The following is a 55,859-nucleotide window of genomic DNA, read 5'->3' as shown; positions in this document are numbered from 1 at the left end:
CGTGCCGGAAGGTTTTACCCTTGGCGTCGAAGACCACGACCATTTTAGAGCCGGGGAAATCCTGTTCCAGCCGCCGGATCATGCTGATCACACCTTTAATGGCGCCGGTAGGGTGATTTTTGCTTGTGATCAGTGGAGGAAGTGCATGATAAGCACGGAAAAGATAGGACGAGCCGTCCACAAGAACCACGGGTGGTGTGTTTTTGCTGGTCATGTCAAAACAGGTCCGGAATCTGATTGAAGCGTGGGTTGGCTTATGCAACTCTGTACTGGAATTGATGGACGAAAGGGTACCACGAAAATGAAACGAATCACCTGCCCGGCTTTGATGCTCGCCAGCTTGCCTCTGGCTGCGTTGGCACAGGAAAGTGGTGCGCTGGATGAGACGCCGGTGGCAACGCCTGAAGAGCCGGTGGTGATCTCTGATTACCAGCCGGAAAGTCAGGGGCCGCAAATTGTTATCCGCCCCGGAGAGAAAGAGGTGTTCTATGAATACCGGATCAATGGCCAGCTAATGGAGATCAAAGTGGTACCGGAAGTCGGGCCCGAGTACTACCTCGTGCCTGCAGATGGCGGCGGCTGGATCCGGGAAACGGACTCTGACATGTTGGTGCCCAGCTGGGTGATTTTCCGCTGGTAGACCCCAGCCAGGTCAGGCTCGCAGCTGCCATGCGCTTCTCGCTTTTAGTATGAATATTCTAATTTTAGGGCGTAACTTGGTTTCTGAGATTGAAGGAAGACCCTGGTTGCATTGGCTTTAACGGGGTCTTGGAACTTTCAGGAAGCCAAGGAGAATCATCATGGGTAAACTCAAGTCTTATCAGGAACAGCTTCAGGATATCGTAACCAAGGGCATCAACGCCGCCGAAGAGCAACAGAAGAAGCTGGCTTCCAAGCCGTTCGACTACGCGGAGAAGCTGGAATCTGAAGCGCGGGAATACAGCGTAAAAACACTGCGCAAGCGTTATAACGGATACAGCGACAGCCTGTTCGAGCAGCTGCGCAGCCTGAACAGTCGTTTCGGTAGCTTTGCTGGTGATCTGGTCGCCAAGCTTGAGAAAGAGGCTGCAGAAGGTGCAGATGTTGTAGCTGAGGCTGCTGATGATGTGTCTCTCGCTGCCGGGGATGCCAAGAAGGCGGTTGAGCCGAAGAAGCCGGCTGCACGCAAGAGCACTGCGCGCAAAACCACGTCTACTGCCAAGAAAAGTACCGCTTCTGCCTGAGGCTAAGGCAGCGTTTCACTGAAACGGTAAGTGATACAGAAGGTCGCCAGGTAAAATCGGCGGCCTTTTTTATTCTGTGGCGAGATCGGGCGAAGAGTCAGTTTTCGGTTCGGGTATGATCGAGCGGTAAGGTTCGTGCTTTGCCCGTGACCTCTTCCAGGCGTTCAATTTTGGCCTCAAAGGCCCTGCGCATAAGTTCGATATCTTGGGACTGTGAAGTGATTTCCCGCTCAATGTCACGAATCTGGGCTTCCAGCCGCCGGATCTTTTCCAGGGTGGTTTCGGGGATCTCACGGCCGGCCCGCTCCATGTCTGCGGCCCGGCTTTGTTCGTTATCCAGTTGGCTGGATATCACTGAAATATTGCCGCGCTTGAGCTGGATCAGGCCCTCAAGCTCCCGAACCTTACGGTGCATGGCTTTTACTGCCTGGTCAGGGTGACTGAAGCGTTTGAGCAGTTGCCTGTCTCTTTCGAGCTGTTCGGCGAGCGCCTTCTGTCGTTCTTCTTCCGCTTCACGGGCGGCAATCTCGTCTTCGGTAGGCGCAGGAGGGATGGTTTCTATCACTCGGCCATTACTGCTTAGGATGTCATAGCCCCGTTTGGTGGCTTCCTGAGGGATGGTGCTGCTGATGACGACCTGACCGCTTTTATCCGTATAACGGTACATGTTGGCCGCTACCTGGGCAGAGAAACCCAGGGTCAGCGCTAATGCCGTAGCTTTGACAGACAGTAAGGTCAGTCGGTTGGCCATCACTCAGACTCCGTAACGATCACGATAATCGGCTACCTTTTCGGCGTGCCCGGAAAACTCCGGATTGGCTTCAAGATAGTCCAGTATCTGCTCAAGGCGAATGATGCTCACCACCGGGATGCCGAATTCTTGCTCAACTTCCTGGATGGCGGAACGTTCGCCATTGCCTTTTTCCTGACGATCTAATGCAATAAGCACGCCGGCCGGTTCGGCTCCTGCAGCCCGGATGATATCGATGGATTCCCGGATAGCTGTGCCCGCAGTAATGACATCATCCACAATCAGCACTTTGCCCTGCAATGGTGCGCCAACGATGTTGCCGCCCTCTCCATGATCTTTCTTTTCCTTGCGGTTAAACGCAAAGGGTTTGCTGTTACCGTCTGTAGCCAGCGCCATTGCGGTGACAGTCGCCAACGGAATGCCCTTATAGGCAGGTCCGAAAATAATGTCATACTCAAGTCCGCTGCGAGCGAGCGCAGCGGCATAGGCTTTGCTTAGCTGGAGCAGGTCGTCTCCGGTATTAAACAAGCCAGCGTTAAAGAAGTAGGGGCTGGTTCGGCCCGACTTGAGAGTGAACTCACCAAAGCGTAATACATTTCGGCGGATGGCAAATTCGATAAATTTTTGCTGATAGTCGTGCATGACAAGGCTTCTGGCGGGTGTTGATCTTTAATTAGCGCGTAAAAACGGTATCATACACACAAACCGAATCAGGGAACACGTATGCGGGTAGTATCAATCAGCGTCAACGGCCTCGCCCAGGCTGTTGAAAATGGCTTTTTCGATTGGCTGGTGGAGCAGGACGCTGACGTGGTCTGCGTCCAGGACCATCGGATGCGGGCCTATGAGATTGAGGACTACAACCTGATCCCAGAGGGGTACGAGGCCTATTTCATTGATGGCGAGAAAAACGAAGATGGGGGTGTCGGCATTTACACGCGTCATTTTCCGAAGGCCATCATGTACGGTTTCGCCAATGAGCAGGCTGACCGGGAGGGCCGGTTCATTCAGGCCGATTTTGACAAGGTTTCTGTCGCATGTGTGTTGGCGCCCTGTGCTCTTGGTCGTGAAGAAGAGCTGACCGGCGAGGACGATTTGACGGTTCTGGACCACAAGGACGAATTTCTGGAGTCCTTCGGGTTGCACATGCAAAAAACGTTGCGCAAACGCAGACAGTTCATTTTGTGTGCAAACCTCCAGACTGCGCATCACGTTACCGACGCGAGTCCTCTGTATCACAAACTGGATTTTTCCGGTTTCCTGCCCCACGAGCGTGCCTGGCTGGATCGCCTGTTTGATGAAATGGGATGTGTCGACGGATTTCGCGAGATCAACAAACAGAGCAACCAGTTCACCTGGTGGCCGGAGCAGGCGGAAGGGTCTCGTAAGAATGCCGGGATTCGGGTGGATTACCAGCTGTTGACGCCGGGAATCCGGAAAACCATTGAGGATGGTTGGATTGACGACTCGGTTGAGTTCTCCGATCACGCGCCGGTGATCATGGATTACGATATCGAAATCGGCTTCTGAAAGTCAGATAGTGCCAGAGCAGTAACGGGTTCGGAGGGGAAAGGCTTCACCCTCCGGACACGCAGACACCAAGCTAAGCTTCAGCCTTCCAGCGCCGCCTTCTGAATTTCAAATAACTGCTCAATTCCCTGTTTTGCCAGAGTCAGCATGCTGTCCAGTTCTGACTGGTCAAAAGGTGCACCTTCCGCCGTTCCCTGAATCTCAATAAAGCCGCCCTGGTCGGTCATGATCACGTTCATGTCGGTTTCGGCTTCGGAGTCTTCCGGGTAGTCCAGATCCACCACTGGTGTGCCCTTGTAAATGCCAACCGAAAAGGCTGCGATCATCTGCTTGAGCGGCGATTTCTTCAGACGCTTCTCGGCGACCAGGTGGTTCAGGGCATCCACCAGTGCCACGCAACCGCCGGTGATGGCAGCGGTGCGGGTGCCGCCATCGGCCTGGATGACGTCGCAATCGATGGTGATGGAATGTTCACCGAGGGCGGTCAGGTCGACGGCCGCACGCAAAGACCGGCCGATCAGGCGCTGGATTTCGACAGTGCGACCTCCCTGTTTGCCGCGGGCGGCTTCCCGGCCCATACGGCTGCCGGTGGAGCGGGGCAGCATGCCGTACTCGGCGGTGATCCAGCCTTTGCCTTCGCCCCTCAGAAACGGCGGGACCTTGTTTTCGACAGAGGCGGTGCAGATAACTTTGGTGTCGCCGAACTCCACCAGGACGGAGCCTTCAGCGTGGCGAGTGTAGTTGCGGGTGATTCGAACATCTCTTGGTTGTTCGGGTGTTCTGCCGCTTGGACGCATAGTATTTCCTGAAGTCAGTATTGAATGTCCGGGTGCGTGACCCGGTCGAAGATTTGTCGAAAAGGCCGAGAAGTATATCACGTTGGCCCCGGGCTTTTGTTGGGTTCGCCGTGGATGTCAGGAGCCTGTTAAACTCAGGGGCTGATGATTAACCAAGAGCGGAGCCGACATGATCCGAAGTATGACCGCATTTGCCCGGAAAGACGTTCAGGGAGACTGGGGTACGCTGACCTGTGAAATCCGGACCGTGAACCATCGGTATCTGGAGCCTTCGTTTCGCCTGCCGGAGGCGTTCCGGGAACTCGAGAACCGGTTTCGGGAGGCGCTGCGCAAGCAGTTGAAACGGGGCAAGGTGGATGTGTCCATGCGTCTGCAGCCGATCGAGAAGGCGGCCCAGAGCTTCGAAATCAGCGAGGAAATGGCCCAGGCGGTTAACGAGGCGGCAAACCACATTAATCGGATGCTGGATAACCCTGCCCACATAAATGCTCTGGATATTCTTCGCTGGCCGGGCGTGCTCTCGGTACAGGAACAGGATTACAGCCCGGCGAAAGACGCGGCTGTCAGTCTGTTCGAACAGACGGTTGCCGAGCTGTCTTTGGTCAGGGAGCGTGAAGGTGAGCGGTTGCGACCGTTGTTTGAGGACCGCCTGAAAACCATGGGCGATCTGGTGTCGAATGTGCGCACACGAATGCCGGCATTGCTTGAGGCCCAGGAGCGCACGCTCCGGGAGCGCTTCGAGAAAGCCAAAGTGGAGCTGGATTCCGAACGTGTGGCCCAGGAGATGGTCATGCTTGCCCAGAAGAGCGATGTGGCAGAGGAGCTGGACCGGTTGGATGCTCACATTGGCGAAGTGTCCGATACTCTCCGGAGCGAGGATGCCATTGGCCGGCGCCTGGATTTCCTGATGCAGGAGCTGAATCGAGAAGCCAATACTCTGAGCAGCAAGAGCATTGATGCCGGCGTGACTCGCATTGCCGTGGACCTGAAGGTTCTGATCGAGCAGATGCGGGAGCAGGTGCAGAATCTGGAGTGAGGCAGGAAGCCTGGGTTGGGTGTTTAGCCCTGTTCCAGGCTGTCCAGTCGGGCCGGCAACTCGAACACCAGTTTTCGTTTGTTTAACGGACAGTCGAACTCCAGATAGCAGGCCAGTAGTTGCAGGGGTGGTCCACCCGCGCGACCGTAGAGCCGGTCACTGATGATCGGGTGGCCCAGGCCAGCCAGATGCCGGCGGATCTGGTGTTTTCGCCCGGTTTCGATACTCACCTGTACCAGGGAGGTCTGATCAGCTTCGTTGGTGGCCAGTGTAGAAACCCGGCTGACGGCCGATTTGCCTTCAATGGGGTTGTCCACGAGTTGATCCTGGGCGTCTATCAAACCAGTCACCCGGGCCCGATAGCGCTTGGTCATGGTTCGGGCCGAGAAACACTGGGACAGTGCGCCGGCGGCTTTCGGGTCGTGAGCAATAAGCATCAGGCCTGCGGCATCCGCATCAAGGCGATGGATCAAGTAGCATGGCCGGTCGAGATTAAGCTCTGCCAGCCTGAGCAGGCTGCAATGGTCCCCCCACTGGGAACCCTGAGCAAGCAACCCGTGAGGCTTGAACCAGACGGAGTAACGTTCTAGATCCTCCAGCAGAACCGGATCTTCCGGCTTTCTTGCCAGTACCTTCTCATCGTAGAACAGTTGCAGTCGGATGCCCGGCTTGAGTTCTTTGGTCGCTCGGCGCAACCTCAGGCGCTTCCCCTTGTGAGTCCACCAGCAGGCACCTTTGGTCATGGCGTCTTTGATTTTCTGGCGAGAGAGTCCGGGAGATGCTTCGCTCAGGGCGTCGACGGCTTTTGCTGTCGTCTCGAGAGTAATATCGATGGTGGTTCGCATGGAATCTGTCATTTATTGAGCGGACGATGCGGTAAATGGTATCAGCTGGCGTCCCGTTGGGGTGCGGTGTTTTTTCAAAGTCCGTATAATTCGCGGTTTTACCGGTCGGAACAAGCGGCCGTCGCGTTCAGGTTTGGAGTTTTCGGCTTATGAGTCAGGCAGTTGAGCAGGGTACCCTGTACGTTATTTCTGCGCCATCCGGTGCCGGCAAGACCAGCCTTGTAGCGGGCATGCTGCGTAATGATCAAAAGCTCGGTGTTTCCGTCTCCCATACCACCCGCACAATGCGAGAGGGTGAGCAGGACGGCGTTAACTACCATTTTGTCAGTCGGGACACCTTTGAGTCGATGATCTCCCGGGGCGACTTTCTGGAGCACGCCGATGTCTTTGGCAACTACTACGGAACGTCCCAGGTCTGGGTGCGGGAAGCGCTGGCGAGAGGGCAGGATGTTATCCTCGAGATCGATTGGCAGGGCGCCACCCAGGTTCGTCGCCTGATTCCCGAGTGCGTCAGTATTTTCATCGTGCCACCGTCCCCGGAGGTATTGCGTGAACGACTGGAAGGGCGGGGTACTGATGCGCCAGAGATCGTGGAGCGCCGCCTGGCAGAGGCCGAAGAGGAATGCTGCCACGCGGTGGAGTTCGATTTTCTGGTGGTCAATGATGACTTCAATGCTGCCCTTGCGGATCTGCTCGCCATTGTCAGGGCCCAGCGCCTTCGAATGGAGGCCCAGCAGGCCAGGCACCAGGCGTTGCTGGCCGGATTGTCCGGTCCGGGCTGATACGGAGTTTTTCTGTATACAAATTGAGCCGGCCGAAGTAAACTGTGCGGTCTGCTAAAACAGTCATTTTATTTGTCGGGGAAGTTATGGCACGAGTTACCGTTGAAGATTGTCTGGAAAACGTTGATAACCGCTTCCAGCTGGTAATGCTGGCTACCAAGCGTGCCCGTCAGCTCGCTACCAAGGGTGCCGAGCCGATGGTGGCTGAAGAAAATGATAAGCCGACGGTGATTGCCCTGCGCGAAATTGCCGAAGGTAAAGTTACTCGGGATCTTCTCAAGGAAGGCGACGACGAGTAAGTTGTCTGTGGGCAGGAGAGGTAATTGACTGTCTGCATGCGAGAAGCATTGAAATCTGTCCCCGCGGTTTTATAGTGTAGCTATAGAACGTTGCTGGAAGGACTGAGGAAGGACCCGGATGCGTGCATTCGGGTTTTTTTGTCCCTGAATTTCATGAAGTCGTGGAGGCGCGGTGTCGGCAGAGGCTACGGTTGAAGGACTGGCTCGAGAGCTCAGCTCCTATCTCGATACCAATCGCATTAATCAGGTGCGGCGCGCCTACTATTATGCCGAGCAGGCCCATGAAGGGCAGATGCGTAAAAGCGGCGACCGCTACATTACACACCCGCTGGCCGTTGCTCACATCCTTGCTGATCTCAGGCTTGACCATCAAAGTCTGATGGCGGCAATGCTCCATGATGTCATTGAAGATACCGGCATTCCAAAAGATGCGCTGGCGGAACAATTCGGTGACGATGTTGCGGAGCTTGTGGACGGGGTCAGCAAGCTGACCCAGATTGAATTCCGTTCCCGGGCTGAAGCCCAGGCTGAGAATTTCCAGAAAATGACCCTGGCCATGGCCCGGGATATCCGGGTCATTCTGGTGAAGCTGGCGGATCGACTGCACAACATGCGAACCCTGGGCCCCATGCCCTATGAAAAGCGCCAGCGCATTGCCACCGAGACGCTCGACATCTACGCGCCAATCGCCAATCGTTTGGGTATGCACTCCATCTGCACCGAGCTTGAGGACCTGGGGTTCACGTCCTTGTACCCCATGCGTTCGAAGTACATCTCCAAGGCCGTGGATAACCTTCGTGGCAGCCACCGGGAAATCATAGAGGATATTCGAGGCAAGCTTGAGGAAAAGCTGGAAGAGCGAGGCCTGCCAGGACGGATTCTGGGCCGGGAAAAGCACTTGAACAGCATCTACAACAAGATGAAGTTCAAGCAGAAGTCGTTTCATGAAATCATGGATGTGTATGCCTTCCGGATTATCACTGATACCGAGGATGACTGTTATCGCATCCTCGGTGCTGTGCACAGCCTCTATAAACCTCTGCCGGGTCGGTTCAAGGACTACATCGCCATGCCCAAGGCCAATGGCTACCAGTCCATCCATACCACGTTGTTCGGCATGCATGTGAACATTGAGATCCAGATCCGTACCGAGGAAATGGAGCATATTGCCAACAATGGTATTGCGGCTCATTGGATGTATAAGAACGAGCCCAGCAGTGTAACCAGTGTGAATCAGGCGAGGGTGGACCGCTGGGTGAAAGGGCTCATGGAAATGCGCGAGCGGGCCGATGACTCCATGGAGTTTATCGAGCACGTGAAAGTGGACCTGTTTCCTGATGAGATTTACGTGTTCACCCCCAAGGGCCGGATCATGGAGTTGCCCAGTGGCGCCACCCCGGTGGACTTTGCGTACGCGATACATACCGATATCGGCAACGCCACTGTGGCCTGCCGTATCAATCGCAATCTCGGTTCCCTCAGTCAGTCGCTGCAAAGTGGCCAAACCGTGGAGATTATTACGGCACCCGGTGCCCGGCCCAACCCGGCGTGGCTCAGCTTTGTCGTAACCGGCAAGGCACGTAGCAGTATCCGCCATGTGCTAAAAAGTCAGAAGCGCGCAGAATCGTTGGATCTGGGGCGTACGCTGTTGAAAAAATCCCTGAAAGGGTTTGGTGCCAAGCTGTCGGAGATCAGTGATGGCCAAAAGCAGGCCGTTGTTAATCATAATCAGGTGAACAGTTTTGACGATCTGATCAGTGACATTGGCCTGGGCAACCGGATGGCCTACCTGGTTGCTCGTCAGCTCGCCAGTGGTTCCGGGGTTGCTGAAGCGGAGGACGCGCCCCGGGATATTGAGGGTGGCAACCACATTCCGGTGACCATTCGTGGCACTGAGGGCCTTCTTGTACGGTTTGCCAGCTGTTGCAAGCCGATTCCCGGGGATCCGGTTGTCGGGGTGATGGATTCGGGTAACGGTATGGTGATTCATTCCGATACCTGCTCCCGGCTGCCCGAGGACGATGAGGGCGTGGCACGACTCACTCATCTGAAGTGGGCCAAGGATATAACTGATGAGTTTTCTGTCGAGCTGCGGGTTGAACTGGAGCGCCAGCGCGGCGTGATTGCCGAGATGGCCAATGCAGTGGCTATGGCTGACGGCAATATCGAGCGAATCAATGTGGAAGAGCAGAATGCCCGGTTTGGCGTTGTCAGTCTTGTTGTGCATGTACACGGACGCCGCCATCTGGCACGGGTCATGCGCCGGATCCGAAATATCCGTGCGATTACCCACATCAGTCGGGTAAGGCACTGAGCTCGAGCATGGCCTGGTTGACAGGCGTGCGGTGCAAGCGCGACGATTGGCGTTTTGGATGAGAGGAAAGTGAGTGTCATGACCAACAAATCCGTAATTCAGACCGAGAATGCGCCACAGGCGATTGGCACGTACTCCCAGGCGGTAAAGGCAGGGGATACCGTGTACCTGTCTGGCCAGATTCCACTGGTACCCGAAACGATGGAAGTGGTGGCTGGTGACTTTTCCGCCAAGACCCGGCAGGTGTTCGATAACCTGAAGGCTGTCTGTGAAGCCGCGGGTGGTGAGTTGAAGGATATTGTAAAACTGAACATCTACATGACAGACCTGGCGAACTTCGCCACGGTGAACGAGATCATGGCTACCTATTTCCCGGAACCGTATCCGGCCCGTGCAGCGGTGGGTGTCGCAGCCCTGCCCAAGGGCGTGCCCATTGAAATGGAAGCGGTCATGGTGCTCAGCTAGGGTCTGCTCTCACCGGGATTGCGAAAAAGGCGGCTCTGGCCGCCTTTTTTAATGCCGAAGTGTCAGCCCTGGTCGATCATAGCGCGGTATCCGGCCCGGTAGTCCGGGTAGCGGAATCGGAACCCGGTGCTCAACAGTCTCTTGTTACTGCAGCGTTTACTGCCGGCGCGTCCGCCTTTGCGAGCATCCGGCTGTGGCTCGGCGCAAGGGGTCTGCTGTCGTACCCAGTCCACTACCTCGTCTAGCCTGACAGGCTCGCAATCGCTGGCAATGTAGCAGGACTCCAGTGTCGCCCCTGAAAGTGCCACTTTCACCAGATGGGCTGCCGCGTCTGCCGCATCCTCTTCATGAATGCGGTTGCTGAAAGGTGCCGGTGTCGCTGGATTCATGCGTCCTTCCTGAACCTCCTCAAGAAAGCGCCGTCGTGATGGTCCATAAATGCCGCTGTATCGGATGATGGTCGCTGGATGGCCGCTTTCCAACGCGGTTTTTTCACCGGCGAGAATCTGCTCACCGCTGAACCGGGCGGGGCTGGTAGGACTGGACTCATCCACCCAGCTGTCGTCATTCTGTGAATAGACACTGGTGCTGCTTACAAAGAACAGATGTTTGAGAGGGCGATCGTTCAAGGCAAGTAGCAAGTTCGTCAGGCCTGTCACGTAGGCGTCGCGATATCCCTGCTGATCGTAGCTGGAGGGCGTGAGGCAATAGAGGATGATGTCGAGATTATCCGGCAGCCTGCCGGTAAGAGTGTCTGGCCGCGTCAGGTCTGCGCCTATCCCCTGAATGCCCTCAGGAACACGCGCAGGGTTTCGGCGCAGGCCGAAAACCGTGGCTGAGGTGTTCAGCCGGCTGGCAATGGCACCACCGAGTTTGCCGCAACCTGCCACCAGAATTCGAGGCTCTTTACTACGTTCAGTGATTGCCATAGACAATTTCAATCCTTATGCTTTACCTCATAAATTAGTGGAACTTCGACCCGCATTTTTCTGACCGGAGCTCACCATGACTCTCACCGAGTTACGATACGTCGTTACACTGGCCCGCGAAAGGCATTTTGGCAGGGCTGCAGAGCGTTGCCATGTCAGCCAGCCAACGCTCAGTGTTGCCGTTAAAAAGCTGGAAGACGAGCTCGGTATTCCCCTGTTCGAACGAAGCAAAAGCAGTATCCGTGTGACCGAAACCGGGCTACGTATTATTGAACAGGCCCAGCGGGTCTTGGATCAGGTAGGGCTGATCCGGGATATGGCCCAGGACGGCAAAAATCAGCTTAATTCGCCACTGAAAGTAGGTGCCATCTATACCATCGGTCCCTATCTGTTCCCGCACTTGCTGCCGGAGCTGCGGCGTGCCGCACCGGAAATGCCGCTTTACATCGAAGAGAACTATACCGCTACCTTGAGACAAAAACTCCGGCAGTCTGAGCTGGATGCCATCATTATTGCTCTGCCGTTTGAAGAGCCGGAAGTTGTCACGTTGCCGCTCTATGACGAGCCATTTGTGGTTCTGCTACCGGCTGGACATCCGTTGGCCAGTAAAGATGAGCTGACCGCTGACGAGCTTGCCAAGGAGCAATTGCTGTTGCTCGGGCCGGGCCACTGTTTCAGAGACCAGGTGCTTGAATCCTGTCCTCCACTGGTAGAAGCGGTGACGCACAGGGCGAATAACGGGTCTCCGGCTCTGGTAACCGAAGGCAGTTCCCTTGAAACCATTCGCCACATGGTCGCCTCCGGTCTGGGTATTACAGTGTTACCACTCTCGGCTGCTACGGCCATGCAGTATCAGGAAGACATCCTGGCGGTGCGGCCATTTGCCTCCCCGGTACCGTTCAGAACGGTGGCCCTGGCCTGGCGGGTCACCTTCCCGCGCCCCAAGGCTATTGATGTGCTCTCACTGGCGGCAAGCCAGTGTCGGGTAATTGAAAAGGCGAAAACAGATACACCGGTTGTGGCCGAAAGCGCCTGAGTTTGCCTATGACGTCACTGGATGACATTCCGGTCACCCAGCTCAAGGGCGTAGGAAGCGCCCTGGCAGAGAAGCTTGCCAAGCTGGGAATTACCTCCCTGCAGGATCTGTTGTTCCATTTACCTCACCGCTACGAGGACCGGACCCGGGTTGTGCCGATGGGCAGCCTGCGAATTGGCGATGTCGTTGTCGTCGAAGGGGAGGTTATGAAAGCCGACCTGGTGATGGGGCGCCGGCGCAGCCTGCAGGTGACTCTCCGGGACAGCACCGGCTTTCTGGTGATGCGTTTCTTTCATTTCAACGCCGCACAGAAGAACCAGTTGAGCGAGGGCTCCAGAGTCCGCTGCTTTGGCGAGGTGCGTCCGGGGCGCGCCGGTTATGAGTTCTACCATCCCGAGTACCAGGTAAATCCGCCGCCCATGCCGGCGGAAGGTGAGGCGACCCTGACGCCAGTGTACCCCCTGACCGAGGGGATACAGCAGCCCAGAGTGCGCTCGCTGTGCCAGCAGGCTTTGGGCTATCTTCAGCGGTTCCCGATTCGAGACTGGTTGCCTGAGAACCTGTTGGCCGAGTACCAGCTTCCCGGGATTTCGGAAGCTGTCCAGCTCGTGCATTCTCCGCCAGCCAATGCGTCGGTAAATCGGCTGATGGAAGGGCGTCACCCGGCGCAACAACGCCTGGTGATGGAAGAACTGCTTGCGCATCAGCTGAGCCTGCTTCAAGTGCGTGATCAGATTCAGGCCCGAGAGGCACTACCACTTCTCCCGACAGGGGATTTGCCCGAGCGTTTCCTTGATGCCCTGCCGTTTGCGCTCACCGGTGCCCAGCGCCATGTTCTGGCTGACATCCGTCAGGATCTGAGTCAGCCGCTGCCTATGCTCCGGCTTGTTCAGGGAGACGTTGGCTCCGGCAAGACCGTGGTGGCGGCGTTGGCGGCTTTGCAGGCTATTGGCTCCGGTGCGCAGGTTGCCCTGATGGCGCCTACCGAAATCCTTGCCGAACAGCATTTTCAGAATTTCCTAACCTGGCTTGAACCCCTTGGCATTCGCATTGCGTGGCTGTCGGGGAAGGTGAAAGGTAAAGCCCGGGCTGAGGCGCTGAAAGAGGTTCACTCTGGTGACGCCCAGGTGGTTATTGGCACCCATGCGCTGTTTCAGAGTGATGTCGAGTTTCATCGCCTGGCCCTTGTTATTGTGGATGAGCAACATCGTTTTGGCGTTCACCAGAGGCTGGCCTTGCGGGAAAAAGGAGTTGGCGGCTCACTGGCACCTCATCAATTGATTATGACGGCGACTCCGATTCCCCGTACTCTGGCTATGAGTGCCTATGCAGACCTGGACACCTCGGTTATTGACGAGCTTCCACCTGGACGGAAGCCGATTGACACGATCGTGATACCGGATAGCCGCAGGGAAGATGTGATTGAGCGCGTCAGAGGCGCTTGCCGGGAGGGGCGACAGGCCTACTGGGTCTGCACGCTGATAGAGGAATCCGAAGCCCTGCAGTGTCAGGCCGCCGAGGTCACCGCCCAGGCGTTGGGCGAGCGATTGCCAGACCTGAAAGTGGGATTGGTGCACGGTCGACTGAAGGCCCAGGAAAAGGCGGCCGTGATGGGGCAATTCAAGGCTGGTGAGTTGGACTTGTTGGTCGCCACTACGGTGATTGAAGTCGGAGTTGATGTCCCCAACGCGTCGCTGATTATTATCGAGAATCCGGAACGTCTGGGCTTGGCCCAGCTGCATCAGCTTCGGGGGCGTGTTGGTAGAGGTGAGCAGGCCAGTTTCTGTGTTTTGATGTACCATCCGCCGTTGTCAGACAATGGCAAGGCCCGATTGCAGGCGCTCAGGGATAGTCAGGATGGTTTTTTTATCGCCGAAAAAGACCTGGAGATTCGCGGCCCTGGAGAGGTGTTGGGTACCAGACAAACCGGTATGATGCAGTTCAGGCTGGCGGACTTTGAGCGCGATAAGGGGTGGATTGAACCGGTTCGGGAAATGGCGCCAGCTCTGATGGCTTATCCGGAAAATGTCCAGGCCCTTGTCCGTCGATGGCTTGGTGAAAGGACCCGCTATGGCGACGTTTAGAAACGTGGCTTCATCACGAAAAATCAGGAAAGGCGGTTGGAACTAGAGCTCAGTCAAGCTCAGGGTCATTTCTTTGGCCTATACTGGACTTAGAGTGGTTTTCACGCTTTGGTTATCCGACGGAAAACAGCAATATTCGGGAGAGATTTATGGAATTACCTGTCTCAGTTCAGCAGGCTTTGGGTGAGACCGCTGCGGGTGTATCCCTGAGGGATGCGAGTACCGCGAGCCGAAAAGAACTGTTGCGGATGGCGTTGCTCACTGATGAGCAAGGGAACCTTCAGGTAATTTGTCGCAAGGACGATCTGATTGATCTGGAACAGTTAAACAAACAGCTTGGCCGTGATTTTCGACTGATGAAGCGTCGAGAGCAGGTGAGGGTAAGGGAACGGACGGGTCTTAAAGCGCTTCCTGCATTGCCTTCACTGACAGGCTGGCCGACTCTGGTCGATAAACGTGTGGATGAACTTTCTGCGGTCGCGTTGGAGCTCGGCGAACAGAATCTGGCGATGGTTATGCCGGCTGAGGATTTTCAAGCTCTTACCGCAAATGCCGATCGCTGTTCTCTCGCCGTTGCCCTTGAATCCATTTCGGTAAACTACGATGACCACGACAAGGATCGGGACCAGTTCCATTCGGCCATCAAGAAGTTCACCGGCTTGAGAATAAAACAGCGTCTTGTAGACACGCTTGAGTTGCCACCGTTACCTGAAACGGCGCAGAGGATCATTCATCTGCGGGTTAACCCCAATGCAGTCATGGGAGACCTGGTCGATATTGTTGAGAGTGATCCGAGCCTGGCAGCCCAGGTCGTCAGCTGGGCGTCCTCTTCTTTCTATGCCGCCGCCGGCCAGGTAAAGTCGGTGCATGACGCGGTGTCTCGGGTACTCGGGTTTGATTTGGTTATGAACCTTGCCATGGGTCTTTCGTTGGGGCGGGCGCTCAAGCAGCCTCAGGATCACCCCGAGGGCTATGTTGATTACTGGCAGCAGGCAATCTGGCAGGCCCAGTCTGCAGGCATTCTGGCCAGTATGATGCCCCGTGGTGAGCGTCCGGTATTCGGTCTTGCCTATCTTGGCGGGCTGCTTCACAACTTTGGTCTTCTGGTTCTGGCACAAGTGTTCCCGCCTCATTTCAAGCTGGTGTGCCGTTCTCTGGAAGTGAATGCTGATATCGATTCCTCGGTCACCGAGCATTATCTGCTTGGGATTACCCGGGAACAGATCGCGGCCCAGCTGATGGAAAATTGGGGTATGCCGGACGAAGTCACACTCGCGATCCGGTATCAGAAGAACCCATCCTATGAGGGCCATCACAGTGTTTATGCCCGGTTGTTGTGGCTGGGTCGACAACTGTTAACCGCCAGAGGCGTAGCGCTGGGTGCGGGTGGAGACGTCAGTCAGTCCGTTTACGATGAGCTGGGCCTCAATCGGGAGCAGGTTGAGGAACAGTTTGATGAGCTGGTTAATAACAAGGACAGCGTTATGGCGATGGCTGGCATGATGAGCCAGTAGCTAGCGGATTGTCCGAATCGTAAAAACGCCTTCAAAAAAAGCCGGCTCCGAGGCCGGCTAGTTCACCCGCTATACAGCGTAGAGTCGTCCAAGCTTATAAGGAGAAAACAACGTCAGGTGGCACCTTCCGCAGAGAACAAGTGCCTCCTTGTTTTAAATGTAGCTCTTAAACGAAAAAAGAAAAGTCGATCGTTGTAAACCAGGTGGAACGAACCGCGAGTTGGCTTCTCAAACCAGCCGGCTGGTTGATTTTTACAGGTTGAATTGTCCTTTCTGCAGTGCCTTGCCAAACAAAACACGGACAACCAGGTTTGCCCCGGATGGTTTGAAGTGGGGTGACTGACCTTACGTTGAGAAAGACTGGTGTCGAATGGCCGTTGCCGCGCGGCGAATCCTATCGGCGTGCTTCTGTTCCACCTCAAACCGTTCTTTGTCCATTTTATCCACAAATTTCGTATCGGTTGCCTGCCGCGCCCGATGTGTTGGCATGTGTTGTAATTGGTCGTGAACCTCCTGGAACACGTTGAATGGTGCTTGCCCAAGGAGTTCGGGAGCAACGTGATCCAGGAGGCCCTTGAGTCTCAGGCAGGCTTCCGAGTATTCGATCTGATCTTCTTCAATCGCCATCGCGATAACATGAATGCTGCGGATCATGTCTTTCCGGCGATTCACCTGAAACTCTTCGGCTTTCGCTTGTCGCTTGCGACTTTCAGAAAGCAGTCCCATCTGGCTTCGGATAAACATCACTAACAGAATGATAGCGATCAGACCGGCGATTATCAGACTCCACTGCAGCCACTGTGGCATTGTCGGTTCCTTTTCTGGTTCAGACCCGTTTGTGTTGGCGTTCTGGACCCCAGACTCTGACAGCAACAGGTTGCCCGTTCAATACGAAGGTAGCGGAGAGTGGATCAATTCGCCTGTCGACAAGCATCGGGTTGGCGAGGGTAGGGAGAGCGAGGAGGAGAACGCCGGCTTTCAGACAGAAAGCCGGGAAAAGCCTTCAATGACCACAACGAGCTATAGCACGTTGGCTCTGCGCCGGGCCAGCATAAGACCTGCCAGGCCTAAACCGAGTAACGCCAGACTGCCCGGTTCCGGAACGGAGGCTTGTTTGCCATACAAATTGACATGCGAGAGTCCACCGCCCGTGTGTTTGCTGAACATTGAACCGAAGAAGAAGTCCCAGGATCCCGAAGATGCGCCCGGTTGGAGTTCAAAGACAAACCATTGATCATACGTTTGACCGGTTCCGAACTTAAACCCGATTGCCCCTTCAGAGAAGTCATCCCAGAAAGCCTGGTCAAAACTCCAGGTACCGTTCTTGCCACTCTGATTTTCCTGAGTGTAGGCCAGTGAGTAAGGGTTTGTCCCGTCTGTTAAGCTGGCTACACCATAATCATTGCCGGCAGGACCAGTAAGAAAAATATCCTTCGAGGGATTGCCTGTAATGTTCCCGCTTCCCGATGCCAAGCAGGCGGCCGCCTCAGTGTCATCAATCTGCATGTAGTTTTTCGATGGGTCTGTATTGCATGAAAGCATTGCGCCCAGAGTGCTCGCACTGTAGATGGTGCCAGTCACTGCCAGCCCGAAAGTAAAAATGATTTGCTTTTTATTCATGGCGCTCTCCGGATGCCTCAATGGCATTTTCAATAATAGAAGCAAAAGCAGGTCTTGGGCCAAAACTCAATTAGCCTTCATTATCAAGTGCGTAGGTTTTTTTGTTTCCGGCTAGGAATGTAGCGGTGTAAATAAAGCTGACGATCAAAATAGAAAATGGTGGGCCCAGCAGGACTCGAACCTGCGACCAAGGGATTATGAGTCCCCTGCTCTAACCAACTGAGCTATAGGCCCGTTCAGCGAACGCTGTTTTGAAAGGTGTTTCCGGAAGGGGGAAACAGAGCGGGCGCCATTATACCGGTGAGGTGAGGCGCCCGCTACTGTTTAGGGAATTATCCCTGATTGCCCTGATCGTCGATAAAGCCGCGCAGGTGATCGGAGCGTGACGGATGACGCAGTTTGCGCAGCGCCTTGGCTTCGATCTGACGGATCCGCTCCCGGGTAACGTCGAACTGTTTGCCGACTTCTTCCAGGGTGTGGTCGGTGTTCATCTCGATACCGAAACGCATCCGCAGGACCTTGGACTCGCGAGCGGTCAGGCCTGCAAGCACGGAGCGGGTGGCTTCGCGCAGGCCTTCCGCGGTAGCAGAATCCACCGGGGAGAGGGCCTGGATATCTTCAATGAAGTCGCCCAGATGGCTGTCTTCGTCGTCGCCAATCGGGGTTTCCATGGAGATCGGCTCTTTGGCGATCTTCAGTACCTTGCGGATCTTGTCCTCAGGCATTTCCATACGCTCGCCCAGTTCTTCCGGTGTCGGTTCGCGACCCATCTCCTGCAGCATCTGGCGGGAGATCCGGTTGAGCTTGTTAATGGTTTCGATCATGTGCACCGGGATACGAATGGTGCGGGCCTGGTCCGCAATAGAGCGGGTGATGGCCTGACGAATCCACCAGGTTGCATAGGTAGAGAACTTGTAGCCGCGGCGGTACTCGAACTTGTCGACAGCCTTCATCAGGCCGATGTTGCCCTCCTGGATCAGATCCAGGAACTGCAGGCCGCGATTGGTGTACTTTTTGGCGATGGAGATAACCAGTCGCAAGTTGGCCTCAACCATTTCCTTCTTGGCGCGGCGAGCCTTCGCTTCGCCAATGGAGACGCGACGGTTGATTTCCTTGATATCGGCAACGTCCAGATCCACTTCGGTCTGAACGTTCTGAATCCGCTTTTGCAGACGAACAATTTCGTCAATGCGCTCGGCAATCGGTGCAGCGTAAGGCTTCTTGCTCTTGGTGATTTTGTCAGCCCAGTCCAGGTTGGTCTCGTTACCCGGGAATGACTTGATGAAATCCTTGCGCGGCATTTTGCACTCGCGGACGCAAATCTGCATGATTGCGCGCTCGTTTTCACGCACCAGATCATTGGTGGAGCGAACCACGTTCACCAGCTCATCAAACGCTTTGTTGGCAAGCTTGAACGGTGCAAATACCTGGCCCAGTGCGTTCAGGGCTTCCTGGGTTTTCTTGTCGGAACGGCCCAGCTTGGCCAGTGCCTTGTTTGCGGCATCCAGCTTTTCGTTGAGTAGCTCGAAGCGGAGACGGGTTTCTTCCGGATCCGGCCCGTTTTCGGTTTCTTCTTCCGAGGAATCTTCGTCATCGTCCGAAGAGGAATCGGAATCGTCTGAGCTTTCGGTGGTGGTTTCCTCACCCATAAACGGTTCGGCGTCGTCCGGATCGAGGAAGCCCGTTACGATGTCACTGATGCGACCTTCGTTTTCGAGAATGCGGTCGTAGGCCTGAATGACCGTACCGGCGGTGCCCGGGAAGTGGGCAACAGCCGCCATCACATCACGAATGCCTTCTTCGATACGCTTCGCGATGACGATTTCGCCTTCGCGGGTCAGCAGTTCGACAGTGCCCATTTCACGCATGTACATGCGCACAGGATCGGTGGTGCGCCCGGCATCAGTCTCAACGGCGGCCAGTGCGGCGGCGGCCTCAGCGGCTGCTGCTTCGTCAGCGGTGGAGTCGCCCTCGGTCATCAGCAGGGTATCGGCGTCTGGAGTCTCCTCCGTGACCTGTATACCCATGTCGTTGATCATTCGAATAATGTCTTCGACCTGATCCGGGTCGGCGATGTCTTCCGGGAGGTGGTCATTTACCTCGGCGTAAGTCAGGTAACCTTGTTCTTTGCCTCGTGCAATGAGGTCTTTCAAACGTGATTTTTGCGAATTGCCTGACATAGACACCCTGTGAACTCGCTTCTAGAAGGAAAAAAGTTAAACAGCCATTATAGCTGTCGCTCAGTTGCTCTGCCACCAAGGAGCTTTCGCCCAGTGGTTAGATGGTGATCAGTGCGTCAAGTTTCAAGTGCTGCTAGTCCCCGGTGCCACCACTGAGGGCTCTCAGCTCCTGTCGTTCCTCGGTTGAGAGGTTCGACAGATTTCGTAATAGTGTGGCAAGCCGCTGTTGGCGGGATGCCTCTTCGTTCGGGCTCAGGAGCTCTCTTGCGGCGGCGAGAGTGCTTTCCCGCGCCGGAATATGCTCAATCCCGTCAAACAGGTGGTAAAACCGCTCGCGAGCGGTTTTGTCCAGCGCCAGCGCTTTGACCAGCGTTTTCTGATCCCGGATGACTTTTGCCAGGATCCAGTCAGCAAAGCTCCGGGCCTGATTGAACTGCCGGGAGCTGCGGGCCAGTTCATTCACCTCGGTCGCCAGGTCTGGCGCTTCCAGCAGGGCGAGACAGAGAATGCTGTCTTTGCTGAGTTTTACATCAATGCGATCTTCGCTAACCCGATTCCGTCGCTCGCCGTTCCAGTTTCCTTTTTGCCCCTGATGACGGTTTTGCCACTGATTACGGCTACCGCAAAGCCGGAGCATTTCATGCCACATGGCATCCCGAAGGGTGCTTCTGGGCATTTTGTTAATCAGAGGTTCAACTCTGGCTCTCAATTCCCCCCGATGTTCCGGCAACTGCAGATCCAGTCCCTCGCTCTGCCGGTCAAAAAGGTACCGGGACAAGGGTGTGGCCCCTTCAATGCGCTTCTGGAAGGCATCGGGCCCCTCCTTGCGTACAAGGGTGTCCGGATCCTCGCCCTGGGGCAGCATCAAAAACTGAAGATGGAGGCCATCGGCCATCAGTTCCAATGCATTTTCCATCGCCCGATCGGCGGCCCGGAAGCCGGCCTGATCGCCGTCAAAACAGAACACGATGTGCCGTACCTGTTTCAATAGGGCCGTCAGGCTGTCCTGATTCGTCGCCGTGCCCAGTGTGGCGACAGCATCGTGTATGCCGTGCTGGGCCAGGGCGATGACGTCCATGTAGCCTTCAACCACGAGCAACTTGTCGAGTTGCCTGATCGCCTGCTTAGCTTCAAACAGACCATAAATCTCGCGGCTTTTATGAAATACATCAGACTCCGGAGAGTTGATGTACTTCGCCTTGTCGTCTCCAAGGGTGCGGCCTCCGAACGCGACGGTCCGGCCACGGCTGTTGCGAATCGGGAACATTACCCGGTTTCGGAACAGGTCTCTGGGACGACCATATTTATCGGAAACCGTACCGGTTTCGAGCAACGGGCCCTGCAGATCCTTGCTGGCTGCTTCATAAAGGGCCGCACCTGTCGAGGGCGCAAAACCTACCTGGTACAGCTCGATGATCGCCTTGTCCAATCCTCGTTCAAGGAGGTAGTCCCGGGCATAGGTGCCTTGCTGCCCGTTCAGCGCTGACTGGTAAAAGCGGCTGGCAAAGTCCAGGGCGTCGGTTAATGTCCGTGCCTGCTGGATTTCCTGCTTGGCTGCCCGGTCGTAGGGGACTTCCAGTCCCACCCGCTTGGCCAGTTCTTCGACTGCCTCGGTGAAACCCAGGCCATCAAACTCCCTGACAAAACTGATTGCATCGCCATGAGCGCCACAGCCGAAGCAGTGATAAAAGCCCTTGTCAGGCCGGACATTGAACGAGGGTGTTTTCTCGTCGTGGAACGGACAGCAAGCCTTGTAGTTGGCCCCAGCTTTCTTGAGTGTAATGCGTGAACCGATCAGTTCTGCCAGGTCAATGCGATCCAGCAGGTTTTCAACAAATTGTTGAGGGATCAGTCCGCTCATGGGGGCTCCACATCAGGCCGTCATCGGAGTTGGCCAATAGCCAAAAATGCCGCCGAAGCCAGGCCTCGGCGGCATTTTTGAGTCGCTCTGTGCAGCCTGCGGCTGTACAGGCAATCAGTGCTTTGCAGTCAAGCGGCGTCGGATGAAGCTTAGTACAGACGCTCGAACTTGCGCTGTTCCCGCTGAAGCTTCTTGAGATGACGCTTAACGGCAGCGGCTGCTTTACGCTTGCGAACAGCGGTCGGCTTCTCATAGTGCTCACGACGACGTACTTCTGAAAGTACACCCGCTTTTTCGCAGGAACGCTTGAAGCGACGCAGTGCTACGTCAAACGGTTCATTCTCTTTCACTTTAACAGCTGGCATTCGGAAATCACCTACCTGATAGATTCGGTTTCAATTTTGTCCGCCTGGCATAGCCAGACCGGTTCTCGATCCCTGGTCAGATTGGCTAAAACTCGACCAGTGCATATTTTAGGGCGGCAATGATAGCGCCTGCCTTATGGCTAGGTCAATGTTTGTTCGATGAATCTGCCAGTGGGTTTCGGGTTTCTGGTAAAATACGCCCCGATTTCATTTCTGCCAACCAATGTGGCCCGACATTATGCTGATTCTAGGTATTGAAACTTCGTGCGATGAAACCGGCGTAGCCCTGTATGACACCGAAGCAGGGCTGCTGGGTCATGCCTTGTTCAGTCAGATCGACCTGCACGCGGATTACGGCGGTGTGGTGCCTGAGCTGGCGTCACGGGATCATGTCCGAAAACTTCTGCCGCTGTGTGATCAGGTGCTGGGCGATGCCAATAAAAATCGGGCGGATATAGATGGTATAGCCTATACGGCCGGACCGGGGCTGATCGGCGCGCTCATGGTAGGTGGTGCGGTGGCGCATTCGCTGGGCTTTGCGCTGGATGTTCCTGTTCTGGGGGTTCATCACATGGAGGGGCACCTTCTGGCGCCTATGCTGGAGGAGAATCCCCCGGCTTTTCCTTTTGTCGCACTGCTGGTTTCCGGTGGACATACCCAGTTGGTGCGGGTTGATGGCATTGGTGAATATGAAATGCTTGGTGAATCGGTGGATGATGCCGCCGGCGAAGCGTTTGATAAAGCCGCCAAGATGCTTGGTCTGGACTATCCGGGCGGCCCCCGGGTGGCTGCGCTCGCAGAAAAAGGCACCGAAGGCCGTTACCGGTTTCCGAGGCCAATGACCGACAGGCCAGGTCTGGATTTCAGTTTCAGTGGCCTTAAAACCTTTACGCTCAATACCGTGAACGCGGCACGTGACGCTGACGGTCTGGATGATCAGACCCGGGCAGATATAGCACTGGCCTTTGAAGCTGCCGTGGTCGACACCCTGACGATCAAATGTCGTCGGGCTCTGGAACAGACAGGGTGTAAACGGCTCGTCATTGCCGGTGGTGTCAGCGCCAACAAGCGATTACGGGCCGGCCTGGAAAAAATGACGGGCAAACTCGGGGGTAACGTATTTTACGCACGTCCTGAATTCTGCACAGACAATGGCGCGATGATCGCTTATGCGGGAGCACAACGATTGAAGGCCGGGCAGCAGGACGGGGAGAGGATTCTGGCGGTGCCTCGCTGGCCGATGAACACTCTGCCACCAATCAATCAGCCAAGGGCGTCCGGACTGGTGGACTGATATTCAGAGGCCGGCTTCCTGACCCTGGGCGAGCCGGATAAGGTTGTTGCGGTGGCGAACCGCAATCAGGATGGCGAGCAGGCCAAACAGAGGCAGAGTTTCCGGTTCCAGGAAGGCGCTGATCAGCGGGCCGCTGGCAATGGCCACAAGGGAGGCCAGAGCAGAAATACGCCAGCGCCAGACTACCAGGGTCCAGATTGCGGCCATGATCAGGGTTGTGAGCGGAGCCAGAGCCAGGCCTGCGCCGAGTGCGGTTGCGACACCCTTACCGCCTTTGAAACGGTAGAACATGGGGATCATGTGGCCTGTTACGGCGCACAGGGCAACGACAGCCTGAACGATAACCGAAAGGCCCGCTGCATGGGCCAGCCATACCGGAATCCAGCCTTTGGCAGCATCCAGCACAAGAGTCAGTAGTGCCGGTGGCCAACCGCCGGTGCGGTAAACATTGGTGGCGCCCGGATTGCCAGAACCCAGGGCTCTGGGGTCCGGCAGCTTCCAGAACCGGCACACCGGCAATGCAAACAGCACCGAGCCGGCCACGTAGGCGGTGGCGCAAAGCAAAACCGTTAACACCGGATCACTGAGAAACATGTTGTAGGCTCGGAAGCAAAGACGTATCTGCCAATGTGTGCGAAAATGCCCGCGCTGAAACCGCGGGTGTGTTTGTTCACAGTATCCCCTGGTTGTGCGTTATTCAATCATCAAAGAGTGGAAGAACCCTTGTCAGACACGGTATTTATCGAAGGATTGGTTGTAGAGACTGTGGTCGGAGTTTATGACTGGGAGCGGGAAGTGACCCAGAATCTGGTGATTGATCTGGAGTTGGCCTGGGATAACCGGGTGCCCGGGCGCTCTGACGATGTCGCTGATGCACTGGATTATGCGGCGGTCAGTGACCGGGTCGGGTCATGTCTTCAGGAACTCAGGCCAAAGCTGCTTGAGTATGGGGCAGAGACTCTGGCGGGCGTCTTGCAGGATGAATTCGGGGTGGGCTGGTTACGACTGGTCATTCGCAAGCCGGGTGCCGTGCCTGCTGCCCAGTCGGTGGGTGTTCGGATCGAGAGAGGGGCGCGGTAATGGCAGAGGCTGTCAGGGTGTATGTCAGTATCGGCACTAATGTGGACAGAGAACGTTATGTGACGGCTGCACTGGATGCCCTTGCAGGATGGTTTGGTGAGCTTGCGATTTCCCCGGTGTATGACAGTGAGGCTGTCGGGTTTGACGGGTCCCCTTTTCTGAATCTGGTGGTGGGTCTGGAGACCAAGTGGTCTGTTGCTGAGCTTTCCCGTCGCTTCAAGCAGCTGGAAGCGGAGAATGGCCGGCGCCGGGATGTGCCGAAATTCAGCGCTCGAACTCTCGATCTCGACATACTCATCTACGGTGATGCCGTCGGCCGGGTAGATGGCGTTGAACTGCCAAGGGGAGAAATCCTCAAGAACGCATTCGTGCTTCGGCCACTGGCGGATATCGCACCAGAGGACGTACATCCCGTTTGCGGAAAATCCTATGGTCAGTTGTGGCGGGAATACAACACCGGCCAGAAGCTCTGGCCAGTGGATTTCAGCTGGCAGGGTCGGCAGATATCAAACGTTTCCGTTTGAGCGGAACAGTTCAATAAGGTGATCGGTCGAGCTGTCGCTGGCCGGCCTGTCACTGTTATCGCCAAGCAGGCGCGGAAGAATGCCTTTTCCCAGCTGTTTCCCCAGCTCCACCCCCCACTGATCAAATGAATTCACATCCCATATCACTCCCTGTACGAAGGTGCGGTGCTCGTACAGCGCAATAAGTGCGCCTACAGTTTCCGGGGTTACCTTTTCCATGGTCAGTGTGTTGCTAGGCTTGTTACCCGGGATCACCTTGTGGGGTGCCAGTTGTTCAACCTCGGCTTCGGATCTCCCTTCCGCTACCAGCTCCGCCCGGGCTTTCTCCAGTGATTTGCCAGCCATCATGGCTCGGGACTGGCTGAGGCAGTTGGCGAACAGGTCGGCATGATGGGTTGCGACCGGATTGTGAGTTTTCAGCGGGATGATGAAATCCGCCGGAATCAGCCGGGTGCCCTGATGGATAAGTTGATGGTAGGCATGCTGGCCATTCGCGCCAACCCCGCCCCAGATAATGGGCCCGGATTGCCAGGCCAGGGCAGTGCCATCGCGAGTCACGCTCTTGCCGTTGCTTTCCATGTCCAGCTGTTGGAGGTGGTCTGGCAGGCTACGAAGGTAGTGATCATAGGGCAGGATGGCGTGTGTTTCGGCGTCCCAGAAGTTGGTGTACCAGATGCCAAGCATGGCCATGATCACGGGCAGATTCTGAGCCAGTGGCGCTTCCCGGAAGTGCTGATCCATGGCGTGGGCGCCCGCCAGCAGAGCCCGGAAGTTCGCCATTCCGACGGTGAATGCAATGGGAAGGCCGATGGCAGACCAGAGGGAATAGCGGCCGCCCACCCAGTCCCACATCGGGAAAACATTGTCCGAACTGATGCCAAAGTCCTGTGCAGCGGGCACATTGGCGGTCACCGCCATGAAGTGTTTTGAGACAGCCTGCTCATCAACGCAATGCTTGAGAAACCATTGCCGGGCCACTTTGCTGTTTTCCAGTGTTTCCTGGGTCTGGAACGACTTGGACTGGATCAGAAAAAGCGTGGTTTCCGGATCGGTCTGACGGAGTGTTTCGCAGATTTCGGTGCCGTCGATGTTGGCCACGTAATGACAGCGTATGCCGGCTTTCGCGTAGGGCTGAAGCGCTTCCCCCACCAGCTTTGGACCCAGGTAAGAGCCGCCGATGCCGATGCTCACAACGTCAGTGAAGGGCTTGCCGGTAAATCCGGTGCGCCGCTGGCTCAGCACATCGTCGACCAGTGTTTCCATGCGTTTGAGCGTGCGTTGAACCTCGGCAACCACGTCCTGTCCGGCTACCGTGATTGCGTCGGATCCCGGATTCCGCAGCGCGGTATGCAGGGCAGGGCGATTCTCGGTGACGTTTACCGGCCTTCCCTGCAGCAGAGCCTCCCGCCTGGCCTCCAGATTGCAGCTTTTGGCCAGCGCGAACAGAGTCTCCAGTACCTCATCGGTGATTCGGTTCTTGGAATAATCGAGGAACAGTCCTGCACCTTCGGTAAAGTAACGCTTTGCCCGCTCGGGATCTTCACTGAAAAGATCCTTCATGAGAACGCCGTCGAGACGTTTCCGGTGCTCCTTCAGTCTCTGCCATTCGGGTGTCGAGGTCAGTACTGCAGGATGAGCGGGCATCAGAGTCTCCTTTTCTGTTGGCTTACCGGGTCAGGGACAGGTTGTCTATCAAACGGGTTGTGCCCAGAAAAACTGCGACCAGAAGCGTAAGATCCGTGTCGTCGGTCGTGGCAGGTCTGAGCGTCTGGCTGTTGACGATATTGAGGTAATCCGGCCGAAGCCCTGCGCCCCTCAAACGTTCCTCCGCTTCACTTTCCAGAGCCTCGAAGTCTGTACGACCATCGGTGATTTTTCCGGCCGTGGCTTGCAATGTCTGATAGATGGCCGGCGCGATCTTTCGTTCGTCCGGGGTCAGGAAGCCATTGCGTGAGCTTTTTGCCAGGCCGTCGTCCTCCCGTACAGTGGGGGCACCCACTACGTCCACAGGCATCATCAGATCCCGAACCATTTTCCGGATGACGGCAAGTTGCTGAAAATCTTTCTCGCCGAACACCGCGAAGTCCGGCTGTACCATATTGAACAGCATAGTGACTACCGTGGCAACGCCCTCAAAATGGCCGGGCCGGCTGGCACCACAGTGGCCATCACTGACATCAGGCACAACAACCTGTGTCTGCTTTGCCAGCCCTTCCGGATAGATCTCTTCGGCGGCGGGTGCAAATACCAGGGTGTTTCCGGCCAGTGACAGCTTTTCCTGGTCCTCGGCCAGGGTCCTTGGGTATCTGTCGAGGTCTTCGCCGGCACCGAACTGCATCGGATTGACAAAGATGCTGGTGACAACAACGTCCGCCATCTCCGCCGCTTTGCGAACCAGTGATATATGGCCTTCATGCAGGTTGCCCATGGTGGGAACCAGGCCGATGGTTTTACCCTGCTGACGATAGCCGCGGAGTATGGTTCTGAGTTCTTTCAAAGAATGTACGGTTCTCATGCCTTGAACGTATGCTCCTCAGCGGGAAATGTGCGATCGCCGACGGCCTTCACGTAGGCCCCGATCGCCTCCTGAACAGAGTTCGTCTCGGCGAGGAAATCCTTCACGAAGCGGGGCTTGCGACCGGTGGTGATGCCCAGCATGTCATGGAGGACAAGGATCTGCCCGTCGGTATCCGCGCCGGCTCCAATTCCGATAACAGGTGCCTTCACGGCCTGCGCGATGCGGGCGGCCAGTGGCGCGGGGACGCATTCCAGCAAAATGACATCTGCGCCGGCAGCTTCAAGTTCGCAGGCGTGCTCGATCATCATTTCTGCGGATTTCTCGTCACGGCCCTGAACCTTGTAGCCGCCAAATTTGTTGACGAATTGCGGCGTAAGGCCGAGATGTACGCAGACAGGGACGGCTCGTTCGCTGAGTGCGGAGATGGTCTCCTTCATCCAGTCGGTTCCCTCGAGCTTGACCATGTGGGCACCCGCCCGCATCAGTTCTGCGGCATTTTCCAGGGCGGCGTCCACCGTGCCGTAACTCATGAACGGCATGTCGGCCATGATCAGCGATCCGCGGTTTCCTTTGGATACACAACTGACGTGATACACCATCTGATCCATGGTAACTGGCAGGGTGCTGTCGTGGCCCTGCAGGACCATGCCCAGGGAGTCGCCAATCAGAATCACATGAACACCCGCTTCACTGGCGACCTGAGAGAAGGTGGCGTCGTAGGAGGTGAGGGCTGCGAAGGCTTCGCCCTTCTGCTTGAGCTCGCGCAGGGTATTGATGTTAACAGCCATAAAATCCTTGCCTTTTGGGTGGATGGGCCCGGGCGCGCCGGGGTGCCGACCTTGAAGTGTTAAGGGTAATCCGCCGGTGGAAGCTTGCGCAAGCTGTTGTCGGGGCATTGGCTGCGCAGTTTGGCGATAGGTGTTCCGTCAGGCAGAGCCAGATCGGCCTTCAGGTCCAGAAGGGGCTGGAGTGCAAAGTCCCGGTTAGCCAGTTCCCGGTGCGGTACGGTGAGGCGCTTGTCGTTCAATACCTGGTTGCCATAAACCAGCAGGTCCAGATCAAGCGTTCGTGGTCCCCAGTGCCGGATTCGCTCCCGGCCGTGGGCCTGTTCGATGACCTGAAGCTGGTCGAGCAACTGATGAGGAGGCAGTGAGGTCCTGAGCCACACCGCACCGTTCACAAAGTCTGGCTGATCCTGTGGCCCCACTGGCCGGCTTGCATAGAAAGGGGATTGGGCCACCAGTACGGTGCTCGGCAGGGCAGCCAACTCGGACACAGCCCGTGCGAGTTGCGCCGCGGGTTGTTTGAGGTTGCTGCCGAGCCCGATAAACGCATCTGTCGTCATTGTTGCGCGGGGCGAGTGACCGGTTTGCGGCGGCGCCGGCGCTTTTTGGGCGCGTCGCTGGTCAAGGCCGACAGCATCCGCTCCTGGCCGCGTTCACCCTCTTGCTGGAATTCGGTCCACCACTGACCAAGCCCAGGCTCTATCTCGCCAGACGCCTCGCGAACGAGAAGAAAATCATAGGCGGCGCGGAATCGAGGGTGGGTCATGGTAGCGAAGGCTCGCTTGCCCTGACGGCGGGGCAGGCGCATCTGGAGTTCCCAGATCTCTTTCATGGGACCTGAGAAGCGTTTCGGAATAGAGGTGGCCTGCACCTGACGCCCGATGACTTTCCCAATGGCACCATGCAGCGCAGGTTGAACCGGGTCGCCATTGTCCTGCCGACGGTTCCATTCTGCCTGGAGTGCCGGCCAGAGCATGGCAGCAAACAGGAAATAAGGGGTGACTGATTTGCCCCTGGCAATGCGTGCGTCAGTGTTCCTGAGCGCCTGCCGGATGAGTTCATCCGGCTCACCCTCTTGAATAGCCCTGACGGTTTCCGGAAACAGAGGCTCCAGCAGGTTGTAGCGGGTCAGCAGATCGTAGGTGGCTTCACCATGACCCGCGGAGAACAGTTTGAGCACTTCATCAAACAGACGGGCCGGGGGGATGTGGACCAGCAATGGTGCCAGCTCCCCGATAGGTGCTTCGGTTTCCGGTTCAATGTCAAAACCGAGTTTGGCGGCAAAACGGATGGCCCGAAGCATGCGCACCGGATCCTCCCGGTAACGGGTCTCCGGATCGCCAATGAGGCGAAGTTGCCGGTTGCGAAGATCCTCGATGCCATTGGCAAAATCAATAACGGTGAAGTCGCGGATACAGTAGTACAGGGCGTTCACGGTGAAATCGCGACGCAGCGCGTCTTCTTCCTGGTTGCCGTATACATTGTCACGCAGCAACAGACCGTGCTCGCTGGTTTTGCGATCGTCATCGTCGGTGTCGGTATCCGCTTCGGTGGCATTGCCCCGGAACGTGGTCACCTCGATAACTTCACGGCCAAACACGACGTGAACTATTCTGAACCGCCTCCCGATCAGTCGGGAGTTCCGGAACAGGTCATGAACTTCCTCGGGGGTGGCATTGGTGGCGATGTCGAAATCCTTGGGCTTGCCGCCCAACAGGAGGTCTCTGACTCCACCACCGACAAGGTAAGCATCATAGCCAGACCTGTTCAGACGATGCAGAACCTTTTTAGCAGGTTCGCTGATATTCGAGCGGGAGACGTCGTGTTGGTCCCGGGGGATCTCCCGTCGCTGATAGGTGCGAGCTTTCTTTTTTCCGTTGCCGGGCATGAAGGAACGGAGTTTGTCGACAATTCGTTTAGGCATTGAAATCCGTGGTTGCGATGAGCAAAAACCGAGAGTTTAACGGTTTGAGCGGGATTTGCACATGTTTGCCGTAGATAACCGTTTCGTGGCCCAGAAAATCAAAAGGCGGATCCGTTCTCACGAATCCGCCCTCAAAGCGTTGACGATCTGCATTGTTTTTGTTTTTTTGCCGGGATTTTCTTGATTTTTGTACCCCACTGCATATCCCCAAAACGGGGTATTTCAGCAGTGCAAACGGAAAGCTTTGAATACACAGAGCGGTCAGAGACATCGAGCGGGTCTGGGGTAGCTGCAGCGTTACCTCTAAGGCAATTCTTCTCTACATCTACAACTCGCACGTGCCAGGGGACCACTAAAAAGCAAAGTACCCAAAACACTCAGTTCGCTAACGTTCTATTTTTGTTTTTGTTACCGAACGCTTCCTGCAGCTTTTTGTTTTTGTTGTTGGCGCTGCCTTGTCACTCTTGTTTTTGTTGTTGTGCGCTTAATAGGTTGCAGTCCGTGTGCCAGTTTTGAGATTTGCTTTATTAACAGTGAGTTATGATTTTGTGGGGCATAAGTGTTACCCCGTATTCCGGTAAAGTGTTACTGAGATCACGTTACTTTCGTCAGGAGTGTTACTGACAGGAACAGGGGGTAACAACTGAGTCGGGGTTCATACTATTGTGTGCTTAGTTGCCTGAGGATTTTTTGCGCGGAATGCCCAGACGCTGGCGGCGCTCCCAAAGCGATTTTCGGCTGATGCCCAGTTTTTGGGCCAGCTCTGTCTCGCTCATGCGATCCTGATTCTCCAGAACGAAGTGCTGGAAGTAGTCTTCCAGAGAGAGATCGTTGGATGAGTCCACTTCTCGGGTGGTGGGTTGCTCATGATTGCCGTCGACCAGGGTTTGCGGGATGTGTTCGTCGCTTCCTTCGCTGTCGAGGTCCAGCAGCGCCGGTGTAATCAGATCACCGTCACAAAGGATGGTGGCGCGCTCGATGGCGTTTTCCAGTTCCCGCACATTGCCCGGCCAACGGTGGCGCTCGAGGGCGTGCATGGCTTCAGGGCTAAGATTGAGCTCGGGTTTCCCCATTTTCTCACCCCGGCGTTTCAGGAATCGACGGGCTAGCCCGAGAATATCGCTCAGGCGTTCGCGCAAGGGTGGAATCCGGATCTGCATAACGTTCAGGCGGTAATACAGGTCTTCCCGGAATTCTCCGGTTCGCGTCATGGCTTTCAGATTTCGGTGAGTCGCGGCAATCATCCGGACATTCACCGTGCGGCTCTGGGTGGAGCCAACTTTGCGGATCTCGCTTTCCTGCAACACCCGTAGCAAGCGGGCCTGAGCTTCGGCTGGGAGTTCGCCGATTTCATCAAGGAACAGGCTGCCTCCATCCGCGGCCTCAATCAGGCCGGTTCGTGCTGAAACTGCGCCGGTGAAGGCACCTTTTTCATGACCGAACAGTTCTGATTCAATCAGGCTTTCCGGGATCGCCGCACAGTTGACCGAAATCAGCGGCTTGGCGGCACGTGGGCTAAGCAGGTGCAGTGCCCGGGCGGCCAGTTCCTTACCGGTCCCGGATTCGCCCTGAATCAGGACGGTGGTTTCCGTCGGGGCCACTTTCCGGATCAGAGTAAATACTCGCTGCATTGGCTCACACTGGCCGAACATGATGTTGGCGGGATCACTGCTTTCGGGTGGTTTTGTGGGTGGCGTCGGGTCATCACCCGTGCTTCGGGCCGAGGGCTTGCGGGCAAGGATATTCTCTACGGCAGCCAGCATTTCATCGTGATCAAAGGGTTTGGCGATATACTCGACAGCCCCCATCTTCATGGAATCCACGGCTGATCGCAGGCTGGCATAGCTTGTCATGATCAGTACCGGCGTATTGGGCGCGCGATCGATCAGTTCAGTGCCCGCAGCGCCGGGCAGACGCAGATCTGAAATGATCAGGTCAAACTGATCCGGTTCGTGATTTTCTTCGGCTTCCTCAACGGAGGCGGCATCGGCAATCTCGTAGCCGGCATGCAACAACAATTTGCGCACTGCCGAGCGAATAATGTCTTCATCTTCCACGATCAGAATGCGAGGCATAACAGTATCAAGACCTTTGGTTCTGGCTGATGGCAAGGTTGCCGGTTTCTGGTTCGTAAGCTGGCAGTCTTAGCCTTACGCAGGTGCCCCGGCCGATGTCGGCGTTTGCGGGGCTTTCCACCTGAATGTTGCCATAGTGTTCTTCAATAATGCTGTACACCAGAGACAGGCCCAGGCCTGTCCCTTTATTGGGGGCTTTGGTGGTGTAGAACGGTTCGAAGATGTGATCCAGCTGATCTCCGGGAATACCAGAGCCGTCATCAACCACTTCGATGATAGCGGAGTAGCCATCGCCATTTCCACCGACCCGGATAGTGCCGCCTTCGGGAGAGGCGTCACGGGCGTTTGCCAGCAGATTGACGAAGACCTGAACCAGTCGCTGCTCATCACCCAGTACTTGCATGGATGGCGGGCAGTCGTTGATGTAGTGAATACCCATACCTTTATCACTGAGGGACAGAAGGTTGATCGATTCCTCGACACAGCGATGTATTGACACCGGTTCGTAGCGGTTTGCCTGGGCATGATTGCCGGTGCGGGCAAAGTTCATCAGTGATTGCAGGATGGTGGATATGCGCCGGGTCTGCTGCTGGATCTGGTCGGCAGTGTCGAGAATGTCGGGGTTATCAGTTTCCAGCTTCAGGTTCTGGGCCAGTGATGAGATGCCCGTCACCGGGTTTCCGATCTCGTGAGCGACACCCGCGGCAAGCCTGCCTACCGATGCCAGTCGTTCGCTGTGCATGAGTTCGTCTTCCAGCAGTCGGGTCTCGGTCTGGTCCTCTACGAGGATGATGCTGCCGCCTTCGGTGTGATCCGGGCCGCTGAGGGCCGCTTTATGCAGGTTGAGCCAGTGCGGCTTGCCACGCAGATCTAACCGGTGTTTGTAGCGATGCAGCTCCTGGCCCTGGTTGAAATCCTCGAGGAGTAAATGCCAGTGCTCGGGCAGCGCCATTAACCGGGCACCGACAACATCGTCAGCGGTAATGCCGGTGAGCGTCTCCATGGCATGATTCCACATCAGAATCTCCCCGTCTTCACCCACGGAACAGGCAGGAATAGGCAAGTTCTGGAGGGTTTGACGGTAATGCCGGCGCAGGTTGTCCAGTTCGCCGGCAAGGCCCGTCAGTTGGTTCTGGTAATCTCCCAGTGCGCGCTCGACGTAGCGGATGTCCTGGGCGGTGCCACCCTGGGCCATAGGCTTGAAGCCAAGGTGGCGCTTGACCATATCCCGGGCCACGGAAGGGCCGAGCAGGCCAGACAGATTGATCTCTACCTTGTCCCGGAGTCGTCGGAGCTGGTACGGGCGGTATTCCACATTGGGTAGTTTGAGCTGACTGAGTGCCCGCTCGACTTCCCGGCGGGCCACACCATAACCCAGTGGTTCCGCCAACTGCCGGACAAAGTCACTGGATGAGGTGGCCAAAAGTTCGCGACGTTGCGGGCGTGACAGAGCGCCCAGTGAGCACGCCTGTGCTGCGCTGTTCTCCTCACTGGTACTGGTGCTGAGGATGGAAATCAGGGCGAAGACGGAGATGTTCGCGGTCAGGCTGACGAACGTGAAGATGTGCCAGTTGCTGTAATCCGGCACCAGCGGTGCATCAAACCAGGCCAGCAGGTTGGCTGTGTGTGAGAACGGCAGTACCAGCGTGATCACCCAGATCATCAGCCCGACAATTAAGCCGGCAATAAGGCCGCGCCGATTACCTTCCGGCCAGTAAATAACGCCAAGTGCACCGGGCAATAGTTGCAGGGTGCCAGAGAGAGAAATTGCGCCGAGAATGGACAGGTCGAGGTTTTTACCGACGGTTTCGTGAAACAGCAACGCGAGGAAGATGATCACCGCGATGAGCAGGCGCTTGATCGATTGGAGCCAGCGATAGATATCGCCTTGGTCCTTCGGGGTTTTGAGGGGCAGGACAACGTGGTTCAGTGCCATACCTGCCAATGCCAGGGTGCTGACGATCATCAGGCCGCTGGCTGCAGACAGGCCGGCAATATACATAAGGAGGGTCAGCGCAGGGCTCTCGAGTGCCTGGGCCGCACCAATAGCAAAGAAACCAGGCCCAGTGGTGACCGACAATTCCTGACCGCCCCAGAGTATCAGGGGGACTGGCAGGCCAAGCAGCAGCAAATACAGAGGGAGCCCCCAGCTGGCCTTTGCCAGGGCCTTGGGTGACGGGTTTTCGCTGAACGTCATATGATACATGTGCGGCAAAACCAGAGCAGCGGCAAAGGACATCAGCATGAGTGCCCTCCAGCTGCCATCGTCAATGGTCAGTGCCATGGGTGTGGCCGGTGAGGTTCGATTCTCGAGCCAGTGCTCCAGGCCGCTCATACCATCGAAAACACCAAAAAGGATTGCCCCTCCGAGCACCAGCAGCGCGACCAGTTTGACCAGTGAGTCAAAGGCAATAGCGAGCACCAGGCCCTGATGGTTGTCTGAACTCTGATCACGACGTGCTCCGAACAACATGGCGAATAACACCACCGTCATGCTGAACATCACGCTTATAAGTTTGGGCGACGTATCCGGTGCCAGAATGCTGGCCGAGGTGGCGACGGCCTGGATCTGCATGCTCAGCAAGGCAAGAATCGCGCCTCCGGAGCACAGGGTGACCAGGGTTCCGGCCCACTGACTGCGGTAGCGATAGGCGAAAAGGTCGGCGAGAGACGTCAGTTGATAGGCACGTCCGATTCGCATAACCGGATTCAGAAGTACCGGCGCCAGGAGGAAGGCACCGCTTATGCCGAGGTAATAGGCCAGGAAACCGTAGCCAGATTCGGCAGCCATGCCAACTGCCCCATAGATCGCCCAGATGCCGGCGTATACGCCCAGGCTGAGTACGTAAACCAGGGGGTGGCGAACCCACTGTGAGGGGATCATGCCTCGCTCAGTGATCCAGGCAATTCCGAAGAGTAAAATGAGATAGAGCAGGCTCGCCAGCAGCAGACCGGGTGCGCTAAAACTCATTGGGATCCCGCCGCCATTCCAGCCAGAAACCGATGGCAATCAGTGCGGACCAGATAATGAATGGGCTGTACCAGACGTTCCCGGGCGACGTCCACCAGTCAAGAATGTTGGGTGAAAATATATAGATGGCCAAGACCAACAGGAAGACCAGACGGTAGATATACATCAGGCATGCTATCCGCGCTGAGGTGTGAGAAGGGCTTTATACCATGTCCCTCACTGGGATGTCAGGTGGATGGCGTCCCTTCGCCAGTTCCTCTGGCCCCATTCCAGCAGTGATTCCACGGAGCCACTTTGCAGGGCCGGTGGCGGCTTCTGGCCAAGTGCCGAAAGTGCCCTGAACAGGTTCTGTACCGGTAATTCGTTGTCGATCGCCGGCGCGTGGGTTTGCTTGCTGAGTTTCTGGCCCTGATCGTTAAGTATGACCGGGATGTGCAGCCAGCGGGGAACGCGGGCATCCAGTGCCCGGAAAATCTGTTGCTGTTGGGCCGTCATCTCCAGCAGGTCCGAGCCGCGAACCACGTCTGTGATTCCCTGGTCAATATCATCAACTACCACAGCAAGCTGATAAGCGTAGAATCCCTCCTTGCGGAGCATCACCGGATCATCAACCTCGGCCGTCACGGTCTGGTGTTGCAGGCCCAGTAACAAGTCCTGCCAATGGCAGTCTTCATCCTCCAGTGCAAAGCGGATGGCGTAGGGGCGGTCATCGGACATCCCCTTGCGATTCCGGCATTGATTGGGATGTCGTCCCTGATGGGCCTGAAGCTCCTTGCGTGAGCACTGGCAGCGGTAGGCCCATCCACCGTCGAGGAGTTGGTCAATGGCGGCCTGGTAGGCATCGTGTCGTCTGGACTGAAATCTTACCGGCTCATCGGGAAACAGACCGTGGGCCTCCAGGCTGGCGAGGATCTGGCCAGTGGCTTCCGGAGGTTCTCTAAGCGGATCCAGATCTTCAATGCGAATAAGCCATTGGCCGCCCTGACTGCGGGCTTCCAGGAAGCTGGCAAGTGCCGTGACCAGTGAACCGAAATGCAGTGGGCCGGTCGGAGAGGGCGCAAAGCGACCCCGATACGGAAGATTGCTCATGGTGGTCAGTCAGCCGGCAGCGCCAGGGATGGCGCAAGACCGGCAGCTGTCAGATGTTGGCTCAGATGCCGGTCTGGCGTTCGCGAATCTCGGCCAGAGTCTTGCAATCAATGCACATAGTAGCGGTCGGACGGGCTTCCAGGCGGCGAATGCCGATCTCGACACCGCACTGATCACAGAAACCGTAGTCATCTTTGTCGATGCGATCGATGGTCTGGTCGATTTTTTTGATCAGTTTCCGCTCCCGGTCCCGGGTGCGCAGTTCCAGGCTGAATTCTTCTTCCTGGGTTGCGCGATCGCTGGGATCGGCGTAATTTGCGGCGTCTTCCTGCATGTGGTGCATGGTGCGGTCGACTTCTTCCATCAGCTCCTGCTTCCATTGCAGTAGCAGATCCTTGAAGTGCTGCAGCATTTCGGCACTCATGTACTCTTCACCCTTCTTGATTTCATAAGGGGTGAAGTTGGTAAAACGTTCGCGTGGTTGTTCCGCAGTCTTTGCCATTGAACCCGGCCTCTTGTCTGTACTTCACAAGAACGCTTTGCTTCCCTCCGCTTGAGCCCCCGTGGCTGAGCGGTTGTACCCTGGATGAAGCATTCGTCCTGAAACGGGAATTTGCGGAAAATAGCAGATTAGTCACGGGGGTGCCAGCCTTGTGACATCGACTTTTGTACGGAGATCACATGAAGTTTCCAGAACCGTTGGTTGAAGGCCGTCTGATTCGTCGCTACAAACGCTTCCTGGCGGATGTGCGTCTGGCGGATGGCTCGGAAGTAACTGCCCACTGCCCGAACACAGGATCCATGCTTGGTTGCCAGCCTGAGGATGCTCGGGTTTGGCTCAGTGCCAGCGATAATCCCAAGCGCAAACTCCGGTTTACCTGGGAGCTGGTGGAAGCCGTGCCCGGGCAGCTGGCCTGCGTAAATACCGCAAGGCCAAACAGCCAGGCCCGCGAAGCCGTTCAGAATGGCACGGTGGTGGAGCTGGCCGGTTATCCGGATTGCCGCGCCGAGGTGAAATATGGTTCGGAAAAAAGCCGGATTGATCTGTTGCTGTCTGGTCATGACAGCGGACCGGACGCCTGGGTTGAAGTCAAGAATGTCACGCTGGCGGAGAACGGTCAGGGTTTTTTCCCGGACGCCGTGACGGAGAGGGGGCAGAAGCACCTGCGAGAGTTGATGGCCCAGGTTCGGCAGGGTGATCGCGCAGTGTTGTTTTTCGTGGTCAATCACACCGGGATTGAAACCGTTCGACCGGCCGATCATATCGACCGAAAATACGGTGAGCTGCTGCGCGAGGCGTGCGATGCGGGTGTTGAAGTGATCGCTTATCGTTCCGACCTGAGTGCGAGTGATGGCTCACCCACGGGCGTATTGACGCTCACCGAATCGGTGCCGGTTATTCTGGAAGTCTGATCTCGATCTGGCCTTCCTGTTCGCGTAAATCCAGTTGGGTGAGTACATCACCCTGGCACGGTCCCGTGACGCACTCTCCGTCTGATGGCTTGAAGAGGGCGCCATGGGTGGAGCACTGGATGAACAGATTGTCCGTGTCCATGAAACGGCCCGGCATCCAGTTCAGCTCCACGCCCAGGTGGGGGCAGATATTGAGATAGGCCCTGGGTATGGCGCCATCCAGGAACAGGAACCCTGTTAACGGCATGCCCTCCGGCTCACGGGCTTTTTCCCGGAGCCGGAACTCTACAAATTTGCCGGGTAGTAGTTCTGACACCGGACACACAGGTTGCCATTGATGCTGGTTGCTGGTCATTTCGGAAGGATGGCGTAGCGCATGCGGGTCCCGTGATTCAGAGACATGACAATCTCGTCGGCTTGCAGGCGGTGTGGAAAATAGCACCCGGAAATCTTGGCACTGGCAATGCTTGCGCCTTCCATCCTGGACTTTGAGAAGTCCACGCCCCGCAGATCCGCGCCGCGAAAGTAAGCGTGGCGAAAATCCAGCCCCTTGGCATCCATTCCCCGCAAATCCAGCCCGCGGAAATCGCCGTGGGCGAAGCTGGGCGGCTCTGCAAGCTTTGCTTTCTCCGCGTTGAACGCCGGCATGTCCTCGCTACGAAGAATGTCATAGAGAGGGTGACTGATCTGTTGTACTTCGTGTTCGCTTCTGTCGTCCATCTAAAACCTCGCGCTGGCCAGAAAACTCGTGTTGTCCTTAACGTGCGGTGGCGCCGGGAATACCCAGATGCTGCCGGATCCGGTCGGCCACGGCCTCAGCCACATGAGCCTGGTCGGTATGCAGATGAATCGTGTGACTCTTCTCCTCGACGGTCAGTGGCTCAAACCATGCTTGCTGGGCATCCAGCAGTTCCTCGGTGGCTTCGGAAGCATCACCTTTACGGTTGCGGATCCACTCCCGGCGCAGGTCTTCGGGCGCCTCGCAGTGAATCAGTGTGAACGGAACCCCCTGGGCTTCTGCAACTGATGCCAACAATGAACGTTCTTTCTCTTTCAGACTGGCGGCATCGACAATGACCGGTAATCCGGCTGCAAGAACCTCGCTGGCAAGCCCGGCCAGTCGCTGATAGGTTTTCACCGTTGCGGCTTCGGTATACAGGTTGCCTCCTGTTGGAGAGCGGGAGCTTTCCAGCGGTGTCAGTCCATGCAGGCGTTTGCGCTCAACATCGGAACGCAGACGTATAAGCCCCAGTTCGTTCGCCAGGGCGGCGCTGACGCAGGTCTTGCCGCTGGCGGACAGGCCGGTTGTCGCGAGCAGATAGTGGTTGGGGATGGTGCCGTAATCTTCCGCCAACTGGGCGTAGTCGCGATAGCGTTGCATCAGATCGGCTTTCTCGTCGTCACTGAGAGCCGGATTGCCCATGGTAAACAACGCGATCTTGGCGCGAACCATGGCGCGATAGGCCTTATAGAGGGGCAGCAAGGGCAAGGCCTCGAAGTCGTCCCGGTATTCCAGATACGTGTTCAGAACCTGGTTGGCCAGAGCGCTTTCCCGACGGGATTCCAGATCCATCAGCAGGAAGGCAAGATCGTTGATGACATCGATCCAGCGAAACGGTTCGTTGAATTCGATGCAGTCGAAAACCGTCACCTCATCGTCAAAACGGGTGATGTTGGCCAGATGGAGATCGCCGTGGCATTCCCGAACCATGCCACTGGCGCGACGACGGCCAATCAGATCCCGGTGACGCTCGAAGGTGGATTCGGTCCAGGCCTGAAGGTTGTCCAGCTGCATGAGCAAGTCCGGGCTGTCAATCAGCGGGCGGATCTGGTCAAAATTCTCCTGCATGGCGGCAAACACCGCTTCCGGTGTTCCCAGTGGTTTTTCATCGGGCACGGGCGGCAGCTGATCGTGGAATGCGGCCACCTGGCGTGCGAGTCCGGTCAGTAAATCAGGCGCCAGTTCGCCTTGTTCCTGCTGGCGATCAAAGAGTTGGTCCTGGCGGAACTGGCGCATCTTGATGGCGTATTCGAAAGCGTCACCTTCGCCACCCAGGACCGGGGATTCCGGTGTCCCGGTGATGGGTACTACCTCCAGATACAGTTTCTCGGCGAGGCGTCGGTTGAGTCTCAGCTCTTCTTCGCAGAAATGCTTGCGGCGCTCGAGGGTGGAGAAGTTCAGGAAACCGAAATCCATGGGCTTCTTGATCTTGTAGGCGTAATCACCGGTCAGTAGCACCTGGGATATGTGAGTTTCGATGACCTGAAACCCGTCGACAGGGTGCTCGAACAGGTCTGGATTCTGCAGTGCCAGAATCAGATTGCCTGGGGATGTCTCACTCACAATGTTCTCCTCACATTCCCTGAACTTGTTGATTTTTCTTGCCCTATCATAACGGCCAGATTACAGAAATAACACACAGATGGCCTGCCTTCCTTGCGGGTGCCTTCGCTATAATCGCGCCATGAAAAATACAAAAGCTGCTTCCCGACCCAGACGAAAGCCTTCCCGCCGGTCTCCAAACAATGGCCGCCGGCCCTGGTTCTGGCGATTCGTATTCCGGTTATCTGCAATCAGTCTCGCTCTGCTGGCGGGCTGGATGGTTTATCTCGATGCTGTTGTGACGTCCCGTTTCGAGGGGCGGCGGTTTGAAGTGCCTTCAAGGGTGTATGCGCGTCCGCTTGAATTGTTCGACGGTGCCAGTGTGAGCGCCGGCGCGTTAGAGCGGGAACTGAGCCTCTCCGGTTTCCGGAAAGGGGATGGAAAGAAAGCGGGCAGTTATCAGCGCAGTGGTAATCGATTCTTGATCAGCACCCGTGGCTTCTCCTTTCCTGATGGTGATGAGTCCAGGCGCAGAGTTTCTTTGACAATTTCGGGTGACAGGATTCAGGGGTTTTCGGTAATTGAGGGCGACAGAGCTCCGATTGTCCGGCTCGAACCCGCTCAGATTGGTGGTATCTATCCGGCGCACAAGGAAGACAGGGTGCTGGTCCAGCTGGACGAGGTGCCGGCTTTGCTGCCGGCCACTCTGATGGCGGTGGAAGACCGTAATTTTTACGATCATTTCGGTATTGCACCGCTCTCGATCGGCAGGGCCATGCTGGCCAACATCCAGGCCGGACGAATCGTTCAGGGTGGTAGCACCTTGACCCAGCAACTGGTGAAAAATTTCTTCCTGACACGCGAGCAGACTCTGCTGAGAAAGGCTAACGAGGCTCTGATGTCCGTGCTTCTGGAGCTGCACTATGAAAAGGATGACATTCTGGAGACCTATCTGAACGAGGTCTATCTCGGGCAAGCCGGTACTCGCAGCATTCATGGTTTCGGTCTGGCCAGCCAGTTCTATTTTGGCGAGTCTCTCAAGGATCTGGATGTGAGCCAGATCGCTTTGTTGGTGGGGATGGTAAAAGGCCCCAGCTACTATAACCCGCGCCGCCACCCGGAGCGTGCAACAGAGCGACGGAACCTGGTCATTTCTGAAATGGAGCAGGCTGGACTGATTGAATCAGGACGGGCAACACGGGCTCGCCAGCAATCTCTGGGAGTCAGTGAGCGACCTTCGTACTCGGAAAATCGATACCCAGCCTACATTGATTTGGTCCGACGACACCTTGCTCGTGATTACAAGGAGGAAGATCTGCGCAGCGAAGGGCTGCGGATCTTTACCACTCTGAACCCGGCTATCCAGTTCGCTGCAGAGCATGCAGTAACGGACACTCTGCCCAGACTCGGTGGTGGCCAGGGTGCCGAATCGCTGGAGGCGACGCTGGTGGTAACCTCCAAGGATTCGGGGGAGGTGCTGGCTCTGGTGGGCGGTCGTGATCCGCAGTTTGCCGGGTTCAACCGGGCTCTGGATGCTCATCGCCCGATTGGCTCTCTGATCAAACCGTTCATTTATCTGGCAGCGTTGCAGCAGCCGGATAAATACACCCTGACCACGCCGGTGCTGGATAAAGGTTTCACCCTGGAGTTTGATAACGGTCAGCGCTGGCAGCCCCAAAATTACGATAGGAAGGAGCGTGGAGAAGTGCCTCTGCATGAGGCCCTCTCCCGTTCCTACAATCTACCCGCGGTTCGTGTCGGTCTGGATATTGGTGTAGATGAAGTGCGAGAAACATTGACGGCCTTTGGTGTCGATACCAATATTTCGCGGTATCCGTCTATGCTGTTGGGGTCGGTTTCCATGAGCCCGGTGACGGTTGCTCAGATCTATCAGGGGTTGGCGACGTCTGGCTTCAACACGCCACTTCGGACTATTCGTGAGGTGACGGATGCCGGTGGTGAGGCGTTGTCCCGTTACAGTCTTGAGGTTGAGCAGGTCTCTGACCCTGCGACAGTCCATCTGGTGCAATACGCCATGCAGGAGACTATGCAGGAAGGCACGGGCCGCTCCGTCTACAACACGGTGTCACAGCAACTGTCCCTGGCAGGCAAGACCGGGACTACCGACGATGGGCGGGATTCCTGGTTTGCGGGATTCAGTGGTGATCTGCTTGCTGTTGCCTGGGTTGGGCGCGATGATAACGGCCCCACATCACTGACCGGAGCCAGTGGTGCCCTTCCGGTGTGGTCAACGTTCATGGCGCAGGTGCCCCAACACGGCTTTTCGCCGGTGGTTCCGGATGGCGTGAACTATCACTGGGTGAGCTCCGAACAGCAGGCACTGACAGACGAACACTGTGAAAATGCCCGTCTGCTGCCCTATATTGCAGGCAGTGAACCCACGCAGACAATTTCGTGCTCCGGAAGTCTGGAACGGCGTATCCGGGGCTGGTTTGAAGGACTGTTTCAATGATTGACCGAACTTTGTTCAGGGCCACCCTGGTTTCCGCGCTGCTGTCAGTAGCCGGCTGTGCTTCCGGGCCGGGAGGGGGGATTTATGTGCCAACCGATGCTGATCCCTCCACGGCGCCTGAGCCCCCCCAAACCAGTTCTGGGAGTGAAGAGAGCGAAGCTCCGGTCTGGCGAAAGAGCGAACAACCGGAGACGACGCCCGAAACCAGAGACTCTTCCCGTTCCGGTTCTCCAAGTTACCGGGAAACCGGCGACGGGCTCTCACCTGCGGCGCTCAGTCTGGTGCGCGAGGCCGATCAGTTCTTGACGCAAGGCAACGTATCTGGCGCCATCGGCCGGCTGGAGCGGGCGCAGCGGATTGCACCCCGGTCTGCGGAAGTGTATTTCAAACTGTCCGAAGCCTATGTGGCAGGCGATCAGTTAGGCTCTGCAGAGCAGTTTACCCTGAAGGGCTTGTCACTTGCGGGAAGTGATGTCCGGCTGCAGAGAGCCGGTTGGCTGTTGCTGGCGGATATCCGCCGGGCGCGCGGAAATGTGGCGGGTGCGGATCAGGCGGAGGCACGGGCAGCGGCCCTCTAGCTTTATCTGTACAAAGCCAGAAGGCCGGCTATCAGTTACAGTCCTGCGTTCTTTAACCGGTTTGCATGCTGCTTGAATACGGCCTTCGGATCGGTTTCAAACAGACTGTGGAGCCCGAGCGCCTGATTTACTTCATCCAGATGGTTCATGAAGTAGTTGTCCCGGATAACTTTGCCGAAGCGGCTGCTGCATCGGCCGACCAGGCCATCGTTCTGACTGAAGCCGAAGGCCAGGCTGGTTGTGCCCAGCAGGGCGTCCGATGGATCCAGTACATTGGTCAGGACGCCGGTGCCACCCCAGGAGTAGAAGCGAACGCCGTTTGCCGAGTAGGCGCCCTCACCGCAGCTTGTGGTTGGAACCCCGTCTGGTGCAAAGCTATTGAATTCGGCACTGCCCTGAGTGGTCAATGATTCAAGGCTGGAGCTAAGGTCTTGATTGTAACCTCCACCTGAGAGCAGATCGATAAGGCTCCCGAGCGCATTCCCCAGGTTTGCGGCCAGGCTTTCGGCGGGAGAACCATAGATCAGATCTGCAACCGGTGAGCCCTTGTGGGGAGAACCGACTGAGGTCACAGAGGCGACCAGGTCGGGCCGAACCCTGGCAATGTAGCGGGCAGTGGGGCCACCATGGCTATGGCCAATCAGATTAACCTTACCGTGTACTGCAGCGATGGCCTGCACCTGGGGTAACAGCGCTTCACCACGGGCGATGGTGCTGTCCAGCGCGGGGACCTGGGTGGTGTAGACATCGGCGCCGTACTTGCGGAGATTTTCTGCCACGCCATACCAGTAATCCACGCCGGCAATGGCATCAAAGCCAAACATGCCGTGTACCAGTACAACCGGGTATCGGGTATCTGTATAGTTTGAAGGGGTAGAGTCCCACCACCAGGCGGCAGAGGGCGCAGACCAGGCCACAGTCAGGGCCAGGGCTAGTGCTTGGATACAGAGTTTCATTGTCGTTCCTACAGTTTGTTGTTGTGTTTGTTATTCAAACTGCGGCTCAACCTAACGGGTTGCTCCAGAGACTTCGTTCTCATACTGCATCTGCACCAGGACAGATTGAGTGCTTCCGTGCGCTGACTTGATTCTTGTCTTTGTTAGATTGGTGCCGTCAGAGCATCTCGGTAGAGACCTGAGCAACTTTTAATCAGCGGTGATGTTAAGTCAACGACAGAAGATGCCGCTAAGGTATGTTCGCTTTGAAAGTGTGACGCCAGTCACGCAGGTGGCCCCGCAGGGCATATTGTGACCCGCGGGGCAGAGGAGGGGCAATCAGGTTATCAGAGTGTGGCCATCACCTTCTTGGCCGCCGATAAGGTATCGGCTATGTCTTTTTCTGACAATGCGGCCGTGGTGAAGCCGGCCTCAAAGGCTGAAGGAGCCAGATAGATGCCTTCCTTCAGCATACCCTGGAAGAACTTCTTGAAGCGCTCAACATCACAGCCCATCACCTGGTCAAAACGGGTGACAGAGCTTTCCTCTGTGAAGAAGAACCCGAACATGGCACCTGCGCTCTGAACCGTCAACGGGATGCCAGCGGCATCAGCCGCTTCTTTCAGGCCATCGCGAACGGCGTTGGTTTTTTCGGTCAGCCGATCGTGGAATCCAGGTTCCGAGATCGCATTCAGCGTTGTCAGGCCAGCGCTCATGGCCAGGGGGTTGCCGCTCAGAGTTCCTGCCTGGTAGACCGGGCCGAGCGGCGAGATGTGCTCCATGATTTCCCGTTTGCCGCCAAAGGCACCAACTGGAAGGCCGCCACCAATCACCTTGCCCAGTGCCGTGAGATCCGGGGTAACGCCGAAGAGTCCCTGTGCACCGCCCAGGGAAACCCGGAATCCGGTCATTACCTCATCAAAGATAAGCACCGTGCCGTGTTCGTCACACACTTCCCGAAGTCCCTCAAGGAAGCCCGGAACCGGCGGAATGCAGTTCATATTGCCGGCCACGGGCTCGACGATAATGGCAGCAATCTGATCACCCATCTCCTGGAAGCATTCCCGAACGCTGTCCATGTCGTTGTAGGACAACGTGATGGTGTGCTCGGCCAGGCTGGCGGGAATGCCGGGTGAATTCGGTACGCCCAGTGTGAGTGCGCCGGAGCCTGCTTTTACCAGCAGTGAGTCCACGTGACCGTGATAGCAGCCCTCAAATTTCACGATCTTGTCGCGACCTGTGTAGCCCCGGGCCAGTCGAATGGTGCTCATGGTGGCCTCAGTGCCGGAATTCACCATACGCACCAGTTCGATGGATGGCACCAGTTCGCACACTTTCTTGGCCATATCGGTTTCAAGAGCGGTGGGTGCCCCATAGCCAACGCCCAGATCAACCTGGGCGTGCAGGGCTTCTTTGATGCGCTTGTCCCCGTGGCCAAGAATCATGGGGCCCCAGGAGCCGATGTAGTCGATGTAGCGCTGGTCGTCTTCATCGTAAAGATAGGCGCCCTGGGCGTGCTTGAAGAAGATCGGCGTACCACCGACACCGCGAAAGGCCCGGACAGGAGAGTTTACACCCCCGGGAATGTATTTCTGGGCCTGTTCGAAAAGGGTTTCGGAGTGCGTCATGATTCTGGGCTCCTGTTATTCCGGAAGTGAAAAAAGTGGGTGGTGGCTTGCGAACAGGCGTTCAAAGGCTTTTGCCCGCAGTTCAATGTCATCCGTGGTGCCGCCAAACAGGCCGCCGACCACGGCAAGCATGTCGGCTCCGGCACGAATCAGGGGTTCACCGTTCTCTACAGTCACGCCGCCAATGGCGGTCAGTGGGCGCCCGAAACATTTTGCATCGGTCAGCACCCGGGGAGGTGCGGCCGGTGCGCCGGGTTTGGTTGACGATGTGTAAAAGCGGCCGAAGGCCAGATAGTCTGCGCCTGCCTCCAGCCCGGCCTGAGCGAGTGCCAGATCAGCGTGACAGGTAATGCCGATAATGGCTTGATCCCCTAGCAGGTGGCGGGCGGCTTGAAGAGAGCCATCCGTCTGCCCCATGTGAACACCGGCGGCGCCCACGCGTTTCGCAAGCTCCGGGTCGTCGTTGATCAGCAGCGGTACACCAGCATTCCGGCAGGCCGACTGAAGGTCAGTGGCCTGAGAAAGCCTTTCGGCCATCGGCGCATGTTTCTCGCGGTATTGTACCATGATTGCGCCGCCCCGAAGCGCGGCCTCAACCGATTGGATCAGGATGTCGGGCGGGGTGAGCACACTGTCGGTGACGGCATAGAGCCCCGGACGAAGCCCTTTGCTCATCGCTCCCACAGTATCCCCCGATCGGGTACTGGCTGCCCCTTGCCAACTTCCAGCGCGTGCAATATGGCACGCTGGACGTAGTTCTGAGCCTGGGAGATGGCGGCGCGGGGAGACAGGCCGGAAGCTCTTCCAGCGGCAATGGCGGCCGCCAGTGTACAGCCTGTGCCATGGTACTCGCCGCCGATACGTTCCACTTCCCAGTGCATGGGTTCAGGGGCATGGTTGTAGAGAGTATTGGTAATGTGAACGCCGGTACCGTGTCCTCCGGTGGCCAATACTGATTCGCAGCCGCCTTTCAAAAGGTTGTCAGCGGATTGCTCAGGATCTTCGCTGCCCCCTAGCATGGCCAGCTCGATGCCGTTTGGCGTGATCATTTCTGCCAGGGGAAAGAGCTTTTCTTTCATGGCGGAAACCAGCTCATCGTCGGCCAGATCACCGCCACCTGCAGCCTTGATGACCGGATCAGTAATCACCGGTAGGGCTGAATGATCACGGATAAAATCCACCAGCACATCCACAACCGCGGCATTGCCCAGGGCGCCGGTTTTGATGGCATGAATGGGCGTGTCTTCTGAGAGACAGCGCAGTTGCTGGCGAATCAGGTCAGCGGATACAGCTTCAGCGCCATACACGTTGCGTGTGTCCTGCACGGTGAGGCAGGTGATAACCGGCAAAGGATGACAGCCCAGTGAGGTGACTGCCTGGATATCAGCCTGAATTCCAGCGCCGCCGGATGGGTCGAGGCCGGAAAGAATCAGAACCTGGGGTCGGGTATAGCGTTTAATGACTCAGCTCCTCAAAACGGTTTAACAACTGCAAGGATAACAACGGCCAGCAGAATCAGCACCGGCAGTTCATTGAACCAACGGTAAAAGACATGGCTTCTGGTGTTCTGGTCGTCCCGGAAAACCTTTACAAGGTGTCCGCAATAGAAATGGTAAATGATCAGTGTCGCGACCAGTGCGAGCTTTGCATGCATCCAGCCCTGGCTGAAATAGCCGGAAACATTGTAACTGATCAGCCATACCCCGAAGGCAATCGTTGCGATCATCGATGGCGTGGTGATGCCCCGGTACAGCTTGCGTTCCATGATTTTGAAGCGCTCACGCCCCGGCTCATCCTCACAGGCCGCATGGTAGACGAATAGCCGGGGCAGATAGAAAATACCGGCAAACCAGCACACCAGGGAAATAATATGGAAGGCTTTCACCCACAGCATTTGTCAGCTCCGTCGATATTGGTAGTAACTTTCGATGTCGGATTTTAGCACCACGCCATAAACCCGCTGGATCATGGGTGCCACGTGACGTTGTACGTAAAGAGCCTCAGCATTGGTTGAATCAAACTCATCCAGAGCCTCTTCCAGGGTGGCTTGATATTGTACCGGCGCAATGTCCCGACGGTTGGCAGGAATATCCATCAGGTCAATGGATTCCGGTGGGGTAATGTCTTCCTTGATGACCAGCTTTTCCGTATCTTCGAGATACCTCGCCAGATCAACCGCCGGGAGCAGAGCTGTGGGACCACTGCTTCCTTCGACTATCAGCCATTTGGGTTCGGATTTCAGAGCCTTGCGGGCTTCGTCGGCCGTCAGTTGCCGCTCAGTGCGCAATATACTGCGATCCATTATGGCACCAACCGACACCCGTCGCAGGGCCTGAATAACTGGTGAGTTCTGGTAGCTGAGGCCCTGATTTTTGAGAATGGTCAAGAAGAGTGATTTTTTGCCAAAGGCTTCACTGGTCACCAGGCTCGAAGTGGTAATAATCAGCATGCCCGGAAGAATGATGTTGGGATTTCGCGTGAGTTCCATCAAGGCCATCAGGGCCGCGAGTGGGGCCTGGAGCACGGCGCCCATCATGGCGCCCATTCCCAGCATGGCGTAAAAGCCAACAGATGATGCGTGCTCAGGCACAATCTGGGCACCAATCAATCCCATGGCGCCCCCCAAGGTTGCTCCCATGAACAGGGTGGGGCCGATCACGCCACTTGGCATGCCAAGACCAATGGACAGAGAGGTTACAGTCAGCTTGGCGACGCCTGCTCCTAACAACAGCCAGAAGCCAAGCTGTCCGTTGATAGTTTCGTTTACTGTATCGTAGCCAACTCCCATGGTTTCCGGTACGAGAATGGCAAACGGTACCATGAGAAGGCCCGCCGCGCTGATGCGAAGAAGGATTGGGCGGTGGGTGTGTTTACCCATGGTATCGACCAAATGTATAAACAGCGCCGCTGCAACGCCGATAATCACGGCAATTGCCAGAATCCAGGGGATTTCCAGCAACGAGTTCATGGTGAGTGCCGGGACGCTGAACGCCGGTTCTGCACCATACACCGCCTGGGTAACAATCGCTGCGCTCACTGCCGCCAGAATAATCGGCGTGAAGCCGGCAATGGTGTACTCCATCATCACCACTTCCATAGCGAAAATGACGCCGGAGATCGGGGTGTTGAATGAGGCTGAAATCGCTGCTGCGCAACCGCAGGCTACCAGTGTCCGGATGCTGTTGTTGGGCAGCTTCATCCACTGTCCCATCAGGCTGGAAAACGCTGCCCCCAGGTGAACGGCCGGCCCTTCCCGGCCCGCCGATTGACCGCTAACGACAGTCGCTACTCCGGAGATGAACTGAACGATTGCACTGCGAACGGATATATAACCCTGATGATAGTTCAGGCGTTCCATGACATGAACGACCCCCACTTTTCGGTCATGGATCGCCAACTTATGCATCAGTAAGCCGAGACTGAGCGCGCCGATGAGCGGCAGGAGGCCGCGAGTGAGTATATCCAGTTGCTCGAAGGTTTCGGATCCATGCCCCGGGAGGAAATGTTCCAGGGGCCATTCAATGGCAAGGCGAAAGACCAGGATTACGCCGCCGGTAATCAGTCCCGAGAGCAGTCCCAGAACTGCCAGTTGAGGCAGCGCGTCGACGCCGGACAGTCGACGTCGGAAAACAGGAATCATGTGTTCGGTAATCTGGTGCCAGATTTTCTGCATGAGGCCGGAGTTCCGATGAAGTTCAGTGGACTGTCAGAAAGAATCTGACATCATTGTAACGGTCGTCCCAAGGGCTGCAATAAGTCATTGGTTTATCATGGTAGACTACGGCGTTAAAGCTCTTAATTCTGGTACCACGTCGCTGGAGAAAATGGTGATTAAAGTAGGCATCGTTGGTGGCACCGGCTACACCGGTGTGGAACTGCTGAGAATCCTCGCGGTTCACCCTGAAGTTTCGGTCAGTTGCATCACTTCGCGTTCCGAGGCCGGCATGCCGGTAGCGGATATGTACCCGAATTTGCGCGACCATTATGATTTGGCGTTCTCGGAGCCGGACATAGCCGCGCTTGAAGCGTGCGATCTGGTTTTCTTCGCCACGCCTCACGGCGTAGCCATGAGAATGGTCCCGCAACTGATGTCGGCCGGTGTGCGAGTGGTTGATCTGTCAGCCGATTTCCGGTTGAAAGATCTGGACGTCTGGGCCACCTGGTATGGCATGGCCCACGAAAGCCCGGAATGGGCTGAAAAGGCGGTTTATGGGTTGCCAGAGGTGGTGCGTGAAGAGATACGAGCAGCCCAGCTGGTTGCTAACCCGGGTTGTTACCCTACGGCTGTACAGCTGGGATTCCTGCCTTTGCTGGAGCAAGGCCTGGTCGATCCTGCCCGCTTGATTGCGGACGCCAAATCTGGCGCCAGCGGTGCAGGTCGTCAGGGCAAGATCGGCATGCTGCATGGTGAAATTGGTGAAAGCTTCAAAGCTTACGGCGCCTCTGGCCATCGCCACCTGCCAGAGATTCGCCAGGGCTTGTCTGTCGCTGCTGGCAACGATGTGGGCGTGACCTTCGTTCCTCATCTGATCCCGATGATCCGCGGCATTGAAGCGACACTTTACGCCGAGCTAAGTAATCCAACGGATTTCGATCGGCTTCAGGCCCTGTTCGAAAAGCGGTTCGCTGATGAACCATTTGTCGACGTCATGCCTTTCGGCAGCCATCCTGAAACCCGGAGTGTGCGCGGAGCAAACCAGTGTCGTATGGCGCTGCACAGGCAGGAACAGAGCAATATTGTCATTGTCTCTTCCGTTATCGATAACCTGGTCAAAGGCGCCGCCGGACAAGCGGTTCAGAACATGAATATCATGTTCGGTCTGAAAGAGACCATGGGGCTTGAAGCCCCAGCGCTTTTGCCTTGATGCCCAAGGGAAGATTGTGAGCGAACACCGCAAACCGGCTGAAGAGTATGTGGTAATCCGCCATCGTCCGGGCTATCGCTTGCGCAGAACGGCTATCCTGCTTGTGTTCACCATCATCGCTGCGATCGCCGGGTATGCTGCAGGACTGTCCCAGAGTGGTTTCCGTTTCTCCAGTGTTGAGCAATCAAACCAGTTGCTGGAGAGCGAAGTCGAAGAGCTCAGGGAGGAGTATCGCGAGGCACGGCAACAGCTGATTATCCTTGAGCGTGGACGGGCTGTTGATGAACAGGCGCTGAACCAGGCGAGGAAAACTATTGTGAGCCTGGAAACCCGGATGGCGTCACTGCAATCGGACCTGACTTTCTATAAAAATATCATGGCGCCGTCAGAAACCAGTAAAGGTTTGCAGGTTGACAGTTTTGCCCTGGTTCAATCCCGTAACAAGGGTGCCTATGACTTCAAGTTGGTATTGACTCAGGTTGGTAACAACAAGAGTTACATTTCCGGTGTTGTGGCGGTCAACGTCATAGGTTTGCGCGATGAAGAAAAAGAGGTCATCGCCTTGCGTGATCTCTCAGAGGACATAGCTGATCTCGGTGTGAAATTCCGTTTCCGGTACTTTCAGGATGTTGAAGGTTCCCTGATTTTACCGGAAGAATTTAAGCCGCTTGAGATCCAGGTGGTGGCTCAGGCTGAGGGGAAAAAATCCTCACAAGCAGAGCGCACCTTTAACTGGAACGATTTAACGGAGAACTGACATGCTTGGCAAGAAAAAGCAGAAACCACGGCGTCCCACCGGCCATTTTGATACGTTGATTTCCTCACGAACGACCATTGAAGGCGATGTGCTTTTCAGTGGTGGGCTTCATGTGGATGGTCGGATTTGCGGCAAGGTGGTTTCGGACGAAAGCGCCGACGCGGTACTCAGGATCTCGGAAGTAGGTGAGGTGACTGGCGATATCCATGCGCCCCACGTCATCATTAACGGTTCGGTGAATGGTGATGTCTATGCATCAGCACATCTTGAGTTGGCAGAAAAAGCCTCTATCAATGGTAGTGTCTACTACAACCTGATCGAAATGGAGATGGGGGCGTCAGTTAACGGCAATCTGGTGCATCAGCGGGAGTCGGCAGGGCTGCTTTCCAGGGATCCCAAGTCGGAAGACTCTGTTGGGCAACAAGCACTTGCAGGTGATCATGCCTCGGGGCGCGAGGTGTTAAGCGATGCCAAGGAATCCGAATAGTTGATTGTTTTAGTCAGGAATACCATAATCGCCTGAGTTGTTCTTGATAAACCGGAGGCGAACTTGAGCGCAGTTCAGCAACACATGGCCACACCACTGTTTTTCAGTGACAGTGCCGTTGCCAAGGTACGTGAGTTGATTGAGGAAGAAGAAAATCCGGAACTCAAACTTCGCGTCTTTGTAACCGGCGGGGGCTGCTCCGGATTCCAGTATGGCTTTTCGTTTGATGAGAGCCAGGATGAAGAAGACACCGTCATTGAACGTGATGGCGTCTATCTCCTTGTCGATCCGATGAGCTATCAATACCTTGTGGGCGCCACGATTGATTATCAGGAAGGTCTGCAGGGATCGCAGTTTGTTGTCCAGAATCCGAATGCAAGTTCTACCTGTGGGTGTGGCAGTTCTTTCTCGATTTAATCTGGAAATGAGTCAGGCGGGGTAAATGGCTCCGAGAATACGAAAACCTGCTGCTCCGGTTACGTCTGGCAGATTTCCTGGCCGCCCCTCGATTGTCTGCTTGGCCAACCATGCAAATGCCACAGGCTCTACCATTTGAGGGTCTATCCCTAGTTCCGACGTCAATGAGAGTCGGGCGTGTGGCACGGCCTCGGCAAGTTCTCTTATCAAGAGCGGGTTTCGCGCACCGCCTCCGCAGACGTAAATTCGAAGGTCCGTGCTCTCAGGCAGTTGGCGAGCGATGCTGCTAACGGTTAGTTGCAGTAACGTCCTCTGGATATCTTCGGGAGGCGTGCCTGGATGGCGGCTTACCAGTGTTTTAACCCATTCAAGATTGAACCGCTCTTTCCCTGTGCTTTTGGGAGGTACTCTCGGGAAATAGGCATCTGAAAGCATGTCATCAAGAAGGTCCCGATTGACAGAGCCCTCACCAGCCCAATGGCCATCACTGTCAAAAGGAAGTCCGGTCTGGTCCATGCACCAGGCGTCCATCAGTGCGTTGGCTGGGCCCGTGTCGAAACCAGTCACAGGCACGAGAGGGCTGGCAGGGAGCCAGGTGATATTGGCGATGCCCCCGAGATTAAGAATGCACCGGTTCTCGCTGTCTGAGCTGAAAAAGGCCTTGTGGAAAGCCGGAACCAATGGTGCGCCCTGGCCTCCGGCGGCCAGATCCCGTCTCCGGAAATCAGCGACCGTGGTGATTTTTGTGATTTCAGAAACCACAGAAGGGTTGCCGATTTGAGTTGAGAAAGGAGCCGTGCCGGAGGGCTGGTGGCGAATGGTTTGCCCGTGGCTGCCAATGCCGACAATGGTCGCCCGGTTAAAACCGCTCGCCTGAATAACTTCTTCCGCTGCCTGGGCGAACAGTTTCCCTACCAGAGTATCGAGTTCACCGATTTCGTCGGGTGTGGCCTGATTCTGGCTGGCCGCGAGAATGCGGTGTCGAATCTGGTCAGGGTAGGGGACTGTCTGTGATGCATGGATCTGGACAGTGTTGTGCGGGAATGACACCAACACGGCATCAATGCCATCCATGCTGGTGCCCGACATCAAACCGATCCAGGATTCCATTCTTGGTTCAGTCGTCCGAAGCGAGAGCGACTTGCTGGTAGCGCTCACGGAAAACGTCAAACTGTGCGACGCGTTGGTTGGTGAACTGCTTGAATCTCGCCATCTCGGACGGCGGTATGGGCTTGGCATCCGGCAGTTTGACAGTGCGTGAGTTCCGCGGCGAACCATTGACCCTGAACTCATAGTGCAGGTGCGGGCCGGTGACCATGCCGGATGAGCCAACATGGCCAATAGTCTGGCCCTGCTTCACTCTGGTTCCATTCTTGATGCCTTTGCCAAGGCGACTCATATGGGCATAAAGAGTAGTAATGTTGTCACCATGTTGGAGTACAACGGTACGTCCATAACCTCCTTTCCAGCCAGCAAATTTCACGCGCCCTGAGCCGGCTGCCTTAATTGGGCTTCCTGGAGGTGCTGCGTAATCGGTGCCCTCGTGAGGTCGAACAACATCCAGTACAGGGTGGCGACGCTGCAGGTTGAAGGGAGAAGAAATCCGGGCATTGATCGGGGTTCGCAGAAATGCTTTGCGCATGCTCTTGCCGTCAGGGGCGTAGTAATCGCTGTCGCCCTCGCTGTCGGTGTAAAGCAGGGCCAGGTTTTCTTCGCCACGATTTACAAATCTCGCGGATAGAATTCGGCCGGTGTCAAACTTCTCGCCGTCGAGGTAAAGTTCTTCGTAAACCACTTCAAATTGGTCGCCCTTTCGGACATCGTAAACAAAATCAATGTCCCAGCCGAAAATGCCAGCCAGCTCCATAGTCAGGCGGTCGTTAAGCCCAGCTTCACGAGCTGCCAAATACAGAGAGCCGTCAATCGTGCCAGAGGCAAAGGCGGGACGGGCTTCCGGTTTCCGAAGTTGGGTTTCGCCGGTAAAATTCTCGCCGTCTTTAGCAATTCTCAGGGTTTCTAGTAGGTTTCGTTGCAGTTCAACGGCAGCAAGTGAGCCGTCTCTGGTCGTCGCAAAACGGATGGTCTCGCCAGCGTACAGCCGTTGAAGCTTTTCAGCCTCTCCCTCGCCGTGAATAACAGAGAGCATAATGCCGTCATTGAAGCCGGCCTCCCTGAACAACGAAGAAAGCGTGTCTCCGGACTTTATTTCGAAGGTTTGCCAGTCGAGCGTTGCTTGTTCGGGAGCGGCAGGTTGTTCCGGCGCGGAGAAGCCGGGTTGATGATCTATCTTGGCCGTAACATCGGGTTCAAGGCCTTTCGAGTCCGCCGCTTCGGCTGTTGAGTCGGGCGTTATTGCTTGTAAAGGTGAGGCGCCTGAGTCGGAAACGCTCCCTTGCTCCAAATCCAGAGCGTAAGACATTCTTTTCGCTTCAACATTACTGCTAGGGCTCATAAGAATGGCTGCAGTAACAACAACCGTAGCCGCGGCAGCAATAGTAATGTGTGTTTTCGGAAACATGGTTAGCACGTATCGCACCCGTTTTTAATCGGTATTCCGGCAGCTTGTATCAGCCATTTAAAGCCGTTGTTCAAGTATAGTTCGTCAGATTACCGTATAAAATGCATGCGGGACAGTGTGGAACATTACGGTCGCGGTTCCATCCTCCGGATTTCTTTTGGCTGCATTGTTATAATATGCCGCCCTGTCACGCCTGTTTTGATCAAAATTTGGTCAGAGGAGTTTAGCAGGAGGGCGGGTAACTCACAGATTTCTTTTGTTGGGCTCTGTAACTGGGAGAGCCTTTTCAGAATCAAAACGGGGACGTGTTGTTCATGGCATCCATTGATGAAGCGTTGGCGATAATCAAGCGTGGCGTAGACGAGCTTATTCCGGAAGATGGGCTTGTTGAAAAGCTAAAGGAGGGGCGTCCTCTCCGAATCAAGGCGGGTTTTGATCCCACAGCGCCCGATCTTCATCTTGGGCATACCGTTCTTATTAACAAGTTGCGGCAATTCCAGGATCTTGGCCACGAGGTTATGTTTCTGATCGGGGACTTCACCGGCATGATCGGCGACCCGTCCGGTAAAAGTGTGACACGCCCTCCTCTAACGGAGCAGCAGGTTGCAGAAAACGCGGTTAGCTATAAAGAGCAGGTGTTCAAGATACTGGATCCCGATAAAACGCGCGTGATGTTCAATTCCGATTGGATGAGCAAGATGACCGCCGCCGATATGATCAAGCTTGCCGGGCAGTATACCGTTGCCCGGATGCTGGAGCGGGATGATTTTACCAAGCGCTACCGGGCTGAGCAGTCGATCGCGATTCATGAATTTTTGTATCCGCTGGTGCAGGGTTATGACTCGGTGGCCATGAAGGCAGATGTTGAGTTGGGTGGAACTGATCAGAAATTCAATCTCCTTATGGGGCGCATCTTGCAGAAGCATTATGGTCAGACTCCTCAGGTCATTCTCACGATGCCAATCCTGGAGGGATTGGACGGCGTTCAGAAGATGTCCAAGTCTCTGGGCAATTACGTGGGGGTGAATGATTCACCGGGTGAGATGTACACCAAGCTGCTGTCCATGCCGGACGACCTTCTATGGCGTTATTTTGAGTTGCTGAGTTTTCGGCCGCTGGCGGAAGTGGATGAGTTTCGTGAAGCTGTCGAGGGCGGGGCGAATCCGCAGGATTACAAAAAACTGCTGGCAGAAGAATTAATTGCCCGTTTTCATGATGAGGAGGCCGCCAGGTCCGCCCACAAGTCTGCGGGTAACAGGGTGGCTCTTGGTGAGATTCCGGAGAATGTACCAAGGATCGAGGTGGCTTTGGATGGGCAGGCTGAAATGCCGATGGCGTCAGTTCTGCGTTTGGCCGGCCTGGTAAAGAACGGGGCAGCTGCTCGGGATGTTCTTGGGCGCGGTGCGGTCTTTGTTGATGGCAAGCAATTTGAGGGCGATCGTCTGTTTAAAGAAGGAGATGATTGTGTGGTGCAGGCTGGCAAGAAGAAGATTGCCAGGATTCTGATCGTTGCGTGATCGATTTGTGGTGATTCTGAATTTTTTTCCGGATCATCGTTGACACCTCTGAGCAGG

General features: G+C 56.1%; 55 protein-coding genes, 1 tRNA gene and 1 pseudogene (1 of these 57 running past the window's edge). 22 read left to right on the top strand and 35 right to left on the bottom strand.

Annotated elements, in window-relative coordinates; genetic code table 11:
* On the bottom strand, positions 1-214 hold the 5' portion of the coding sequence (gene polA, locus KO499_RS12620; protein WP_215984112.1) for a DNA polymerase I. It extends 2,510 nt beyond the left edge of the window; only the first 214 of its 2,724 coding nucleotides appear in the window; the start codon lies at positions 212-214; its stop codon lies beyond the left edge, outside the window.
* 87 nt (positions 215-301) lie between these two features.
* On the opposite strand from polA, the gene KO499_RS12615 reads away from it, so the two are divergent.
* Both KO499_RS12615 and KO499_RS12610 read left to right on the top strand, forming a co-directional pair.
* The gene (locus tag KO499_RS12615) at positions 302-640 is read left to right on the top strand and encodes a DUF2782 domain-containing protein (protein ID WP_215984111.1); all 339 of its coding nucleotides are present in this window, start codon (positions 302-304) and stop codon (positions 638-640) included.
* Between the two features lie 160 nt (positions 641-800).
* Entirely contained in the window at positions 801-1,223 is a 423-nt protein-coding gene (locus KO499_RS12610) for a hypothetical protein (protein WP_215984110.1), read from the top strand.
* Between the two features lie 97 nt (positions 1,224-1,320).
* On the opposite strand, the gene KO499_RS12605 is transcribed toward KO499_RS12610, so the two are convergent.
* Both KO499_RS12605 and pyrE read right to left on the bottom strand, forming a co-directional pair.
* Positions 1,321-1,974, bottom strand: coding sequence for a DUF4124 domain-containing protein (locus KO499_RS12605; protein ID WP_215984109.1), 654 nt, complete (start codon positions 1,972-1,974; stop codon positions 1,321-1,323).
* Between the two features lie 3 nt (positions 1,975-1,977).
* Complete coding sequence (gene pyrE / locus KO499_RS12600; protein ID WP_215984108.1) at positions 1,978-2,616, bottom strand: orotate phosphoribosyltransferase; 639 nt, start codon at positions 2,614-2,616, stop codon at positions 1,978-1,980.
* 81 nt (positions 2,617-2,697) lie between these two features.
* Here pyrE and KO499_RS12595 point away from each other — a divergent pair, with 81 nt between their 5' ends.
* A complete protein-coding gene (locus KO499_RS12595; RefSeq protein ID WP_215984107.1) occupies positions 2,698-3,504 on the top strand; it encodes an exodeoxyribonuclease III in 807 nt (268 codons plus the stop codon).
* A gap of 80 nt (positions 3,505-3,584) precedes the next feature.
* On the opposite strand, the gene rph is transcribed toward KO499_RS12595, so the two are convergent.
* A complete protein-coding gene (gene rph / locus KO499_RS12590) occupies positions 3,585-4,301 on the bottom strand; it encodes a ribonuclease PH (protein WP_215984106.1) in 717 nt (238 codons plus the stop codon).
* Positions 4,302-4,470: 169 nt separating this feature from the next.
* Here rph and KO499_RS12585 point away from each other — a divergent pair, with 169 nt between their 5' ends.
* Complete coding sequence (locus tag KO499_RS12585; RefSeq protein ID WP_215984105.1) at positions 4,471-5,337, top strand: YicC/YloC family endoribonuclease; 867 nt, start codon at positions 4,471-4,473, stop codon at positions 5,335-5,337.
* A 23-nt stretch (positions 5,338-5,360) separates the two neighbouring features.
* Here the strand turns inward: KO499_RS12585 and KO499_RS12580 are convergent, their stop codons facing one another.
* Entirely contained in the window at positions 5,361-6,182 is an 822-nt protein-coding gene (locus tag KO499_RS12580; RefSeq protein ID WP_215984104.1) for an RluA family pseudouridine synthase, read from the bottom strand.
* 149 nt (positions 6,183-6,331) lie between these two features.
* Between KO499_RS12580 and gmk the strand changes: the two genes are divergently transcribed.
* From gmk to KO499_RS12560, 4 genes are all read left to right on the top strand, one after another.
* Positions 6,332-6,964 carry a guanylate kinase gene (gmk, locus tag KO499_RS12575; RefSeq protein ID WP_215984103.1) on the top strand — a complete coding sequence of 211 codons (633 nt, stop codon included), beginning with the start codon at positions 6,332-6,334 and terminating at the stop codon, positions 6,962-6,964.
* 86 nt (positions 6,965-7,050) lie between these two features.
* On the top strand, positions 7,051-7,263 hold the full coding sequence (gene rpoZ, locus KO499_RS12570) for a DNA-directed RNA polymerase subunit omega (RefSeq protein WP_215984102.1): 213 nt from the start codon (positions 7,051-7,053) through the stop codon (positions 7,261-7,263).
* Between the two features lie 172 nt (positions 7,264-7,435).
* A complete protein-coding gene (locus KO499_RS12565) occupies positions 7,436-9,577 on the top strand; it encodes a RelA/SpoT family protein (RefSeq protein ID WP_215984101.1) in 2,142 nt (713 codons plus the stop codon).
* Positions 9,578-9,655: 78 nt separating this feature from the next.
* Positions 9,656-10,042 (top strand): RidA family protein, encoded by a 387-nt coding sequence (locus tag KO499_RS12560; RefSeq protein ID WP_215984100.1) that lies wholly within the window; start codon positions 9,656-9,658, stop codon positions 10,040-10,042.
* A 62-nt stretch (positions 10,043-10,104) separates the two neighbouring features.
* Here KO499_RS12560 and KO499_RS12555 read toward each other — a convergent pair whose 3' ends face one another.
* The gene (locus tag KO499_RS12555) at positions 10,105-10,971 is read right to left on the bottom strand and encodes an NAD-dependent epimerase/dehydratase family protein (protein WP_215984099.1); all 867 of its coding nucleotides are present in this window, start codon (positions 10,969-10,971) and stop codon (positions 10,105-10,107) included.
* Between the two features lie 76 nt (positions 10,972-11,047).
* Between KO499_RS12555 and KO499_RS12550 the strand changes: the two genes are divergently transcribed.
* The 3 genes from KO499_RS12550 (at position 11,048) to KO499_RS12540 (ending at position 15,605) form a co-directional block, all read left to right on the top strand.
* Positions 11,048-12,007, top strand: a complete 960-nt coding sequence (locus tag KO499_RS12550; protein ID WP_215984098.1) for a hydrogen peroxide-inducible genes activator — start codon at positions 11,048-11,050, stop codon at positions 12,005-12,007.
* An 8-nt stretch (positions 12,008-12,015) separates the two neighbouring features.
* On the top strand, positions 12,016-14,091 hold the full coding sequence (recG, locus tag KO499_RS12545) for an ATP-dependent DNA helicase RecG (protein WP_215984097.1): 2,076 nt from the start codon (positions 12,016-12,018) through the stop codon (positions 14,089-14,091).
* A 149-nt stretch (positions 14,092-14,240) separates the two neighbouring features.
* Positions 14,241-15,605, top strand: coding sequence for an HDOD domain-containing protein (locus tag KO499_RS12540; RefSeq protein WP_215984096.1), 1,365 nt, complete (start codon positions 14,241-14,243; stop codon positions 15,603-15,605).
* Between the two features lie 345 nt (positions 15,606-15,950).
* On the opposite strand, the gene KO499_RS12535 is transcribed toward KO499_RS12540, so the two are convergent.
* The 6 genes and pseudogenes from KO499_RS12535 to rpsU all read right to left on the bottom strand — a co-directional run bounded on the left by KO499_RS12535 (position 15,951) and on the right by rpsU (position 21,631).
* A complete protein-coding gene (locus KO499_RS12535; RefSeq protein WP_215984095.1) occupies positions 15,951-16,412 on the bottom strand; it encodes a DUF2489 domain-containing protein in 462 nt (153 codons plus the stop codon).
* Between the two features lie 213 nt (positions 16,413-16,625).
* Positions 16,626-16,721, bottom strand: a pseudogene (locus KO499_RS19975) (PEP-CTERM sorting domain-containing protein); the annotation flags it as partial.
* Between the two features lie 661 nt (positions 16,722-17,382).
* Positions 17,383-17,459: transfer RNA gene (locus KO499_RS12525), tRNA-Ile, on the bottom strand.
* Between the two features lie 98 nt (positions 17,460-17,557).
* On the bottom strand, positions 17,558-19,405 hold the full coding sequence (gene rpoD / locus KO499_RS12520) for an RNA polymerase sigma factor RpoD (protein ID WP_215984094.1): 1,848 nt from the start codon (positions 19,403-19,405) through the stop codon (positions 17,558-17,560).
* A gap of 133 nt (positions 19,406-19,538) precedes the next feature.
* A complete protein-coding gene (gene dnaG / locus KO499_RS12515; protein ID WP_215984093.1) occupies positions 19,539-21,266 on the bottom strand; it encodes a DNA primase in 1,728 nt (575 codons plus the stop codon).
* A gap of 149 nt (positions 21,267-21,415) precedes the next feature.
* A complete protein-coding gene (gene rpsU / locus KO499_RS12510; RefSeq protein ID WP_007153483.1) occupies positions 21,416-21,631 on the bottom strand; it encodes a 30S ribosomal protein S21 in 216 nt (71 codons plus the stop codon).
* 238 nt (positions 21,632-21,869) lie between these two features.
* Between rpsU and tsaD the strand changes: the two genes are divergently transcribed.
* Positions 21,870-22,925, top strand: coding sequence for a tRNA (adenosine(37)-N6)-threonylcarbamoyltransferase complex transferase subunit TsaD (tsaD, locus tag KO499_RS12505; protein WP_215984092.1), 1,056 nt, complete (start codon positions 21,870-21,872; stop codon positions 22,923-22,925).
* 3 nt (positions 22,926-22,928) lie between these two features.
* Here tsaD and plsY read toward each other — a convergent pair whose 3' ends face one another.
* Complete coding sequence (gene plsY, locus KO499_RS12500) at positions 22,929-23,519, bottom strand: glycerol-3-phosphate 1-O-acyltransferase PlsY (RefSeq protein WP_215984091.1); 591 nt, start codon at positions 23,517-23,519, stop codon at positions 22,929-22,931.
* 129 nt (positions 23,520-23,648) lie between these two features.
* On the opposite strand from plsY, the gene KO499_RS12495 reads away from it, so the two are divergent.
* Positions 23,649-24,005 carry a dihydroneopterin aldolase gene (locus KO499_RS12495; RefSeq protein WP_228339943.1) on the top strand — a complete coding sequence of 119 codons (357 nt, stop codon included), beginning with the start codon at positions 23,649-23,651 and terminating at the stop codon, positions 24,003-24,005.
* Entirely contained in the window at positions 24,005-24,529 is a 525-nt protein-coding gene (gene folK, locus KO499_RS12490; RefSeq protein ID WP_215984089.1) for a 2-amino-4-hydroxy-6-hydroxymethyldihydropteridine diphosphokinase, read from the top strand. The genes KO499_RS12495 and folK (KO499_RS12490) overlap by 1 nt, the downstream gene beginning before the upstream one ends.
* Here folK (KO499_RS12490) and pgi read toward each other — a convergent pair.
* From pgi to dksA, 11 genes are all read right to left on the bottom strand, one after another.
* Positions 24,512-26,173 carry a glucose-6-phosphate isomerase gene (gene pgi / locus KO499_RS12485; protein ID WP_215984088.1) on the bottom strand — a complete coding sequence of 554 codons (1,662 nt, stop codon included), beginning with the start codon at positions 26,171-26,173 and terminating at the stop codon, positions 24,512-24,514. The genes folK (KO499_RS12490) and pgi overlap by 18 nt on opposite strands.
* 22 nt (positions 26,174-26,195) lie before the next feature.
* Positions 26,196-27,044, bottom strand: coding sequence for a pantoate--beta-alanine ligase (gene panC / locus KO499_RS12480; RefSeq protein ID WP_215984087.1), 849 nt, complete (start codon positions 27,042-27,044; stop codon positions 26,196-26,198).
* On the bottom strand, positions 27,041-27,835 hold the full coding sequence (panB, locus tag KO499_RS12475; protein WP_215984086.1) for a 3-methyl-2-oxobutanoate hydroxymethyltransferase: 795 nt from the start codon (positions 27,833-27,835) through the stop codon (positions 27,041-27,043). The genes panC and panB overlap by 4 nt, the downstream gene beginning before the upstream one ends.
* 59 nt (positions 27,836-27,894) lie before the next feature.
* Positions 27,895-28,392, bottom strand: coding sequence for a 2-amino-4-hydroxy-6-hydroxymethyldihydropteridine diphosphokinase (gene folK / locus KO499_RS12470; protein WP_215984085.1), 498 nt, complete (start codon positions 28,390-28,392; stop codon positions 27,895-27,897).
* Positions 28,389-29,756 carry a polynucleotide adenylyltransferase PcnB gene (gene pcnB / locus KO499_RS12465; RefSeq protein WP_215984084.1) on the bottom strand — a complete coding sequence of 456 codons (1,368 nt, stop codon included), beginning with the start codon at positions 29,754-29,756 and terminating at the stop codon, positions 28,389-28,391. The genes folK (KO499_RS12470) and pcnB overlap by 4 nt, the downstream gene beginning before the upstream one ends.
* Complete coding sequence (locus KO499_RS12460; protein WP_228339942.1) at positions 29,749-30,027, bottom strand: hypothetical protein; 279 nt, start codon at positions 30,025-30,027, stop codon at positions 29,749-29,751. Before KO499_RS12460 ends, pcnB begins: the two co-directional genes overlap by 8 nt.
* A gap of 400 nt (positions 30,028-30,427) precedes the next feature.
* Positions 30,428-31,831, bottom strand: coding sequence for a sigma-54-dependent transcriptional regulator (locus KO499_RS12455; protein ID WP_215984083.1), 1,404 nt, complete (start codon positions 31,829-31,831; stop codon positions 30,428-30,430).
* A gap of 7 nt (positions 31,832-31,838) precedes the next feature.
* Complete coding sequence (locus KO499_RS12450) at positions 31,839-34,802, bottom strand: ATP-binding protein (RefSeq protein ID WP_215984082.1); 2,964 nt, start codon at positions 34,800-34,802, stop codon at positions 31,839-31,841.
* Entirely contained in the window at positions 34,792-34,968 is a 177-nt protein-coding gene (locus KO499_RS12445; protein ID WP_215984081.1) for a hypothetical protein, read from the bottom strand. Before KO499_RS12445 ends, KO499_RS12450 begins: the two co-directional genes overlap by 11 nt.
* A 50-nt stretch (positions 34,969-35,018) precedes the next feature.
* Positions 35,019-35,891 (bottom strand): tRNA glutamyl-Q(34) synthetase GluQRS, encoded by an 873-nt coding sequence (gluQRS, locus tag KO499_RS12440; RefSeq protein WP_215984080.1) that lies wholly within the window; start codon positions 35,889-35,891, stop codon positions 35,019-35,021.
* Positions 35,892-35,952: 61 nt separating this feature from the next.
* Positions 35,953-36,393: an RNA polymerase-binding protein DksA gene (gene dksA, locus KO499_RS12435; RefSeq protein WP_215984079.1), complete on the bottom strand. Its 441-nt coding sequence runs from the start codon at positions 36,391-36,393 to the stop codon at positions 35,953-35,955.
* Between the two features lie 179 nt (positions 36,394-36,572).
* Between dksA and sfsA the strand changes: the two genes are divergently transcribed.
* A complete protein-coding gene (sfsA, locus tag KO499_RS12430) occupies positions 36,573-37,304 on the top strand; it encodes a DNA/RNA nuclease SfsA (RefSeq protein ID WP_215984078.1) in 732 nt (243 codons plus the stop codon).
* Here the strand turns inward: sfsA and KO499_RS12425 are convergent.
* From KO499_RS12425 to KO499_RS12415, 3 genes are read right to left on the bottom strand one after another with little or no spacing between them, the layout of a single operon-like run.
* The gene (locus tag KO499_RS12425; protein WP_215984077.1) at positions 37,288-37,659 is read right to left on the bottom strand and encodes a Rieske (2Fe-2S) protein; all 372 of its coding nucleotides are present in this window, start codon (positions 37,657-37,659) and stop codon (positions 37,288-37,290) included. The two genes, sfsA and KO499_RS12425, sit on opposite strands and share 17 nt — an antisense overlap.
* The gene (locus tag KO499_RS12420; RefSeq protein WP_215984076.1) at positions 37,656-38,024 is read right to left on the bottom strand and encodes a pentapeptide repeat-containing protein; all 369 of its coding nucleotides are present in this window, start codon (positions 38,022-38,024) and stop codon (positions 37,656-37,658) included. The genes KO499_RS12425 and KO499_RS12420 overlap by 4 nt, the downstream gene beginning before the upstream one ends.
* 37 nt (positions 38,025-38,061) lie before the next feature.
* Positions 38,062-39,648, bottom strand: coding sequence for an AAA family ATPase (locus KO499_RS12415; RefSeq protein WP_215984075.1), 1,587 nt, complete (start codon positions 39,646-39,648; stop codon positions 38,062-38,064).
* Positions 39,649-39,769: 121 nt separating this feature from the next.
* Between KO499_RS12415 and mrcB the strand changes: the two genes are divergently transcribed.
* Both mrcB and KO499_RS12405 read left to right on the top strand, forming a co-directional pair.
* Positions 39,770-42,100: a penicillin-binding protein 1B gene (gene mrcB, locus KO499_RS12410; protein WP_215984074.1), complete on the top strand. Its 2,331-nt coding sequence runs from the start codon at positions 39,770-39,772 to the stop codon at positions 42,098-42,100.
* Positions 42,097-42,678: a hypothetical protein gene (locus tag KO499_RS12405; RefSeq protein WP_215984073.1), complete on the top strand. Its 582-nt coding sequence runs from the start codon at positions 42,097-42,099 to the stop codon at positions 42,676-42,678. The genes mrcB and KO499_RS12405 overlap by 4 nt, the downstream gene beginning before the upstream one ends.
* A gap of 35 nt (positions 42,679-42,713) precedes the next feature.
* Here the strand turns inward: KO499_RS12405 and KO499_RS12400 are convergent, their stop codons facing one another.
* From KO499_RS12400 to KO499_RS12375, 6 genes are all read right to left on the bottom strand, one after another.
* The gene (locus tag KO499_RS12400; RefSeq protein ID WP_215984072.1) at positions 42,714-43,634 is read right to left on the bottom strand and encodes a lipase family alpha/beta hydrolase; all 921 of its coding nucleotides are present in this window, start codon (positions 43,632-43,634) and stop codon (positions 42,714-42,716) included.
* Between the two features lie 326 nt (positions 43,635-43,960).
* Positions 43,961-45,241, bottom strand: a complete 1,281-nt coding sequence (gene hemL, locus KO499_RS12395) for a glutamate-1-semialdehyde 2,1-aminomutase (RefSeq protein WP_215984071.1) — start codon at positions 45,239-45,241, stop codon at positions 43,961-43,963.
* A gap of 15 nt (positions 45,242-45,256) precedes the next feature.
* Positions 45,257-45,916 carry a thiamine phosphate synthase gene (thiE, locus tag KO499_RS12390; protein ID WP_215984070.1) on the bottom strand — a complete coding sequence of 220 codons (660 nt, stop codon included), beginning with the start codon at positions 45,914-45,916 and terminating at the stop codon, positions 45,257-45,259.
* On the bottom strand, positions 45,913-46,671 hold the full coding sequence (gene thiD, locus KO499_RS12385) for a bifunctional hydroxymethylpyrimidine kinase/phosphomethylpyrimidine kinase (RefSeq protein WP_215984504.1): 759 nt from the start codon (positions 46,669-46,671) through the stop codon (positions 45,913-45,915). The genes thiE and thiD overlap by 4 nt, the downstream gene beginning before the upstream one ends.
* Before the next feature lie 41 nt (positions 46,672-46,712).
* The gene (gene hemJ, locus KO499_RS12380) at positions 46,713-47,135 is read right to left on the bottom strand and encodes a protoporphyrinogen oxidase HemJ (protein ID WP_215984069.1); all 423 of its coding nucleotides are present in this window, start codon (positions 47,133-47,135) and stop codon (positions 46,713-46,715) included.
* A gap of 3 nt (positions 47,136-47,138) precedes the next feature.
* Entirely contained in the window at positions 47,139-48,914 is a 1,776-nt protein-coding gene (locus KO499_RS12375) for a chloride channel protein (RefSeq protein ID WP_215984068.1), read from the bottom strand.
* 154 nt (positions 48,915-49,068) lie between these two features.
* Here KO499_RS12375 and argC point away from each other — a divergent pair, with 154 nt between their 5' ends.
* The 4 genes from argC to erpA all read left to right on the top strand — a co-directional run bounded on the left by argC (position 49,069) and on the right by erpA (position 51,767).
* Positions 49,069-50,106 (top strand): N-acetyl-gamma-glutamyl-phosphate reductase, encoded by a 1,038-nt coding sequence (argC, locus tag KO499_RS12370; protein ID WP_215984503.1) that lies wholly within the window; start codon positions 49,069-49,071, stop codon positions 50,104-50,106.
* 16 nt (positions 50,107-50,122) lie between these two features.
* Positions 50,123-50,863 (top strand): DUF6776 family protein, encoded by a 741-nt coding sequence (locus tag KO499_RS12365; protein ID WP_215984067.1) that lies wholly within the window; start codon positions 50,123-50,125, stop codon positions 50,861-50,863.
* A 1-nt stretch (position 50,864) separates the two neighbouring features.
* Positions 50,865-51,350: a bactofilin family protein gene (locus KO499_RS12360; RefSeq protein ID WP_215984066.1), complete on the top strand. Its 486-nt coding sequence runs from the start codon at positions 50,865-50,867 to the stop codon at positions 51,348-51,350.
* Between the two features lie 84 nt (positions 51,351-51,434).
* Positions 51,435-51,767 carry an iron-sulfur cluster insertion protein ErpA gene (gene erpA, locus KO499_RS12355; RefSeq protein ID WP_215984502.1) on the top strand — a complete coding sequence of 111 codons (333 nt, stop codon included), beginning with the start codon at positions 51,435-51,437 and terminating at the stop codon, positions 51,765-51,767.
* 12 nt (positions 51,768-51,779) lie between these two features.
* On the opposite strand, the gene KO499_RS12350 is transcribed toward erpA, so the two are convergent.
* Positions 51,780-52,877 (bottom strand): anhydro-N-acetylmuramic acid kinase, encoded by a 1,098-nt coding sequence (locus tag KO499_RS12350; protein ID WP_215984065.1) that lies wholly within the window; start codon positions 52,875-52,877, stop codon positions 51,780-51,782.
* Between the two features lie 7 nt (positions 52,878-52,884).
* A complete protein-coding gene (locus KO499_RS12345) occupies positions 52,885-54,294 on the bottom strand; it encodes an OapA family protein (RefSeq protein WP_215984064.1) in 1,410 nt (469 codons plus the stop codon).
* Between the two features lie 305 nt (positions 54,295-54,599).
* Here KO499_RS12345 and tyrS point away from each other — a divergent pair, with 305 nt between their 5' ends.
* Positions 54,600-55,802, top strand: coding sequence for a tyrosine--tRNA ligase (tyrS, locus tag KO499_RS12340; protein WP_215984063.1), 1,203 nt, complete (start codon positions 54,600-54,602; stop codon positions 55,800-55,802).
* Positions 55,803-55,859 lie beyond the last annotated feature (57 nt).

The sequence above is a fragment of the Marinobacter sp. F3R08 genome (assembly GCF_018860425.1).
GTDB lineage: Bacteria > Pseudomonadota > Gammaproteobacteria > Pseudomonadales > Oleiphilaceae > Marinobacter.
This window is presented reverse-complemented; position numbering and strand designations above follow the sequence as displayed.

What these genes read in the sequence shown, in the direction of transcription:
- KO499_RS12615 (WP_215984111.1), top strand. Translation starts at nt 302, where the DNA reads ATGAAACGAATCACCTGCCCGGCTTTGATGCTCGCCAGCTTGCCTCTG.
- KO499_RS12610 (WP_215984110.1), top strand. Translation starts at nt 801, where the DNA reads ATGGGTAAACTCAAGTCTTATCAGGAACAGCTTCAGGATATCGTAACC.
- KO499_RS12605 (WP_215984109.1), bottom strand. Translation starts at nt 1,974, where the DNA reads ATGGCCAACCGACTGACCTTACTGTCTGTCAAAGCTACGGCATTAGCG.
- pyrE (WP_215984108.1), bottom strand. Translation starts at nt 2,616, where the DNA reads ATGCACGACTATCAGCAAAAATTTATCGAATTTGCCATCCGCCGAAAT.
- KO499_RS12595 (WP_215984107.1), top strand. Translation starts at nt 2,698, where the DNA reads ATGCGGGTAGTATCAATCAGCGTCAACGGCCTCGCCCAGGCTGTTGAA.
- rph (WP_215984106.1), bottom strand. Translation starts at nt 4,301, where the DNA reads ATGCGTCCAAGCGGCAGAACACCCGAACAACCAAGAGATGTTCGAATC.
- KO499_RS12585 (WP_215984105.1), top strand. Translation starts at nt 4,471, where the DNA reads ATGATCCGAAGTATGACCGCATTTGCCCGGAAAGACGTTCAGGGAGAC.
- KO499_RS12580 (WP_215984104.1), bottom strand. Translation starts at nt 6,182, where the DNA reads ATGCGAACCACCATCGATATTACTCTCGAGACGACAGCAAAAGCCGTC.
- gmk (WP_215984103.1), top strand. Translation starts at nt 6,332, where the DNA reads ATGAGTCAGGCAGTTGAGCAGGGTACCCTGTACGTTATTTCTGCGCCA.
- rpoZ (WP_215984102.1), top strand. Translation starts at nt 7,051, where the DNA reads ATGGCACGAGTTACCGTTGAAGATTGTCTGGAAAACGTTGATAACCGC.
- KO499_RS12560 (WP_215984100.1), top strand. Translation starts at nt 9,656, where the DNA reads ATGACCAACAAATCCGTAATTCAGACCGAGAATGCGCCACAGGCGATT.
- KO499_RS12555 (WP_215984099.1), bottom strand. Translation starts at nt 10,971, where the DNA reads ATGGCAATCACTGAACGTAGTAAAGAGCCTCGAATTCTGGTGGCAGGT.
- KO499_RS12550 (WP_215984098.1), top strand. Translation starts at nt 11,048, where the DNA reads ATGACTCTCACCGAGTTACGATACGTCGTTACACTGGCCCGCGAAAGG.
- recG (WP_215984097.1), top strand. Translation starts at nt 12,016, where the DNA reads ATGACGTCACTGGATGACATTCCGGTCACCCAGCTCAAGGGCGTAGGA.
- KO499_RS12540 (WP_215984096.1), top strand. Translation starts at nt 14,241, where the DNA reads ATGGAATTACCTGTCTCAGTTCAGCAGGCTTTGGGTGAGACCGCTGCG.
- KO499_RS12535 (WP_215984095.1), bottom strand. Translation starts at nt 16,412, where the DNA reads ATGCCACAGTGGCTGCAGTGGAGTCTGATAATCGCCGGTCTGATCGCT.
- rpoD (WP_215984094.1), bottom strand. Translation starts at nt 19,405, where the DNA reads ATGTCAGGCAATTCGCAAAAATCACGTTTGAAAGACCTCATTGCACGA.
- dnaG (WP_215984093.1), bottom strand. Translation starts at nt 21,266, where the DNA reads ATGAGCGGACTGATCCCTCAACAATTTGTTGAAAACCTGCTGGATCGC.
- rpsU (WP_007153483.1), bottom strand. Translation starts at nt 21,631, where the DNA reads ATGCCAGCTGTTAAAGTGAAAGAGAATGAACCGTTTGACGTAGCACTG.
- tsaD (WP_215984092.1), top strand. Translation starts at nt 21,870, where the DNA reads ATGCTGATTCTAGGTATTGAAACTTCGTGCGATGAAACCGGCGTAGCC.
- plsY (WP_215984091.1), bottom strand. Translation starts at nt 23,519, where the DNA reads ATGTTTCTCAGTGATCCGGTGTTAACGGTTTTGCTTTGCGCCACCGCC.
- folK (WP_215984089.1), top strand. Translation starts at nt 24,005, where the DNA reads ATGGCAGAGGCTGTCAGGGTGTATGTCAGTATCGGCACTAATGTGGAC.
- pgi (WP_215984088.1), bottom strand. Translation starts at nt 26,173, where the DNA reads ATGCCCGCTCATCCTGCAGTACTGACCTCGACACCCGAATGGCAGAGA.
- panC (WP_215984087.1), bottom strand. Translation starts at nt 27,044, where the DNA reads ATGAGAACCGTACATTCTTTGAAAGAACTCAGAACCATACTCCGCGGC.
- panB (WP_215984086.1), bottom strand. Translation starts at nt 27,835, where the DNA reads ATGGCTGTTAACATCAATACCCTGCGCGAGCTCAAGCAGAAGGGCGAA.
- folK (WP_215984085.1), bottom strand. Translation starts at nt 28,392, where the DNA reads ATGACGACAGATGCGTTTATCGGGCTCGGCAGCAACCTCAAACAACCC.
- pcnB (WP_215984084.1), bottom strand. Translation starts at nt 29,756, where the DNA reads ATGCCTAAACGAATTGTCGACAAACTCCGTTCCTTCATGCCCGGCAAC.
- KO499_RS12460 (WP_228339942.1), bottom strand. Translation starts at nt 30,027, where the DNA reads ATGTCTCTGACCGCTCTGTGTATTCAAAGCTTTCCGTTTGCACTGCTG.
- KO499_RS12455 (WP_215984083.1), bottom strand. Translation starts at nt 31,831, where the DNA reads ATGCCTCGCATTCTGATCGTGGAAGATGAAGACATTATTCGCTCGGCA.
- KO499_RS12450 (WP_215984082.1), bottom strand. Translation starts at nt 34,802, where the DNA reads ATGAGTTTTAGCGCACCCGGTCTGCTGCTGGCGAGCCTGCTCTATCTC.
- KO499_RS12445 (WP_215984081.1), bottom strand. Translation starts at nt 34,968, where the DNA reads ATGTATATCTACCGTCTGGTCTTCCTGTTGGTCTTGGCCATCTATATA.
- gluQRS (WP_215984080.1), bottom strand. Translation starts at nt 35,891, where the DNA reads ATGAGCAATCTTCCGTATCGGGGTCGCTTTGCGCCCTCTCCGACCGGC.
- dksA (WP_215984079.1), bottom strand. Translation starts at nt 36,393, where the DNA reads ATGGCAAAGACTGCGGAACAACCACGCGAACGTTTTACCAACTTCACC.
- sfsA (WP_215984078.1), top strand. Translation starts at nt 36,573, where the DNA reads ATGAAGTTTCCAGAACCGTTGGTTGAAGGCCGTCTGATTCGTCGCTAC.
- KO499_RS12425 (WP_215984077.1), bottom strand. Translation starts at nt 37,659, where the DNA reads ATGACCAGCAACCAGCATCAATGGCAACCTGTGTGTCCGGTGTCAGAA.
- KO499_RS12420 (WP_215984076.1), bottom strand. Translation starts at nt 38,024, where the DNA reads ATGGACGACAGAAGCGAACACGAAGTACAACAGATCAGTCACCCTCTC.
- mrcB (WP_215984074.1), top strand. Translation starts at nt 39,770, where the DNA reads ATGAAAAATACAAAAGCTGCTTCCCGACCCAGACGAAAGCCTTCCCGC.
- KO499_RS12405 (WP_215984073.1), top strand. Translation starts at nt 42,097, where the DNA reads ATGATTGACCGAACTTTGTTCAGGGCCACCCTGGTTTCCGCGCTGCTG.
- KO499_RS12400 (WP_215984072.1), bottom strand. Translation starts at nt 43,634, where the DNA reads ATGAAACTCTGTATCCAAGCACTAGCCCTGGCCCTGACTGTGGCCTGG.
- hemL (WP_215984071.1), bottom strand. Translation starts at nt 45,241, where the DNA reads ATGACGCACTCCGAAACCCTTTTCGAACAGGCCCAGAAATACATTCCC.
- thiE (WP_215984070.1), bottom strand. Translation starts at nt 45,916, where the DNA reads ATGAGCAAAGGGCTTCGTCCGGGGCTCTATGCCGTCACCGACAGTGTG.
- hemJ (WP_215984069.1), bottom strand. Translation starts at nt 47,135, where the DNA reads ATGCTGTGGGTGAAAGCCTTCCATATTATTTCCCTGGTGTGCTGGTTT.
- KO499_RS12375 (WP_215984068.1), bottom strand. Translation starts at nt 48,914, where the DNA reads ATGCAGAAAATCTGGCACCAGATTACCGAACACATGATTCCTGTTTTC.
- KO499_RS12360 (WP_215984066.1), top strand. Translation starts at nt 50,865, where the DNA reads ATGCTTGGCAAGAAAAAGCAGAAACCACGGCGTCCCACCGGCCATTTT.
- erpA (WP_215984502.1), top strand. Translation starts at nt 51,435, where the DNA reads ATGGCCACACCACTGTTTTTCAGTGACAGTGCCGTTGCCAAGGTACGT.
- KO499_RS12350 (WP_215984065.1), bottom strand. Translation starts at nt 52,877, where the DNA reads ATGGAATCCTGGATCGGTTTGATGTCGGGCACCAGCATGGATGGCATT.
- tyrS (WP_215984063.1), top strand. Translation starts at nt 54,600, where the DNA reads ATGGCATCCATTGATGAAGCGTTGGCGATAATCAAGCGTGGCGTAGAC.